We start from the raw sequence: 57,671 nt of genomic DNA, 5'->3' as shown, positions 1-57,671 counted from the left end.
ACCAAATGCGTCAAACCAAGCTGACATTTATCTGCGTTACTCATGAAAGCGCCAGCGATAATGGTAGAGATAATAAACTGCACGAAACCACCACCCAGAGATCCAAGAATCGAAGCGGCTTTTGCTGCGAACTGTTTGATCTCTTCTGCGTACTTCACAAACGCCCCTTCAATGTTTGTTGAAGCGTACACAAGCGCACCATAGATCTTCTCTCCGACAAGTGGGATCTCTTGCAGAGACTGTTTAGGCTTGGGAACGGATAAAGTGCCATCTTGCAAACCACTCATTAGGTCAGATGCACTGGTATAGATACCTGAGGACAACGCGATAAGGGGAATAAGGAGCAACAACACCCCAATAAAACTCAGTAAGCCACTCGCCTTCCCTTTCGACATACCGGTTTTATTGGAGATCGCCACCGCCACAGGATAGAGCGCTGTCGCAATGATAGCTCCCCATATCACCAACAAGATAAACGGTTTAAGAATAGAGAAACACCAGTAGACAAGAATCGCCACAGCGGCAATTTTTATCGCTGCATCAATTGCTTGCTTTGAAAAGTCTTCAGTTAACTTCATAAAACATCCTTGTTCATAAAAAATTAAGGCTGATTTTGCAGAAACTTCCAATTCCGAGTTTCAAGAAACAAGGAAGCTAAAATCATATAAACACCAATCATGACCAGTTGGACAATGCGTATCAGTGTATTACTGTCAATGTCACCTGAGCTCATCAAAGTACTGCCAATAAGAACAAGTAAGGTACTAAACGCCGTCGCAAATATTGGCGCCTTTTCTGGCACGGTATAGATCTTCCGAGCCATAAAAATCGCGACTAGTCCAATAAACAGCGAATAGAAAATAATGTTGGGCACAATCGCCAATATTGAGTACGCCACAATCGCCAGTAGCCCACCAATACCATTACTAATCACCAAAAACGCACTTAATTTCACCGACTTCTCCGCGGTGATCATTAAAGAGAGCAGTGCAATAAACATCATAGTCAACAATGCTTCTGAAATTTGGAAAATAAAGAAGAAGCAGACCACGGGATAAGAGATGATCATGGCTCTAAACGCCGCATACCAGCGTTGCTTACGATCCAATGGTGCAGGCGCAAAGCCAGAAAAGTCCGATTTAGGCTCAGGAAAATAGATATGAACTAGAGCAAAAATCAACACGGACACCACACCAGAAGTCGCCAGGCCTGATGCCAGCATCACCGACATCCCTGGATTATCGATCGCCATGAACGGCAACATAAGCACTGCGATTAACAGAATAGTCGCAAACAGATTCCATTTAGGATCAACGAATAGGTAGTAACCCCAGAGCATCATCAACCCCACTAGCACCAGCAGAGGTATTGGGTAATGCGTGATCCCTCTTGAAAGCATTAAGCCAAGCGCCATCGTGGCGACCAGTGCAAGCAATAGTTCATATACCGTCTCTTTGTGAAGATTCGGTTTGTCGATCAAGAATTTCGCTGTAAACACAGGGGCGACAAACGCCAGTGGCCAGTTGATCCAAGCGGCCAAAAATACCGCAAGGATCACGCCCACTGTGAAGCGAAGAATACGTCGCTGAACCTGCTCATCTAAGATGGCATTATCTGACATAAGAAAGCACGCTGATTAGTCGAATCCAAAGTTTGCCAATCGCATTAAAGACGAAGTTATCACCACTGTAGACGATGACATCCGCTTGTCCGCCCACTCTCAACATGCCAGATACTTCATCACGCTCAAATTCAATGGTAATAGGCAGCATTTGAGTTTGACGCAGCCAACCTGTTTGTTGGCTCGCTTGGGCAAGCTTACCCGCTTGATCGTTTTGTCCCCAATCTACCCCCCAGTCGATGCTACTCACTCGACCTGAAACCACTTTACCCGGTGCAAAATCGAGTGCGATTTCCACTTCATCGCCCACCGCGACGTTACCTAAGCTGTTCTCACGGTAATATGCTTCGATCCAGATATCTTGCGTCGAAACAAACGTCATAATGGCTTGACCAGAAGAGGCATAAAAACCTTCAGATAAACTGAAGTTTGATACGCCACCTTGTGTAGGTGCGGTAATAACGGTTCTCTCTAGATTGAGCTGCGCTTGTTCAAGAGCTAACAACGCCGCTTTAACTTGGCTGTTCTCTTTGCCCTCTTTACCCATTTGCTTTTTTGCTCGTTCAAGATCGGCTTCAGCATTTACAACTGCTGCTGTTGAAGTTGCCAAGGCGGCACGTGCTTGATCTGCATCCGACTTCGACACCACTCCCTTCTCTGCCATCGCTAACACACGCTTAGCTTGTAGATCTGTATTCTGTCTCTCGACAATCGCCGACGTCAGTTTGGCTTGCGCAGATGCGATATTGGCCGTTTGCGCACCAACATTCTGCCCGGCAATTTCTAGATTTTGCTCTGCTTGCGCCACAGCGATTCGATAATCAGAATCATCCAAGACTGCGAGCACATCCCCTTGTTCCACTAACTGGTTTGGTTGGACACGAATATCCAAGACTTTTCCTGAGACTTCAGGTTTGATTGGAACGATGTAACCCTTCACACGAGCATTATCCGTAATCGGGATCAGTCGATCAGAGACAATACTGAATAACAGCATCACAGCGACAAACAACAACAAGTAGTTTGTCACTTTTCTGACTTTGTCCTTTTTATTAGGCTGCTGCGTTGGTTCACTGCTTGCAGATGATTCCGCCTCGTTAACTTCAGACATACCACTCCCTTTCATCTAGGTAACATCAACAAAATTAGTACTTTAAAAATAAGCCTACTCGTGGAAAACTCAAGAAATCAGAGTTAAATTTATCTAATGGCGCTCTGTAACTGATAGGTGCGTCTAATTATTGCCAATGCACACATATCTATCTGCAAATACACTCAAGGGATTGTTTCGTTATGGCAGAAGTCAATTATCAAGTTCCTGTAATACAAACAAATTATGCAAAGATTCTAGTGCAGATGTTTTCTGACTATGGCTTAAATTTGCACCAATTGTTAGAGGATTCGGGCTTACCACCGGATTTGATTCAGTCCGACAGTGATTTTGTACCCTCAGAATCGATTAAACGCCTGATCTATCTCACTTCGGTTCAGTTAGGCGTCTCTAAATTTACCGACCTACTTGGTTTGGCTTTTCGTCGCCGCATCATCCCACATGTCTTGCATCAATTTGTCGATTACCAAACCATCGGTGATGCTTTGCAGCACATCGGTAAAATCTTCTCCAACGACTCCCCCGGCAGTCGAGTCTCTCTTGAGGAAGAACATGGTCAAACTTGGTTCTGCCGTCAGGCTCTAGATGATGATTCGCCTAAATTCCAGTGGGGCGAAGCGTTTGCAATCATCTACATCATTGAGCTTATTACCATACTCTCTAATCGCCCCTGGCAACCTACGAAGATTCGTCTTCAAGGAAATGAAAGCGACGTGGTGAGCACAATAACCACCAGCCATTGTCAGATATATGTTCAACAAGAAAAAACATCAGTGATGATCCCTGATGACATTCTGCACTTGCCTATCCAACTCACCAGCAAAGACCTAAGTCCAAAGCCCTCTTTGGTTGAGTGGCATACTAGCTTTACTGACAGTGTTTATGAGCTGCTCAAGCCGTACGTGAAAGAGCAAGACCTTTCGATCGAGGACGCTGCGCAGTTACTCAACTTTTCAGTGCGCACTTTCCAAAGAAAGTTAAAGCAAGAGAACACCTCTTTTCGCAAGATCAAAGAGAACCTGATGTATTCGGTAGCCTGTGAATTGATGGAGCAAGGCCACACCCTGACCTACATATCGAGTCAACTTGGCTATACCAACATCTCCCACTTTTCCCGTGCATTCAAACGAGTCTCCGGACTAACACCTAAAATCTATCAACGCTCTATTTCCGAAAATAAATTAACTGGCTCTTGAGTGGTTCACCGCTACCGTTTTCAATGGCGAACACTCGATGGACTGCACTGGCGAGCGGCGATTTTTCCGCTCACCCAATGTCGTTTCGCTAATACAAACTCGGTTGCGACCGCTCTGTTTCGCTCGATAAAGCGCCTTATCCGCCTTTCGATACGTTCTATCAGCCTGAGTATGGACCACAGAAACACCACAACTGATAGTAATACCTAGCGTCGACGATTGCTTGATGGCCTCTTTTAATCGATGCATCGCTTCACCGGCTTCATTCAGTGTCGTTTCCGGCATCAACACCGCGAACTCCTCGCCACCGACTCGTGAGATAATATCCGTTGCGCGACAACGGCTTTGCAGCACTTTAGCTACCTCTTTTAATGTTAAATCACCTTGGTCATGCCCAAACTCATCATTGATACGTTTGAAGTGGTCGATATCGATGATCGCTAAACAGGCCTGAGTATTGGTATAACGATTCGCTAAATTGACATAATGGTCGAGTTCCCGATCAAAGCGGCGGCGATTCCAACATTCGGTCAGTGAATCGGTTTCAACTAAGGTTCTCAGGCGACGCTCGAGGTCTTTTCTCTGAGTAATATCGGTAAAGGTCACCACGTATTTCTCTTTATGTGGGGCGATTTGACTGAGCCTTTCTACGATGACATTCACCGTAAATGGCGCGCCAAGACGGCTCATGCCGCTGACTTCCCCTTTCCAGCGATAATTATGCTCTAGCGCGTTTTGTATGGTAGTAATCAGCGTTCGATTTCTCATAAAGCAGAGGTCTAAAATCGGGCGCGCTTCAATCTGAGCAAAGGCGTATCCGGTGATCTTCGAAAACTGCTGATTAACCTGCATCACCCTTAGATCGCGGTCCAATACAACAAAGCCAGCGATACCATCAATGATTGATTCAGATAAGCTGTAATCGCGGTCTCGTCTCTCATGTTGATACAAACGCACCGCGATGAATGTACTGATGACAAACACCACGCACACGGACGCCGCCACCGTTATATTGGAGGCAGAATTGAGCAACCAAAGGGTAAAAAGTAAGTTGAGAACCAAAGCAGAAACAACATAGAGAGGAATTCTGGGTTCAGGGGATAACTTTTTCATAGCACGCTCTTGTGATGACAGAGCCTATATAATGACCAAGTTTTAAAGCCGTTATTTACCATTTTACGACACATATAAATTCACATTAGCTCACCCTCAGCCATCTAAATCAATATGCTAGTTGTTGAGCAATATAATCAGACTTCCACCACTCAAAGAGCTGCCATAATTGAAGTTAATGCCTACCCCAAAGTTATCGAAGAAGTAAGAGTCGTAAGGCATATCAAACACTAAACCCGCACCAAATTCATAATAATAATGAGTATCCAAAGGTGAGGTTAAATCCCCCGCAACGTCTATGCGCCTGAAGTTATAATGAATCTGAGGGTTATCGAGAGGCACGGAGTCAAGTGCTACCTTTTGTCGAAATTCAAGCTCATTGATAAACCTCAGTCCTTCAGGGTTTCCAATATCTCCATCATTCGCCTCTCCTCCGCCCGTGCCATAGAAATAACGCACGCGCGAAGAAACATTCCAGCTGCCCCATTCTTGCAGTTGGTTATATTTCAGCTTTAAGGAAGGCTCGGCGATCAACGCCCATGCGGAAGTATTCAAAGCGTAGCCATCAAGCTGCTGTTGAAGCCCCTGAGAATAGCTGTTGCGGTAATCAAACTCATTCTTGTAGTAGAGCGTATGCAAGCCCAATCCATAGGCAAGTGACCAGTGCTCATCAAAGTGACTAACAAGGCCGGCAAAGCCATAAGCCCCCAATACTGTGTCTTGGTTCTGGTCTAGGGTGCGATCCTGTGTCACGCTAGAGTCGATCTCAATTTCTTGCTCAGTGGTTACGTAAGAAACACGCACCGACCAGATGAAGTCTAGGTCAGGGTTATCTGTTTTGATCACACTCGTATATGGGATAGCCCCTACTTTGACTTGGCTTCGGGTTTCTATTGTCGTATCAGAGCCAAAGCCACTGTCATTCAAATTGATCAGTGAGTTAGGATCAAAATCAACAAATCCTATCGAAACGGCATCACTATCAGTGAGTGCGATGGATACTGCAAAGATTTTCTCCAGCCTGTCTTGCAGCGCAGGGCTACTTGCAAGAGCGGCAGAAGGAAATGTGAGGGCAATAGCCCCGATAACAGAGGGATAGAAACGGTTTTGCAGGTAAAGCATTAAGTTGACTCCATTCAAACTTATGCTTCAAGTGTAATTGTAAAATTCGCTTTTTCAATCAGAGGTTTAAAGTTGGAACAGGTGTCTGTCGCAAAGCGAGTTGTAAAATGCTGGCTAAATCTATTGTACCGTACAATTCCTGAACATCTTGTACTCGAAAATGAATGATCATGGCATACCCTCAATAGTGAATGTAAGTCCATCATGGCTCATTCTAAATCGAGAAACTTACCATTATATGCCACCCATTCACTTTTGAGTGTTTCCTTGAACCAGTGATACTCGCCTCTTGGAAAGGTCACACTAGCCTTTGAAACTAGGATGGATTCTCTTGTCTGAATTGTCTTGGTGTCATCTTCATTTGGCGCTTAAAAGCGCGAGTGAAGTGTGAAGAGTCTGAGTAACCCATCTTGGCACCAATTTCGGTAATGGATAAGCTAGAGTGTTGAAGCAGGTACAAGGTCTGTTCTAAGACCATCTCTTCGATCAGTGTTTTGTAGACCACTCCCTCTTTTTCGAGGCGTCGTTGAATGGTTCTCACATGGATATTGAGGATTTCAGAAGCCAAGCTTATCGGCAGCTTGCCCATTGATAGGTAGGGCTTGATCGCAAGCTTAAACGAACTTAGGAATGAACATGTCCCGGTTGGCATGTTTAAGGCTTGATTCAAACTCTGGGCACGAGTTTTTGACGACGTGCTTTTCGCTAACGCATTTTTAGATAAGGTGATTGGAGAATGAATGAGTGACTCAGGGATCGCAAATGCAGTCACTGGTCTACCGACAAAGAACTGAGCTTCTGCCATCTCTGGTAAGGCTTGAAAGTAATCGAGATCATCACTCTGGATCCCCACTTCCGATGGTCGCCACTGACCTTGGGTCAAACTGGTTAGCAGCTCGTTGATAAACAGCACTGAGAACAGTTCCGACAGTTTAAACCAAGGTGCATTAGAGAAGGCTTTTTCACGCACGAGCCACCACTTACCACCCGTGTTCTTTGTATAGAGTGTGGCACCCGTAGAGCGAGTTTTGAGATGCTCGGAAAACTCGTCGAGCGCTTCTTTCAAAGAGGCCTGTTTCGATAACTGCACGACAAACTTTGGTACATAAACTTGTTTGCAGAAACTCCAGAATAGCAGCGTCATCTCTTCTCTCGATGCAGAGCGCTCCATTAGCTCCAACACATTCTTCAAGGTTGTTTCAGGGAGGTGTTGGTAGTCACGCTCACCAGTCAAAATGTCATTTGGGATCTTAGCTTCTCGCAGCAAGGTGTAGATATCTTGGTCGAACGCCTGTAACAGCTCAGCTAACCACTCGACATCGTCTGCATTTACGATTGCTATTGAATTACTCTGTTCAGCCATTACGCGTTCCCTTCACCATTGACTCTCTACTATTCTACTCATAAAAAGGGCCGCCAACGCGACCCAATCTAATTAAATGTCCAATTTATAGCGACTTATAGCTTAATGGATTTTGTCATACCTGCTTCAGCATGGCCTTTGAAGTTACACGCGAACTCAACCTCATTGTCACCGTGGAAGTGCCACATAAACTGACGCGCCTTCTTTGGTTCAACCACAATCGAGTTCTTGGTGTCATGCTCCATACCAGCCATTGCTGCCATCATTTTGCGGTGGCTCTCTAGTTCCTCTTTGCTGCCAATAGAGAACTCATGAGATTCGCTGCCCGCATTCATTACGACAAACTGCACCACATCATTCGGCTCGATCTTAACTTCTTTCTTGAACGTGATGGTTTTGTCGTCGTTAAGAATCACGTGCACAACTTTGTCTGGTTTAGCACCATTGGCAGGCATACCAACACTTGAGGTACGTTGCATGCCCATCATGTTTGAATGATCCATGTTTGAATGGTCCATCATTTCATGGTTCATCTCACTGTGATTCATATTTCCATGCTCCATTGAAGAGTGGTCCATCTGGGCAAAAACAGAAGTGGTAAATAGAGCCAAGCCTAGAGCGATAGTTGTCTTTTTCATAATAATTCCTATTTTTAACAAGGCCCAGATTAAATGCGACTGGGCCATTTAAATTCAATGAGTTAGTGGAGCGTTATTTAATTTCTCGTTGTTTCCAAAGCACGAAAATAGCTGGGATAACGAGCAGGGTTAAAAGCAAGGCAGACGCCATGCCGCCTATCATAGGAGCCGCAATTCTTTGCATTACCTCCGAGCCTGTCCCTTCTCCATACATGATTGGGATCAGACCGATGATGACCGTTAGTACCGTCATCATCACAGGGCGTACTCGCAAACCCGCTCCTTCACGGATCGCTTCCAAGAGGTCTTGGTGTTGCAGTGGTCTATGGCTAGTTTCGTGGTCTTGCTTCTTAAAGCTCCAAGCTTGGTTTAAGTACACCAGCATGATCACGCCTATCTCGACCGCAACCCCCGCTAAGGCAATAAAGCCGACTCCGACCGCAATTGAGAAGTTGTAGCCAAGGTAGTGCATCAACCAGACGCCCCCCACCATCGCCAGTGGCAAGGTCAACATAATCACCATCACTTCTCCAACACGGCGGAAGCTGAGATAAAGCAGTAACATGATGATGGCAATGGTAATCGGCACCACGATGCTCAAACGCTCCTTGGCGCGCTCCATGTATTCGTATTGCCCAGACCAAGCTAACGAGTAACCAGCCGGAAGCTCTAGTTGCTCAGCGACCGCAAGCTTGGCATTGTCGACGTAAGTACCTAAGTCTCGCCCTTCGATATCAACAAAAACCCAACCATTTGGTCGTGCATTTTCCGTTTTGATCATTGGCGGCCCGTCTTCATAACGCACATCCGCGACATCAGCTAAGGCAATGCGAGCCCCGTTGGCCGTGATCAAAGGCAGGTTCTGCAACTTAATCACCGAATCACGATAGGCTTGCGGATAACGCACATTAATTGGGTAGCGCTCAAGTCCTTCAACCGTTTCGCCCACGTTCATACCGCCGACAGCCGTTGAGATCACCTGTTGGATCTCCGCAATGCTCAAGCCGTATCGCGCAGCTGAACGTCGATCAATATCGATCGTCACATAGCGACCACCCGCTACACGTTCTGCGTATACAGAAGCCGTTCCCGGTAACTCATTCAGAATTGGCTCGATGTCGGCCCCAATTTTCTCAATCACCTTGAGATCAGGGCCAGCAATCTTGATTCCGATAGGGGTCTTGATACCCGTAGCCAGCATATCGATACGGGTTTTGATTGGCATAACCCAAGCGTTGGTTAAACCGGGGAATTGAATCAGACTATCCAGTTCATCACGCAAAGACTCAGATGTGACACCGTCACGCCATGTATCTTTAGGTTTAAACTGAATCACTGTCTCAATCATGGTTAATGGCGCAGGATCAGTCGCTGTTTCTGCTCGACCTATCTTGCCCCACACCGTTTCGACTTCCGGAATGGTTTTGATGAGTTTGTTGGTCTGCTGTAATAACTCACGCGCTTTACCGATCGAGATACCCGGATAGGTTGTCGGCATGTACATTAGATCCCCTTCGTCGAGCGGAGGAATGAACTCGCTACCCAGTTTGCTGGTTGGGTAGTACGCCGATGCCATCAAAGCAATAGCCACCACGATGATCGTTTTCGGGAAACGCAGGCTCAGGTTCAGAAGCGGACGATACAGTCCAACCAAACCCTTGTTGATTGGGTTCTTATGCTCAGGAAGTACCTTACCGCGAATGAAGTAACCCATCAGCACAGGCACTAATGTGATCGCCAAGCCCGCAGACGCTGCCATTGCATAGGTCTTGGTGAACGCAAGCGGCGAGAACATCTTGCCCTCTTGGCCTTCTAGCGCGAATACAGGGACAAAACTCAAGGTAATGATGAGCAGCGAGAAGAACAGCGGAGCACCTACTTCTTCAGCGGCCTTACCGATTACTTGCCAACGATTGTCGTCATTAAGTGGCGTGCGCTCGATATGCTTATGCACGTTCTCAATCATCACGATCGCGCCATCAACCATGGCACCGATCGCAATCGCTATCCCGCCCAAAGACATAATGTTGGCGTTAATACCCTGCCAGTGCATCACGATGAATGCCGACAAAATACCAACAGGAAGGCTGAGTGCGATCACTAAAGATGAGCGAATGTGGAACAGGAACAAAGCACACACAATCGCGACTACTAAGAACTCTTCAGCAAGCTTTTGCCATAGGTTTTCTACCGCAGAGTCAATCAGGGTTGAACGGTCATACGTTGCGACAATCTCAACACCGTCTGGCAGGCTTCGTTGTAGCTCTTCAAGCTTGGTTTTCACCTCGGTGATCACCTCACTGGCGTTCTCACCAAAGCGCATCACAATCACACCACCGACAGCCTCGCCTTCACCGTTTAGCTCAGAGATGCCACGACGCATTTGTGGGCCTAGGTTCACGTCTGCAATGTCACCCAATAGCAAAGGCGTTCCTTTCGCCGTCACCTTTAGAGGCAGGGCTTTCAGATCCTCAATTCCCGTCAGGTAACCGGACGTACGCACCATGTGCTCAGCTTCTGCAACCTCAATAACCGAGGCACCTGTCTCTTGGTTGCCGCTCTGAATGGCGCTGTTGACCTGCTTTAGAGTCAAGTCGTAGGCACGCAGCTTGGCAGGATCTATCTGCACTTGATACTGCTTAACCATGCCACCGACCGTCGCCACTTCAGACACACCATTGACGGTTTGCAGCTCGTATTTTAAGAACCAATCTTGCAGGCTGCGGAGCTCAGCGAGATCGTGCTGACCCGTTTTGTCTTGTAGTACATAGCTGTAGATCCAGCCTACACCGGTCGCATCGGGGCCAAGTGTTGGCTTGGCGCTAGCTGGCAGTTTAGGCGCAACTTGGCTGAGATACTCCAATACCCTTGAACGCGCCCAATACATATCAGTGTCGTCGTTGAAGATGATATAAACGTAAGAATCCCCAAAGAACGAATAGCCCCTAACGGTTTCAGCACCGGGTACTGCGAGCATTGCTGTAGTAAGTGGATAGGTAACTTGATCTTCCACCACCTGAGGCGCTTGGCCCGGATAGCTGGTTTTAATGATCACCTGCACATCAGAGAGATCCGGAATGGCATCAACAGGGGTATTTTTCACACTGTAGAGGCCGCCCAACGTCAGAGCGATAGTGGCGACGAGCACCAAAAATCGATTGCTGATCGACCAGCGAATAATTGCATTTATCATCACTATTCCTCAGCCGATTCGATCTGTTTTAGCACGTAATCCGTGCCCGATTTCACCACAAGGAAACGCACTTTTTGCCCCTCTTGGTAATCGCCCAGTGGAATGTCATCGCTCGCGGTAAAATTCATCTCTCCCGCTTGCCACTGCCACTCATCAACCGCTTGGTGGTTCACTGTGATCATGCCAAAGTCCGCCATCAGCATGGTGATATCGCCTTCAACCCATACCTCTTTCGCCATCACATCATCGCTTTGGCTGACATCAGTAACTTGATATTGGCCGGATTCAGTCTTTTCCATTTCAAAGTCGATGGACTGGCCATTTGCCAAGCCCGACAGGTCAACCTCCTCAGAGAAGGTAAAGTCCATCACCATGCCCGGCCAATCCCATTCAGGAACCGGTTGATGCTCAATGGTTGCCATACGATGCCCGACCATCAGGTTGGTAATGGTGCCCTTCGCCCAAACCGAGCTGCTCATCTGCTCTGATTCGTCATTGGTTGAAGAGATACGCGACAGATCCGCCGTTTGACTGGATTCAGAATCCAACATGAAGTGAGCAGATGTCACCACCTCAACACCCTGTTCTAGACCCTCAAGTACTTCCACACGATCATCCGCCTCTCGCCCAACTCGGATACGATGAGAGCGATATTTACCATCGCCTTCAGACAGCACCACGCGCGTCACACCTCCTGAATGGATCACGGAAGAGCGCGCCACCGTTAATACATCATCTTCGCTTTCAGGCTTTAAGGTGATGTTTGAGAACATGTTCGGTTTAAGCTCACCATCAGAGTTCGGGAACTTGAGACGAACGCGCAAAGTACGTGTGGTTGGATCCAGGATTGGGTAGACATAATCGACGCGACCGCTCCATTCGCCACCCGGAACCGCATCTAACGTCATCGAAGCTGCAGTGCCTTGTGAAATCCAATGTGCTTGGCGCTCAAAAACTTCCGCATCAACCCAGACTTCGTCCAGTGGACCAGCGCTGATCACCGCTTGAGCCGGAGAAAGGTATCCCCCTTCTCGGATATTTAAGGTCGCGATAACACCGTCAGCAGGCGCTTTAACTTCAATGGTTTGCGATGCCTTACCACGCTTCACAATGCGATTGATTTGCAGCTTATCGACACCCAAAGAGAGCAGTCGCTCTTTCGCGCCAGCAATCATCCCTTTACGACCGGTTTTATAAGCACTAAGCAGCTCTTCTTGTGCCTTTACGAGCTCAGGAGAATAGAGTGTGAATAACACCTCCCCTTGCGATACCTTCTCACCCACGGCATTGATAAACAGATCTTGAACCCAACCAGAGACACGTACGTTGGTTTGCCACAGACGACTTTCATCAAACGCAACGTATCCGACTGTCTCGATTTTTGGAGCCAGCGGTTCTAGCATCACGGTTTCACTTTTGACACCAAGGTTATTTTCGACCGAAGGATCAATGGTTACCGTGCCCGGCTTATCTTTCTTGCCTGCTAGGTCATCAGCGTAAACGGGAACTAAGTCCATGCCCATTGGCGACTTACCCGGTTGATCTCGTTGATAATTCGGATCCATCGGAGCAACCCAATACAGGGGCTCATCGGCACTGCTGGCCGACGATTCACTGCTCATTGCAGCGTGATTCATAGAAAAAAACTGACTCGCACCAACACCGATTGCAGCGCCAACGACAAGTGCAATGCTTGCGACTTTAAATGATTTCATGAAGATTCCTTATTGCGCTTGAGGCGTTGTTTTTGTTGATTGTGAAGGCTGGTGATATGAACCACCCACAAGCGCCGCTAATTGGCTGTTAACGATATTGAGATCAGTGATCAGTCTCTGCTGCTCCAACTGAATATTGAGCGCATTGGTCATGGCAGTGATCACGTCATTAAACTGAGCAGTATTGTTTTGATAGCCGCGCTCGACCGCTTGCGTGGTCGCATCGGCTTGAGGAATAAAGCTCTTTTGATAACGCTCGATACGTTGAGCCAAGTTGTCTCTGTCTACCAACAGCGCATTCACTTTGGCGTTCATCTGGCTTAATAAGGTCTCTTTCTGGGCGCGTGCTGAACCGACTTGATACTGAGCCGCTTCGACACTTTTGTCTTGGCGATTACCCGTAAACAGTGGGATATCCATAGTCACATAGGCACTCACCAAATCAGAGGCGGGATTGCCCTGCATGTTGTCAGCTTGACGATAGGCATACATCACCTCCACACCAAATTGAGGCAGATACGCTTGCTCTGCGATCTCTACTTGAGTTTCGTTAACAGTAATTGCACTATCCGCAGCGCGCACCATAGGATGCGATTGCAACAGTGGATAGAATTGAGAGCTGCCAGCATAAGGGGTGAGCTGCGCTTCTAGAGCTTGCCAACCCAATGCATTATTGGCTTGAATAGCATTCGTTGATGAGCCTTTTGCAGACGTTCCGCTTGAGGCCAGAGAGGCATTCAGCCACTCCGCACCTAACCATTCAGACAGCTGCGCAACAATACGGCGCTGCTGCTGTTGATTGGCTTGCAGTTTCTCATCGAACTTCACCACGTTAAGCTGCGCGTTAAGCAGATCTTGAGCTTCGCTGTTACCAATGCCGTAATTGGTTTCAATGAATCGCTCTAGCTCTGCCATCAAGCGACGACTCTCCAGCAGCGTTGAACGTGCGGCTTGTTGGTAGCCAAGCTCTAGCCAAAGTGTGGTAATGGTATTGGTGATTTCTCTTTCACGAACGGCAACTTGGAAATGGATGCCATCTGCCTGTTGGGTTGATTGACGCTCTTTCAAATCCAGTGTCGAGCCACGTTCAAACTGCTGCATTAGCCCAACCGAGATGTTGGTCATAGGGTCTTCGTCAAACTTAAAACTATCAACAGGTAAGCCGCCAAAACCTACTTTCAACTTAGGGTCGCTCAAGGTCGCCGACGCGATACCGGCGTGTCGAGCGGCTTGAGATTGAGCAATGATCTGTTGACGACCACTGTCACGCTGTAGCGCTTGCTCAATGAGCAGCGAGAGCTGACGTTCATGCGCTCGTTGAGATTCAGTATTGCTGCCATTATTTGAGTGACTCGCACTGGTCGAAGTCACCGCCGCATTCGACGATGCCGCGACTGCAAATGCAGGCATCGCCAATAAGCTGGTGCAAATAGGTAGCACCAACCATCTTGATTCAATATTCACAAGAATAAATCCATTTTATGGCGTTAAAAAACGCATAGATCGCACCTAGGGGTCAGCCGTTACGACAGGCCGATAGGTAGTGAGATTGTGGAATAGTGAATTAAGCGGAAGGCGGTCTAAGAATAGATTGAATGCGCGCAACCTTGCTACCTATGATCACGTCGTGATAAGGGGCAAGCGAGTAGGCAAAGCTAGATAAAGTATTGATTGATTGAATCGGGTAAGACCAACTCAGGCAGATAGAGACACAGCAATTGGCAAAGCCGTCCCCACCATGAGAGCAATGACTGGAGTCATGTTGAGACATGTCATGCATAGATTGGTGGTCACCAGCGACCGAACACATTGCAGCGATTTCATGAGTCATCATGCTTGCGTGTGGGCAAGCCATGGTCTCTTTATCCATCATCTGCATTTCCATGGTTGACGCACTAGAAACACTCGTCGACAACAACATCGCAAGGATGCTGAAGATCGTAATCCAGAATGTCTTAAGTGAGTGTGTCATAACCAATCCATATAAGGTGAAACGCAACTATAAACGTTACCCCAAGGGTAAGGTCAACGATTCTCTTACAAATATAGCCCTAAGATTGAGTGTTCGCTCACTAAACAGACAAACTGCCGACTTTTCTAACAATTATCTTTGTCGTCTAGACAAAACACCCTAGTTGATGTCATTGGGTCTCAAACTTACTATGCGAGGCGTCAGAGTTACTGGTGATTCTTCAGATACTTAGGCACGTTACTTAAACCATGTTCATTAAACAGGTCACTTTTTGAATCTCGATTCACCCCAGTTTATGAGCCCATTTTGGTGCTCGTTTCTACCTGAATGAACCTTTGGAATTATTTGTGAACGTTTTAAAGAATATTTGCCCATTGAAAATGGGGAAAGAGCGTAACAAGCGTGAGTATGACTTACGTGTATTGAACTGTGTTAGTGATAGTGAGTATGCTTCACGCATGGCAATTTGGGACACTTTGCTAATGGGTAAGCCAGCAGCAAGTGAAATGAAAGGGTTTATGGATGAGGCTTTCAACAAGCTTCAAAATGAACTGCAAGAGACACGTCGCGAGTTGTCGATTAACTACACCGACTTTATTGCGATGGCTCATGAAGAAGTAAACTACATCAAGGTGTTCGTGGCAGACAACAAAGCACAGATCGGTTGGTACATTGCTATCGCTCTGATGATTGCTGGTACCGTCGCACTTTGCATGCAATAGGCTGAGTTCCGCTAACACTGAACTCGCTAAGATATGACTAGAAAACAAGTTACTCTTTTAGAGCCGTTGTTTTCTAGTCAATTAAGCTGTTTCTAGCCAGTTAAACTTCTTTGACTCAATTTAGCTTCTTCTACTCACTGAACGTCTTCGACTCAACTGAGTTTTTTCTCGTCAATTTAACTTTTCCAATCAACTAGGCTATGAGCTAGCCCATCAAAGAAAGCAGGTACTCAGACGACGCCTTTGGGTCATCTTCGTGACAAATCGCTGACACCAATGCTAATCCATGCACTCCCGTCGCCATCAACTCAGGAATATTACCCTCGTTGATGCCTCCAATACCGACAATCGGCAGTTTGGTTGTTTCAAGCGCCTTCTTTAAACCTTCCACACCCCAATGCTTTTTAGTATTGGTTTTAGTTGGTGTAGCGAAAATAGCACTCAAACCTATGTAATCAATCGGCAGGTGGTTGGCCTCTTCAAGCTGTTGTTCATTCTCAATCGACAAACCAAGAATCTTATCGTCACCAATCAATTGTCGCGCCATCGCAGCAGGCATATCCGACTGCCCCAAATGAAGCCCATCAGCATCCACCGCCAATGCCACATCTACGCGATCATTAATGATTAAAGGGACACCGGTGCCTTCCAAGATAGTCTTTACACGCTGTGCTCGCTCAATGAAGGCTCTTACGTCACCGTGCTTTTCTCGCACCTGCACCATAGTCACACCGCCCGCGACTGCTTGCTCCACCACATGTTCTAGTGTGGCTAAGTCTTGTTGGTCATCGGTAACAAGATAAAGTTTATATGGATTGTTCATTGAATTGGGGTCCTATTAACGCACTTATTATTTATCACAGCGCTTTCTTTTTGTTGAGCATCTAGTTTACCGTTTGATCACGCCATACACATCAAAATCTCTTCTTGATAGTGGCCTATACACCAAACCTTATCGAGCTGTTCCCGCGTTTACCCTAATAATATGTTACTAGACACACATGAGACCACTCAGAAACTCTGAGAACCGCATCCAAAAACAACAAAACGCCTACAAGTGACACAAAAATGTTACATTTTGCATGCTCTTGCATGATAAATGTGAAATACTCTGCCAGTGCTTCCAAGCAAACATACAGTGAAACGCGGATTATAAGGATGTATATGCGTCAACTATCAATCTCTCTAAGAGTGAAGCTGGGTTATGCCATCTGCTTACTCTTTTTCATCATCTCGGGTTTTGTTAGCTTCCAAGGGATCCAAACTCTATCCAAGGGTTTTCAGGACTACAGCCTACTCAGTAATCAAGCAGAAGAGTCGAGCAACATTGAGACCCACTTTTTGCAAATGCGCCTCACCTCAGAGCGCTACCTTTCAACACTCAATGATCAATATCAGCAAGAATATCTCGCCAATAAAGACGAAATAGATCAACTGCTGCAAGCCTTGCTAACTGAAACTCAACACAGCGACAGCCTAGAGCGTCTATCGCAAGTGCAGCAAAGTATCGCCGAATTTGACCAAGCTTACCGTTTAATGAGCCAGAGCCAGCAGCTCATCCACCAGCTAGTCACGGTTGAGATGGTTAAACGAGAAGAGAACGCACTGAAAGCCGCTCAAAGCCTGCTGTATGAGTCTTACAATAACGACGACTCCAACGCGAGTTTATACGCGGGTATGCTAATGGAGAACTTCCTAGCAGCTAAGATAGCAGTCCTTAGCTACTCTAACGATGGCAACCCAAAAACCTATGAATCGGGTCAAGACCTGTTTGAATATGCCCTACCCGGCATCGAGGGCGACATCCGTTCTCTTGAATCATCGGATTACCAAGCTGAGTTGATCGATAGCTTTACCGATCAGCGCGAAGCCTACGCAGCGGGTTTTGAGCAAGTCCACCAACAGAAACTTGAGAACGCGCAGCTTCAAACCCAACTGACCAGCTTAGGTGATACCCTTGCTGTCGCCGTACTAGATGCACAATCTATCATCGAGCAACAGAAAAACGCGCTTATTCCAGAGCTTGAACTCAGCGAAGAGCGCTCGATTCAGATTATTGTGCTACTCACTGGTATTGCATTATTGGTTGGAACAACCAGTGCAATTCTAGTCACCCGTTCAATCAACAAAGGTATTGCTCAGGTTAAAGAGATCACCAATGAACTGGCCCAAGGTAACTTGAGTGTCGATGTGCGTGTAACCGACCAGAACGAAATTGGTCAGCTACTTGAGAATATGAAAACCACTATTGAGTCTCTGCGCGATATCGTTCAGCAAGTGAACGCCTCTAGCCTACGCATTGGTGAGATGTCTGAATCGCTCGACAGCGTCACCACAACCGGTTCAAACAACGCGGCACGACTCAACGACGAGATCATCAACATCTCTTCGGCTGTCTCTCAACTTGCCTCAAGCACGTCAGAAATTGCATCCAGTGCTAACCATGCTTCTGAGGTGGCAAGCCAAGCTACATCTAACGTTGCTATGGGTCTAACCGAAGTAGACAAGACCCTGCAAGAGATTGGTCAAGCGGACGAGCAAATGCAGCTCAGTAGCCAAAAAGTGAGCGACCTACATGCCGAATCGATGAATATTGGCGCGATTTTAGAGGTGATTCAAGGTGTAACTGAGCAAACCAACTTGCTGGCACTCAATGCGGCAATTGAAGCAGCCCGCGCAGGCGACCAAGGTCGAGGCTTTGCTGTAGTAGCGGATGAAGTTCGCACCCTAGCCCAACGCACCCAAGAGTCAGCGAGCCAGATTAACGATCTCATTACCTCGTTACAGCGTGGCGCTAAAGACGCTCTCGAATCGATTAAAGAGAGTCACGGCACGGTATCTCAAGCGTCTACACAGGCTCAGCAAGCGTCTCAAAACTTGCATGTGATTAACCAACACATTCAAGATTTGAACCAAGCCAACAGCCAGATTGCAACTTCGGTCGATGAACAAGACAGCCTTACCCGTTCCCTGGGTGACAATGCTCAAGGTGCCAATACCATTGCGCAAAGCAACCAAGAGTCTGTGGCTAAGATCTCGGAGGCGGCAAGTGACTTGACTGAGGTAGCACACCACCTTAAGAGCCAAGTTGACCGTTTTAAAAGCACCTAGCGGATGTCGTAATCACGGCCAGTTGAGTCTATACCAATAAAAATAACCCCGAGTTGATAAGACTCGGGGTTATTGTTTTTGGCTTCAGGGCTATTCTAAGCTGTTAGTCAAACTGTAAGCTAAGCCGTCAGCTTTAGACGAGCAATAAGCGTCTCTTCATCCAATTGATATAGAGCATCAAGGATATTGAGCTGCAAGCTGCCCGGGCCTTGAGACTGCTCTGCAGCGATCTCACCCGCAACACCCAATACCGCTGCTGCCGCTAAACCGCTCTTGTCACCAACCGCTGCAAACGCACCGGTCAACGCTGATAAGGTACAACCCATACCCGTCACGTAAGGCATCATGGCGTGACCGTTGTTCAGTTGCGTCACCGAGTCCGCAGTGACGACATAGTCAGTCTCACCAGAAATCACCACGCTTGCGTTGTATTCGGCCACAAGGAACTTGGCAGCGCCCAATGCCGCCTCACTGCTATCTAGAGCATCAACACCTTTGCTTTGCGCCTGCTCTCCGGCTAGGGCAATGATCTCAGACGCGTTAGCACGGATAATCAAACTATCTGCGAGTCGCGCGATACGACGCGACGTTTCCGTTCGCAGCTGACTGGCACCGCAGCCGACAGGGTCCAGAACCACTGTTTTTCCGTTCGCGTTAGCTTGCTCTACGGCAAACTCCATACGTGGCGTCCATACACTGTCTAGCGTTCCGATATTGATTACCAAAGCACCGGCGAAAGACATCATCTCAGCCATCTCTTGTGTAGAGTGCGCCATAATCGGAGAAGCCCCTAACGCCAACAAAGCATTAGCACTGTTGTTCATTACTACATAATTGGTGATATTAACCACCAATGGTTTCTGTTCTCGAACCGCTTGCAGTGCACTTTTAATCTGTTCAGTCAGCATAAAAACCTCTAGTTAGACGTTGGAAAAGTTGAGTCGTTGGCATCTAGCCCTTGTTGCCAAAACGCCACTTCCATGCGTGTTGCGGTTTTAAAAATGTGGATCAGCCTTTGACCACGCTGGCTATTGATATCAATCTCGGCTAGCAGCTGGTCGAAATACTCCGCGCCTGTAGCAACACCGCTTTGAAACTCTTCACCACCGTACAATTCAATCCAGCTTCGGTAAGGGTTACCTTCCAAGACCGTTTTAGAATCTTCCAGCAGCGCCTTACCAATCACAGCGTAACCGATAGAACATGGCGCCAGTGCAGCATAGAGATCAACCAGATCGCCCGTCATACCCGCATCCAACACATAACGCGTGTAAGCCACGGTGCCAAAATCTTCCGGTTCATTCTCAAGGTCAGACTCAGTCAAGCCCCACTTCTCACAGTAAGTAACGTGGTGTCCAATCTCGGAATCAAGCAGCGCATGCACACTTGGCAATGCACGACGCATATCCGCCAAGGTGTTTGCTTTATAAATGGCTAACGCATAAGCACGGGCATACTGTTTTAGAAACAAAAAGTCTTGCTTCAGGTAGTGAAGAAAACACGGCTGAGGCAGAGTACCCTGCGCCAGTGTTTGAACAAAATCATGCTCGGTGTAGTCTTGCCAATCTTGCTGACAAGCTGCTATTAAATCTTGATATTTCATGATGTTCCTTATTCGAACGTCGGTACGTAATCAGCTGCTTTTGGTAGTGATTTGATGATGCCTTTATCGAACATGAACTGGGCATAGTCATCGTAACGTTTAAGATCAACCGCTGATGGACGAAGTGCGAAACGAGTGAGTGTATCGTTCCATGCACGTTGGTTAAGCTCGTTATTAAGAGTGTCCGGCGAGTACGCCACGAACTCTTTCCAAGATTCAGTTGGGTGGTTCACAATATAGGTCGTTGCTTGCTCAAGCGCTTTGTTGAACGCTCGGATAGCGTCTTCGTCACGCTTATTCGCGTTAGCAACAAAAATCAGCTCATCGTACGCTGGCACGCCGTGCTCTTCTGGGAAGAAAGCCTTTGCTTTGTAACCTTCAAGAGCCAATTGATTGGTTTCGAAGTTACGCAGGCCGCCCCAAATCGCATCCACTTTGCCAGAAGCCAGAGATGAAGAGAGTGCCCAGCCGACATTGATGGTTTGAACATCAGTGAAGGCTACATTCTCTTGTGCCAGCATGGTGCCGATCGTCGCTTCTTCATTACCCGCGATTGCGATACCAATCTTCTTACCTTTTAGATCCGCTAACGAATCGTTTTTGCCATTGTCCAAAACCATGAGCGTGTTCAGTGGTGTCGCGATAAGCGTAGACGCTCTCACTAACGGCAGGCCTGCTGTAACATCCATGGTTAGGCTTGGTTGGTAGGTAACAGCTAGATCAACGCGCCCTGCTGCAACCAGTTTTGCTGGCGTGCTTGGGTCTGCTGGCTCTTGAATTTCCACTTCTAAGCCCTGCTCTTCAAAGTAGCCACGCTCATGAGCAATCACGATTGGGCCATGGTTCGGGTTTACAAACCAATCCAACATCAGCGTGACTTTTGTCTCGTCAGCCATTGCGTGTCCTGAAACCAATGAAGCTATCAGTGCAGCCGCACCCATCAATTTAGTGTTTTTCACGATTAACCTTTCCTTTTGAACTTTCTCGATTTTTATAGTGTGTTGGTGAGCGGGATATCCGCATTACGCGTTTCTACCCTCACCATTTTTAAACTGGTTTAGTCTTTCTGTAGCTTGGCGATCTCTTGCTAACAAACATCTCTTAGTGCTGGTTTTCCCAAGGGATCGCCTTTTTGAGTAATTTGTCTGTGATGAAGTAAAGCGAGATAGAGAGCACCGCCAAGATAAACAGCGCAGCAAACATCTCATCAATGATCATTCGTGCATTGGCTTGCAGCATCAGATAGCCCAACCCTTCACTCGAACCCACCCACTCACCGACTACCGCGCCGATAGGAGCAATCACCACCGCAACACGCACACCTGACGCCAAAGTCGGTAGCGCAGCGGGCAGTTGGATATGGCGCAGCCTTTGCCACTTCGTTGCGCCCATAGTTTGTGCTAGGTCGAGGTAACCACGAGGCGTGTTACGCAATCCGTCGTAGCAGCACGTCGTCACTGGGAAGAAGATGATGATCGCCGCCATTACAACCTTGGAGGCAATACCGTAGCCAAGCCACAGCATTAGTACCGGAGCGATCGCAAATACGGGCACCGCTTGGCTTGCAATCAAAATAGGGAGTAACCAACGCTTTAAAGGCTCAAACAACAGCATTTGCAAAGCAAAGAACAGCCCCATAGATAGACCAAGCAGAAGCCCAAGTAGGATCTCTTGCGCCGTGACCCAAGTGTGTTTGAGCAAGACGTCATAACGCTCAATCAGCTTGTTAAACACTTCCATAGGTGCAGGCAGAATGAAGCTCGGCATTTCAAACACCACGACCACCAGCTGCCACAGACCAAGAATGATCAGCGTACTGATCATCACCCGTAGAAACGGACTCATGGTTCTAGATTTATCACTTGGCACTGGTTGCGGCTTGGTCAGCGCTTCAGAACTATTCATAGTCTTGCTCCAGCTGCTCTAAAATCTGTTGCTGAATGCTGGCACACTGCCCATCTATGGTTCGCGGAGGAAGTGTTGTGGGCACCTGCAACGCTTGAGCTGACGCTGGAGTGCCCTGCAATACATAAAGATGATGCGCGAGTCGAACTGCCTCTTGCGGATCGTGAGTAATCAAGACCACGGTTTTATCCTCTAGCAGCTTAGCCGCAAGGGTTTGCAGCTTGTGTCTCGTGACCGCATCTAGCGCTGAGAAAGGCTCGTCCATCAACACAATAGGTTTGTCTTGCATCAGGGTTCGTGCCAAAGCCACTCGCTGGCGCATGCCGCCCGACAACTGCTGTGGCATGGCGTGGGCATAATCAGCGAGGCCGACAGACTCGAGCAGCGACATTGCACGCTGTTGATTCTCTTCACTGCTTTCTTCTCGGTTATCCATGCCTCGCCAACCTTTGCCAGAAAAGCGTTGGCTCAAACAGACGTTATCAATCACCGATAACCAAGGAAGCAAAAGATCTTGCTGCGCCATATACGCAATGCGACCTTCCAAGGCTTCACCGTCACTGGTGTGCAAGCCACCCTGCCACTCGATGTTGTGACTCAGTAGCCCAGCCAGATAACGCAAAATTGTGGTTTTACCGCAGCCACTTCGACCAAGCAGCACCGTCCACTGAGCCGCTGCCACAGACAAATTCAGTCCTTGCAACGTCGATAGTTCGTTATCGAGATAGCGAATACTGGCGTTGGTCAATTCAACGCCAAGAGGCTTATCGGACATCAGCGTGACCAGAGTAAAAGTGATTCACAGGGCCGTGACCTTGACCCACGTTTAATTGATCCGCATGAGCGATAGCTTCAGAAATATAACGCTTACCAAGCTCAACCGATCGAGTCAGGTCATTACCTTGAGCGAGGTAAGAGGCAATAGCCGAAGAGAGCGTGCAGCCAGTGCCGTGTGTGTTTTTGGTTGGGAATCGTTTTGCGCTGATAAGTGCAGTGCTGGTTGGCAGAATCAGCAGATCATTGCTGTTTTCGTCTTGCTCTAAATGGCCACCTTTCAAAAGCACCGCTTTAGCACCCAATGCTCGAAGCTCTTCAACCATGTCTTGCATGTCGGCTTCGCTTTCTGGTACAGGTTTACCTGTCAGTGCCGCGCCTTCTGGAAGGTTTGGCGTAATAATGTCAGCAAGTGGAATAAGCGCTTCTTTTAAGGTGCTAATCGCAGATTGCTCAAGCAGCAAATCACCACTGGTCGCCACCATCACAGGGTCGATCACTAAGTGCTTAGGTTGGTACTGCTTAATCTTGTCAGCTACTACCTTGATGATGTTTGAATCTGCCAACATACCGACTTTAACGGCAGCAATATTCAGGTCACTGAAAACGGCATCCAGCTGACTAGAGACATGATCGAGGGGGATAGGAAAAATGGCAGAAACGCCTTGAGTGTTCTGCGAAGTGATTGCGGTGATCACAGAACAAGCAAAACTGCCCGTTGCAGACATGGCTTTGATATCCGCTTGAATACCTGCACCACCACCACTGTCTGAACCTGCAATGGTTAATACAATAGGTGTATCTGAGGGAATGGACTGAATGTTGTTTTGCGTGTTGGAATTCTGGGTCATGGTCGCTCCTACCATCGAAAAGACGCAGGAGAACCGCACTCAAACCAAGAAGAGAAGGCACCAGAGATCGCAAAAATAGAGTTAATTCACGAGGCACCGCATAGGTTTCAGTGTCAATAGTTCCCTACGCCAGTACTAACTGAATCAGGTTCAACGGGTCTCGAAATTCGATCTCAGCAAATACAAAAAGATGCAGTTGCCCCCCGACTATTGCAGCCATACTAACAGCACTCTTGCGAGGGAGGTAATAAATTTGGCGATAATTCTCTTTCAAAGCGTGAACGAAAGCGTTTTCGTGCACAAAACCATCACATTATCGCCAGCCAAACTCCCTTATTTGAAGGTGGCACCAAACGACAAGTGCAAGCGATAGTCATCTTCCGACTGTTTACCTTTGGCGATATCGAGCTTGATAGGTAACCATTTCGAATCCCACTCTAAGCTCAGTCCCGCCCCTTGCTTCCAGTGCGACGATTCATTAAATACATCACCCACATCGTAAAACAGACCACCCCACAAAGAGCCGTATAATCGAGCTTGATAATCCAAACCCAATGTTGCTGCGAAACGTCCTCCGGTGAGTTCGCCCGCTTCATCTTTGGGTGAAATAGAGTTGTATTTATAGCCGCGAATGCTGTTATCTCCACCCGCAAAAAAGCGTAACGAAGAGGGGACATCCTCAATTGAATCAGCAAAGTTAGCGCCCAAATAAGAGCGCATTAAAACTCTGTGATTGTCTGCTATCGCCCACTTCAACTGACTGCTCCTTTCTATTCTCAGAACCTCAGAATCCGATAGCAGGTTGCTTGAAGAGTAAGCCACTGAGTATAGGTGTCGGTGTTGAACACTGGCGCTATCCTCTCGGCTTGGCTCATAGAGAAATTCAATCCCCGGCATCATCAGCTGCGTTTCATTACTGTCTGAGGCTTGTTGATAGTTCTCATACAGATACTTTAAGAACACCGTGCTTTGCCAATCATCATCCAGCCGCCAGTGCTTTTCAAAAGTGAGGCCCCCCAGCACACTCAAGGTATCGAGGTAATCCGTGTGTTTGGCTTCAAAGCGAACCCCATAGTAATCGTTGATAACATCTCGTTCGGGGATCTTGTACCCCAACAACAAAGACTGCTCAGGCTCCGAGATTTCAAGTTTGCTCTCAAAGCTGTGCCCTTTCTCGTTGTACCAAGGCTGCAACCAACGCAGTGACCCACGCGCCCCAGTATTGGTTGAGTAGCCCGCCCCCACTTGAGCAATATGTTTGGATTTCGGCGTGAGATAGATATCGATAGGTACTTGGTGACTCTTCTTTCCACTGCTTAAGTTCGGAGCTAACACGACATCACGATACCAATCCGTTTCAATCAACCGAGCTTGATATTCCGAAACCAGATGCGCCTCATAGGCTTGACCTTCTTCAAATGTGGCTAAGCCTTGTGTGCGTGAGGATTCAATCTGATTGTTATGTAGCGTCACCTCACCAAACTGATATCGGTCGCCAGAATTGAAATGAAGCTGAATATTGGCGAGATTGTGGTCTGGAATCACTTCCATACGAGCTACAGAAAACTGAGCATCGAAATAGCCTTTACGCATCGCTAGCGACAACAGCTTCGATTTTAATGTGTCATAGCTCTGGTGATTGAGCACCGCTCCTAGCTGCAACGGGGTTTGAGTAAGCAACGCCAAAAACTCTTCATCATGAGCGGCAGATCCATCCAAACGGATATCCAGAGAATATATCCTCACGGGCTCTCCAGCAACAATCTCAAGCTTTAGGTGATCATCTGTCACGGTCGATTTAAATGTTGAGTGATAGTACCCATAAGGGTGGAGTGCGGTGTCGATGACAGAGCGAAACTGACGCTGACTGACTCGATCTAGCCTGTGATTCTCATAAGCAGCAAGGTGCGATCTTAGATTGGTTTCTAGCTCGCCCGTTAACCCATCAATCTCGACTTCAAAAGCGAGCACAGGCGCATTGTTCAAGGCAACAAGCGACAGAATCAAACCAACCCATTTATTGTTCATCATGCCACGCTCGCTGCTTACTTAAGACAGCGCTACTTTAAGGCTAGCTACTATTTTTTCTGAATCGCATAAGATGGACGGGATCCTCCCACCATACGTAAGGCACAAAAAAGCCTTGTCTTTCAACAAGGCTTAGGATTTAACGTCTTTTAGAACGAATAGAACGTGTTAGTTACTCAGGCTATTTCGAATCGCTTTACCCGGGTACACACCTTTCAGTACTTTTGAGTCTTCCACGACGACAGTTCCATTTACCACAACATAGGGAATACCCGTCGAAGGTAGGCCAGGTTCTTCGAGCGTTGAGTTGTCGGTGACTGTGTTTGGATCAAATAGCGTGATATCTGCATCAGCACCCACTTGGAGACGCCCTTTCTTACTCATCTGCTCAATACCGTTCTCTTCCAAAAACTTGGCAGGCATGTAAGACATTTTAGATACCGCAGACATTAATGGCATTAGGTTGTCTTCACGCACCATTTTCAATACACGAGCTTGTGTGCCTGCTGCACGCGGGTGACCTTGTAAGCCTTCATAAGATGTATTCCAGCTGTACGCCATCATGCCGTTATCTTTCATCAGCGGGAATGCATCACTGCCGACAATCGTAGATTCGTGTGCCAATGCATTTTTCAGATCTTCATTGGTCGCACCATAGAACATCACACTTGCACCCGGATCTTCTTTCAATAGCTGCTCATAACGTTCTTTGGTTAGCGGTTTCATGGTCTCCGTTTCAATTATGTCTGAGTAGTCACGGCCCATGTTACGCTGATAGTTATCGGGAGCGAGATAGTCCGCAGCCGCGATAGTGGCACCAAAATTATAAGGGTAGATCTCCGCCATCACGCTAAACCCTTTGTCTCGAGCATCATCCAGCATTTTCAGCGCTGCCGGCGTTTCATTCAGAGTTTGCTGGTGCATGTGTTGAACCAACAAACCACCACCATAGATACCCACACCAGAAAGCATCTCTTCAATACCTAACAAACCTGAAGTTGGTGGCATTTCACTGGAAAAACGACCATGGAGGAAAGTCGGCACACCGTACTCACCCGCCAAACGTTGCCACTCTTTCGTTTCAATTGTCGTTGCCGCTTTCGACATGTAACCCACAGGAACGCCAATACCTAAGCCGCCCTCTTTCAGTTCTTTATCAACCATCTGAGTAATGGTTTCAATCTGCTCGCTGTTGGCAATTTCGCTCAGTGCAACACCACTGATACCCGATGCTTTCGCCTCTTCAGTATCAAAAATGTCATTAATCATGGTACCTGTGCGGGTGTTGTATTTGCTGTTTAGCACCTTAGTTCGAATACCCGCCGCCGAAACACTCGCACCAAAGTTGGTTTGGGAGCGTCCTTCTAAGCGCTTGTACCAATCGCTCACTGGGTATGCACCCACTTCTAGCGCCAATGGGGTTGTTACACCACTACGAAGCTGAAGCTTTTGCATCACTGGAATCGCAACGACGTGTGAGTGGGTATCAATAAAGCCCGGAGCCACCACTAAGCCTTCAGCATTGATAACCTTATCGCCTTCCAAAACTTTGTCTGTGATTTCGACAATCTGCCCGTTATCAACAGCAACGTTAGTGACCTTATCTAGCCCCGTTTCAGGGTCCATCACTCGGCCATTCATGATCACAAGATCATAAGCAAAAACATTGGGGGACAGGGCGACCATCAATGCCAATGCAGTTTTCTTTAGAGTGTTTGACGTAACTTTATTATTCATATTCTTAACTCCAATGGTTCGATTGGTGTGTGCTAAATGAGTAAGGCTGTGTACCTCTTTGAAACCATTATTGATGATTTCTGCCATTCCATTAACTCTCATATGACGGACGCAACCCTGCCTTAAACGGCTCTCTCGGAGGTTCATTTCGACCTGTCGTTGCCGCTCTTACGCAACCCATTCCCCATACCCATTCCCCATATAGACAAAAGCACGGCCATTTAGACCGTGCTTGTTATAAAAATTACAACGCTCTAATTAAAAGTAGAACTTGTAGTTTGCCCACACAACCGTATCGTCGATATCAATAGATTGATTGTTAGCTTTCATTGAGCCAGAGGTGTTATCGACACGAAGTTGTCCCCAACGTGTTTTATCTTGTGAGAACGGAGTCGCAATCATGAGCGTTGATTTAAGCAGTGACGTCTCAATGTCGCCATCTAAGTAATTGTACTCGGGCCACGCACCAATATAGGTTCCATCGTTTCCTAGCGTGTACATCGCATAGAAAGCTGCTGACACACCATAAGCCTCTCCACTTTTAACATTAAATGCATTTAGAGATTCATCAGAATACTCACCCGCTAGCACACCTAAACGAGGGAACAATTGCAGCCCTTCAACGCCAGCATTAATAGCCGCAACACCGCCTACCGAGGCCGAAGTGAACATCGCATTATCAATTACATCCACTGACAAAGCGGCTCTTGGTACAACATGGTTATCTGTAGTGAATACATGAAAATATTGCATGCGGCTGTCTGAGTACTTGCCCTCTTTGTCCATGGTTCCTTCCACGGTTAGCATGCCGGTTTGGCCGTTATCAAAATGAAAATCACCAGAGATAGAGCCTTTCAATGCACCTTGGTTGTTCAAACCAAAATACGCAGAGGTACTTGTCTCTGTTAAGTCAGAAGGGTTTGGCTCAGAGTCCTGTGCCATAAGGGGTGAAGCGAGGCCGATAGCAGTAAGTGCAAGCGTCAGTCGGGTCAGTTTTTTCATCATTAATACCTATACAATACAAAGTGGGCGTTCCCTCCTATTGGTGAGGTACAACGCCCCACCTGTTTCCGTACTGCAGGTATTGTTGACCGATAAACTCAAATCTCTAACTCTCTAATGACGGATCAAACTCGTCCAATAGTTATCAAGCAAACTCGCTGGTGTGGCTTTAGTGTCTCTAACACCATACGACCGCATATCCTTATTTGGTGGACCTACTTCATAAATTAAATGCAAATGATTGTAATTCTTATAAATATTCATAATTATAACCCAAGCTTATGAGTCAGTTCTAATAACCCTTATTTAGAAGCTGCACTCTCTTTCCTAATGAGTCGTGTGTCAGGTTTATCGTCAGTCACTGTTCACAGACAATTATCTAACTAATTAATTTCTAATAGATTTATAACAATGAAAAAAGCAATATCTCTAATTTTGGCTATCATGGTCGTTGGCTGTACTTCAACTTCCAATGACGAAAACACATATACCATTGATCAGCAGGAGTATGGTGCGAGGTTAGCAACCAAAGTGTATTACCCTGAAGAGGCGAGAAAACTAAACCTCGAAGGCACCGCTATGATTCAAGCCGATATTGCTCAAGATGGGAATGTAATCGGCATTACGATTATTGAAAGCTCTGGGCATAACATTTTGGATACCGCAGCCACAAGAACACTTCTCGCGACAAAATTTCCACGCCATCGTGCCCCTCACCCCATAACTGTGGTGATGCCGATAGTCTACAAACTTGAAAATCAATAGAGAAAAGCCAGACACCAGCCTAAAATGAACCACAGCACTTGCACCTTGGTGTGCTGAGTAAAGTCAGGGAGTTGAACGTTATGTACAAACAAACGGAAATGAATAAAGTACTGCTTGGCATTCTTGTGATACTGAGTGCTTTTATACTATTGACATCAAATCACCTTAGCAGCGCAGTGATTGCATTGACGATCAACCTATTGATCGCCGTGTTGTTTTACTCCATGACAATCGGTGTCACCGAAAACCGAGTGTATTGGTATTTTGGCTTTGGCTTCCTTCGTAAAGAAGTCGACCTTTCTGAGATCATTGAAACATCACCCTATGAGACCAAGTGGTATCAAGGTATTGGTATTCGGATGTTGAAAGATGGTTGGCTTTATAACGCCTCTGTCGGCAAAGCACTAAAACTGACATTGGCGAACGGTAAACACGTCTATCTGGGAAGCAGAGATTTGGAAGGCCTAAAGCGTGCTTTAAACCCCCATCAATAACTGAAGCTCAGGTTCTCTACTCTTACTGTTTGATAACTCAAGGATGATAATGTGAATACCTTAATCTATAGCTTGATCGCTGCTGCTCTACTTCCTTATCTAGCGAAAATACCCGTTGCCATTGCGATGAATAAGCTCGGTGGTTATGACAATCATCATCCACGAGAACAACAGGCAAAATTAAAGGGCTTTGGTGCACGAGCGCTGGCGGCACACCAGAACGCTTTTGAGTCCCTTATCGTCTTCGCATCGGCTATTTTGCTTGCTATAGCGACAGGCACAATAAGTGGCACTATCGAGATTTTGGCGGTACTGCACGTTGGTTTCAGAGTTGCTTACCATGCCCTCTATTTACTCAATATCGGCGTGTTGCGTTCAGTATGTTGGGCGGTGGCGATTGGCTGTTCATTTGTCATTATGGGTCAGTGTATCGTCAGTTAGTCGTTCTGATTCACTACGAATTCACGTAATGCTTGTCGTAACTCCGATTCAATTTCGTGGTAATTTGCTGAATTAGTGTTAGTTTTAAGTAATAGCATTACATGGATACAGGGAAAGGCCACACCATGAATTTTAGCATTGAGCAGCTTTTGGCATTCGTTACTGTTTATGAAGAACGCTCTTTCAGTAAAGCCGCAGCAAAGCTCAACAAACACAGAACGACTACAGGGCAAGTCATCGCCAACTTGGAAGATGTGTTGGCCGTTGAGCTTTTTGAACGCATTGGCCGAACCGTAGAGCCGACCGAAGAGGGCGAACTGCTTTATCACTACGCCAAGTCGACCATAGACCAATCCAAGATCTTCGACAAAATCGCTTTAAGCCTCTCTTACGGTGGCCTTGAACGCATTAACTTTGCCTACTCTAGCGTGGTGCCTCACGGCTTGCTTTCTGCAATAAGAGAACAGCTGGCTCTAGACTTCCCCAATATGCGCGTTAACTTTTTGGTGAAAACTAAGCAAGAAGTAGAAGAAGGCATTAACGATGGCGAGATCCACTTTGGTTTAGTCAACATCGACAAAAGCAAAGGCATGTATGGCAAGGATTCAACCTTCATCGGGCATATGGAGTTTTTGCCGTTTGTGAAAAAAGGCAGTGCATTAACCAAACTCCCTGAAGATCAGGTGTTAAGTGCATTACGAACCACTCGTCAATTTGTATTGCGAGCGTTCGTTCATGATGGTTTAAAAGAGAAGATTGTTGTCTCAGCCGACAACGAAGAGATCGATCAACTGGCGTTGGCGATTAAGCTTGTCCAGAGTGACTTAGGTTGGGCGTGGTTTCCTAAAGTGCTTTCGGAATCGCAATACGTCACCGAACATCTCGAACCCCTTAAACTCGATGAACTTAAGCACGGTTTGAAGTTTTCGTTCGCGCTCTGGAATACCCACTCCAAGCCAATTCTAGAGATCAAAAAATCCATTATCAAAGCGGTAGACGAGTACATTAAGCACTTCGTATCGCTACAAGCAGAACGCCATTAAACGAAGGGGCAACCTCTGCCCCTTTTGCGCTTTACTTATCAAAGATCCACCTAGGGTCTACCAAGTTCGATTCAGATTAAAGCTCTAATTCAATATTGAGCTTTCTGATGATCCAGTCTGGTACTGTGTGCCCAGCTCCGTAATTTGGCGATGTGGTCTCTACCCGATCACCGGATACCCACTCCGTTTGGTTATTTGGGTTGCGTGATACTGTCCAGAACAGCTGATCTTTTTGTCTCTTAATGTAGTGCTCCACTTGAAGAGCAAACTCATCACTTTCAACAAACAAACCAAATTCAATGTTCAAGAAATCAGAGCGCGGATCGAAGTTCGACGAGCCGATATAAGTCAGCTTGTTATCTACCACGACGGTTTTATTGTGGTAATAAGTATCGCCATGAAAGTAATGGTCGTCATTCATCGCTTTGTCTTTATATTCAAGAATGTTTACCCCTTTATCAAGCAATTGCTCACGGCTTACCTCGTAAGAGGCTGGGACAAAAGCGGAGTCATTCGAGCTTGAAGAGTTGGTCACCAATTCAACATTTATCTGTTTCTCTGTCAGCGCTTCAATCGCCTTAAAGCGCCCTTCTGTTGGAATCACATAAGGGGTCGATATCAACACATGCTCAGCGTTATTGAGTGGCTCTTTAAGGAAGCTCTCCACACGAGCTCGAAAATAGGGCTGGCTGTTAGTGAGCTTTTTCGTTGAATCAAATACTGGCGTTGCTAACACATCAGTAAAAGTCACCGATGTTAGTTGCTGTACAGAAAGCTCAATCACACTCTCGGGTTCACTCGCCTTATTTCGCGCTTTAGCGAGCGCCCTATTGAAATGCGGAAAATCTCTCTGATATTTGACCTTTATCTGCTCAGATATTGGCGTGAGTAGTTCGCTGATCCACAGTGCCTCATAGTTGTCTTCGAATGGACGAAGAATGTCGCCTTGGAACAGAACATCAAGGTCAAAGAAATTTGCCTTTGGGCTGTAACCAAAGTACGCATTACCGATGTTGCGACCGCCTAATATCATCTGTTGTTGGTCTACATTGAAGTATTTCTCATGCAGGCGATGGTCTAGAGTCGCTCTATTTCCTGCAAAATCGACCACTCTGCCTAACCAACCTGTCTGTCTTGAATCGAACGAGTTAAATAAGCGTATTTCAATATTGATGTGATTCGCTAAATCAGCCAGCCACTTCTCGTTGAATACCAACAAGTCGTCTAAGGTCAGACGCACTTTTACACCTCGGTCTGCCGCTTGTTTGATTTCGTCGAGCAATAACAGCCCTACCAGATCTTCATCCCACGAAAAGTAGGTCATATCAATGCTAGTTTGAGCAGCACGAACCAGTTCGATTCGGCGAGCCAACGCCTCGGGTGCAGTTGGAATTAGGTAAGCTTGCGCTTGAAATTCTGTTGGTTGCCAGTTCTGTTCGAAATCACTTTCAACTTCAGGAAATGAAGTGGCACATCCCATCGCCAGCGAAATGAAAACCATCAGACAATAGAATCTGAACGGTCGTAAATTCACGTTAGTTATTACCTTTTAAAAATAAGCAGAAGCAGGATTAATATCGCCAAGCTCAGGTTTTAAAAACCAGGAGTTACAAGCTCAGGCGTTAAAGAGTATTTAAATAGGAGTTTGCCTGTGTCCCTACTGGCAAACTTTATCTATCTGTTTTTACATCAAACGATTAACGATTAACGATTAACGATTAACGATTAAAGAGTGATTTCACATCGATGTGAGCCCAATCGCTTTGTGAACCTAGCGCTGGCAGTTTCACCCACATTTGCAGTTCATTCAGATCAGCAACCACTTGGTAGTTAGTTAAGTCAACATCTTGGTTCGTTGGCTTGGTCACACCACCGTTCTCTTTGAAATTGCCCTCTTCATCGTAAAGCGGTAAATCGAAGATATCGCGCATCACCTGAGTATCAATTTCACCTTTATGGTCGTCATGACGAGCATTTAGGTTATCGAATCGCTTAAGAGAGAAGCTCAACGTTTCACGCTTGCCTAGACCCCAATCAGGATTCAAGAAGGTGTTTACTGTTGCGAATGAGCTCGCATCTTTGTCTGATACGCGTTTGCGGTTCTCTTGAATCGTATTTTCATAAGCACACGCTTCACCGTCTTTATCTGCAACCATCCAGATAGAAGCCACGTCTGTTCGAGCCGCTTGGAAACGTGCACTCAAAGCTTGTGCTGAATCAGACTCAGTCATGTAGTCGAACACTGAGTTAAGGAACGAAGGCTTCTCAACGGAAACAATGTTGCCACCCATTGATGTACCGTCATGAAGGTCGGTGTACACGCCTTTGTCGTTAAAACCTGTTACCATCCACGTCCAACCTGGCCAGCTCACGTTCACTACGCTGTTAGAGCCATCTGTCGGGTTGTAAACCGTTGTGTAGATTGGAAAATCTAGGAATAACTCGCTCCAGTCCATGTTACGACCAACTACCATGTTGTCATTGGTTGTGCTATCACCCCATGTTGCCAACGAAGAACAGCCAGAAAATGAGTGTAACTTGCCAAGGTAGATAGCCATTGGACCGCTTTGATCAAGAACCACGACTTTCTCTACTGGCCAGTTCAATGCATCCGCAACGCCTTGGAAGTACTGTTTACGACGCAGTGAAAGTGAAGCAAATACACGAGCACCGAACATCTCGAATGCGTCTTCTTGGCTTATCAAACCTTTATCAAATTCTGGTTGAACAAGCACATCGTACATCGCTTGCATGTGCTCAGCTGAAAGAGCACCGTATTGCTGCCCCATTTCATACCAGCTACCGTTAAGTTGAAGAACATAAAGCATCTCTTCGCCTGTTTCGAACATAGTGCCGTTCTCAAATTGTGCTTTTTTGATAAGAGTTGAAGTGTTCATAATGACCTCTGTTTTTAAGTGTGTGTTTGTTTAAGTTGGGTTCATTATATGGAGGATTTTCATAATCAAACACTGCGTTATGACGGATTGAACCCTACAATAAAACTGTACGACAAAGAGATAAAACCCCATATAAAACAACAACTTAAAATCAAACCCCAACATAAATTCAGATAGTAACCCTCCACTCTAAGGCGCTGTGCACCTTCACTGAGGATTAAATAAATCAAAAAAGTTTTCTTTTGTTAGGGCCTGTTGACCAAACAAAAAAACGACCAATCAAGGATTGGTCGTTTTCATTAATTAGACTATTCGTTGGACAAGTAGTGGCTAAGCAAGCCTGCGTCTTCTAAGCCGTTTAAACGCCCTTTAGCAAGCGCAGGATCGTCGCCCGCTTGCGTGTATCGATCCCAGTCGAGTTCCAATGCAATATCACCCTCATTGTCAATTACTAGCACACTGTCAGCTTGTGTTTGGTATTGATAGTTGTTGAACAAATCATCGTTAAACCAGAGGCGCGATAGGGTCGCCATCAACGCTTTGTCTTTCTTAGATGGTGAAACCGTGGTTCCATCCAATTTCAGCGCTTTGTTAAACACGAACGGGAGTTCCGAGCCGTTACACGCGCCACTGATACAACTAATGGTTTTTAGTGCATCTTCTATATCTACTGCGCCATTTTCGCCTTTGGTGTTGTAAGTCCAGACGTTGAAACTTGGCCTATAGGCAAAGTGATACAAGGTTGCAGATTGCTGTGACTCTTTCGCTTTCATGCGGCTTGGCCCCATAAATAGCGTGTCATTCATCATCATTTTAAACTGCGACATGTTTTGTAAAGCAAAGCTCAATTCACCTTCGTTGTTCGGTGAAAAATCTTTGAAACCAAGTAGTTGAGACGTTTCCTCTCGATTTCCTAGTCCAAAGAACAATTGGCTCACAGCTTCATAAGCGGTGCTTGGCAACTCAGGCAAATCAATAGGAAGATCTAGGTCAGCCTGTGGCATATCGCTCTGCGCCAGCGAGTGAATCGCCGCAACATTCGATGCATCGCTCACCCATTCATCTACCGCAAGTCTCAACTGCTCAGCGGATAGAGAATCGAACTCTTCCGGTTGCATGTCCGTTATCATCTCAATGACTTTTGGGATCAAGAATGTCAGCCGTGGCAACATGCTCATGGTGTTCGCATCATCCGCATTGGTTCCTAGAACGGTAGGCACCGAAAAATCAGCATTAAAAGGCTGTTCGGTCAAATTAGAACAAGAGCCCGTCCAACTGAGTTCATTACAGGTTCGATAAGGTGACAGAGGCATTAGAGCATTCATCGGTGTGCTTTTGCTCAACACGTTAATACCGCCTGTTACCCACCCGCTTAGTCGACTTCCAAAGCTCAAGATATCCGATTGTGCTTGCAGTACCTCACTTATCGAAGCGTCGTCTAAATCGAGGTTTTGATCCTGTGATTTCGCATTACTGTAAGTTCGGTATTCGAAGCCATAGGGATTACTTTGCATGATCGCACGCTGAAAATAGTCCGATGATACAGTCCCTTCCTGCATCTGCTGCTGAAGCAGTGCAATCGACATCGCTCCTGCCCCTTGTCCCATAACAGTGACATTAGAAGCATCGCCACCGAAATCTGCGATGTACTCTTGTACCCACTCTAACGCACGAGCTTGATCGCCAATGCCGTAGTTCCCATCTTGGTTTTCACCTTTAACCCAATGGCTACCCAGTACACCTAATCGGTAGTTAAGGGTAATCATGATGAACGGATTGCCATCATCAGCACCTTGCGCCACAACAGTATCGCCATGCACTAATGGATCAGAACCAGAGCCATATTCAAAATCGCCACCATGCAAAAATACGTAGACAGGTAGGTTATCGCCCGCTTGGGTGTTGTCTGGGCGCCATAGATTCAGGTTCAAACAGTCTTCTGATTGGGCCTGAATCGTGGTCTTCAGCTGCGGGCAAGATAAGCCAAAGTCTGTCGCATTAACGCTTCCCTCAAGAGGCGCAACTGAACTATGTGCAAATCGCTCTGCAGCCGCAAAAGGAATCCCTTTGAAGGATTCAACCGATCCCAACACCTCCTCTCCATTGAGTCGATTAATCACAATAGACTCGCGAAGCGCAGTAATGTCGGCATAACCCAAGTCGACATCAATGATCTGCGATGGATCTGGCTTCAATGGTTCAGGTTTTGTTGGTTGGCTGCCTGAACTATCACTACCGCAAGCGGCTAGTAGTAATGAGATGCTAATGGCAATGATTGAGCGATGCGTTGTCATGAGGTTATCTACCTTGTTTGCTGGCTGAATTTGTTGACTCAAACAGGCGTGTCCTTGTGCGTCGTTCTTTCCTTTTGACTTGTTTGTGCTGGTCTGTGTGAAAATTATATGGTGATTAAAGCAACACGAATAATCGCGTTTGTAGGATGAAACCCTCATCCTCATTGATGACTCTTTACTGATAAAAAAACACACGCAACTTGGCGTGTGTCTTCATGTTCGATGTAAATAATGGGGTTTACATCCAAGTGATCATCTTCATTGGTGATAACGATTCACTTACATCACCGAATGCAGCAGGGCCATCAACAACGGTTCCAACAATCGGTGCACCTTCATTTAGGTCAACTTTGTTTAGATCCACCCAGAATAGACCTGGCTGACGTGAAGACTCTAAGTAGTATGTTTTATTGCTGTGGTCAGCCAGTGAGCGCCATAGCGTTGCTGAAATGTTTGGATGATCTGGGTCTTCCATGCCTAGAGGAACACCAATTGAACGCATGATTGACATCGCTGCAGCGACCGCTGGTGCACCGTCTTCAAACTTCGGTGTGCTCTCTAAGAAGTAGTCAACTCGAACGAAACGGTCTGCGGCATTAATCGTACCCGGTAACATGCGGTTACCACCCACCAGCTTCCAGTAGCTATTGATTGCCAATTGCTCATCAAACGTCGGAGAGTTTGTCATCACTGTGTATTGGCTGCCGTGGTGAATCACTAGCTCACCATTGATGTATTCTAGAATCGCCGAATCACCTTGTTCATCACTCAATGAAACGTGAGCTGTTGCCGCACGACCATTCGCCAGTGCAGGTGCACAAATAACGAATTCAGGTTCACGCATCGCATCAACGGCTTCTTTTACAGTGGCAAAGTTATCCAAGAAATATTGAGTCCAAGCACCCACAGAGATAACTGGCTTTTCCGATTTTGTGTAGTCACCATAATCAGCTTCTGCGAAGTATAAAGCGTTAGCAGCTAGACCCGCTTCGTTAAGACCATCTGACGATGCTGAGTCATACATTGCAGTGAAAACTGAGCCGTATTTAGAGGTCCAAGTTAGCGCATTCTCATAGTTACCACCTGACTGCTTTAAGCCTCGTGGTAATGCAATAACTGCGAATTTTGACGTTGGATCGTTCCAGTCCATACCGCGGCCAGTGATGAATTTTTCAGAATTAGTTTGGTAGACAATACGAGTACACATAGTAAGTAGCTCCAAGGAGTTAAAGTAAATTGAAATTCTGTCGTTCGCTCTGAACTTGGTACTAAATTTACGGTGATTTTCTTTAATGAACCAATCGCGAAAGACGGACTTCATCCGTCATTTACAGATCTTGGAAGTCGGCGTATATCCTGAAAAATTAAAACGAGCCACATAGCAAAAAGCCGCCACTCTATTAAAATGACGGCTTTGAAGCTCGAAAATATATCGCTGTTTGTTTTGCCATGAACCTACGGCTAACGAAAAATAGAAGGCGTTAGAAACCACTGCCTAAGTTAATATAGAAGGCACCGTCTCCTTCACTGGTCGCAATATCGACTCCCATATACAAACCATATCGGCGAGCGAGCTGATAGCGAAAACCAACGCCATAGGCATCGACCATGGCATCATTGCTGTAGTGACTCTCATCTCTTGTCGCACCGATCCCGTAAAAGGCAGACACCTTCCAGCGGTGATCAATGTCGTAGGTCACTTGCGTTTGCAGCGTAGCCACTTCATCCCCTTGATAACGGTATGACTGAACACCGCGCAACTTAATATAAGGTTGGGTTGTCGGGGCGACAAATAGCTCGTCAGTGGCGAACTTTTCATAGTCACCCGCCAAGCCGAGAGTCCATTTGTCCCCAAGAGGAATGTAACCTTGCCCTTCTAAGCCGAATTTTAGATACTCGGAATCACTCCCCAATTTTTCGTCATAAACCATATAATCGGCAGCGACCTTAAATCCAGATGTTGGATAAAAAAGGTTGTTTCGAGTGTCGTATTCCGCCAAAAGGCCAAGACCAGACGTGACGCTTTCTTTACCAAGCGTCCACTCAAGGATCTGGTTAATCGCACGATTATCTGACTCTACAGAACTATAAGAAGCGAACTGCTTAATCCCTAACATCAACGGCGTATCAGCGACACGAAACTGCAAGTTCTGCAACATGGCAGCACCTGTGGTTTGCGTATTGAAACCAAATGACGTTTCAAACGGCGGGATAATATTGCCAAACCCAGGAAATGAAATGTCTTGATAGATATCCAGATTCACTTTACCCACGCCAGCACCACCGATATAGCGAATGGAGTCATCTAGCCATGAGTGTCTGTGCCCAGCGAAAGCAAACCAAGAACCATTTTTTGTACCCGCAGCACCCACCGCCGTAATCGACGCTGGCATTAACTGAGCGCCGCCATCTAGAGCGGTGAGAGCAGCCTGTTTGCGCGCTTGCTTTTGCTCTTCAGTCTCATGCATGAATACGCCAACTAGGCCGCCACCATAGCCCACTGCAGGCTCTGTGATAATGATAGGCACAGGTAAAAATCCGGCTGCGTTTTCTGCGATGTGGTGACCCATATCGAATTGACCGTCGACTTCATCGAAGAAGGAAGCCAGTGTCGGAGTAGAGAGTATCGAGCAGCTCATGGCGAGCGTTGCGAACGGTTTATTTAATTGCATAGCTTTGTCTTTTTAGTAGCAGGTGATTCCTGCGAGTAAAGCTTCCATGCATGAACATAACCTTACCGCTCAATGCAGTAAGAAATCGAAGAGCAGAGTGCCTTAGCTATCGCGACCTAAGCGCGATAATTGATGATCGCCCAGCTAGGCACCACAATGTGTTTTTGAATCGAAAGGTGGCGCAGATATACCACCAGCCCCGCTGAAATCAGCGCGCCGAATTGGGTGTACTGCTCAAAAAACATCAGAAAGCCGGTGTAAAGCAGGCAACCGAGTGCCACGGGTATCGCATACAACTCTTTGGTTAATAGCAGCGATGGTCTTTGCAGAAGCGTATCTCTGACCACTCCGCCACCTACCGCAGTAATAATACCGAGAATCACCGGAGCCACTGGCAAGCCAAAGCCTAATGCCCACGCCTTATCTGTGCCTTGAATCGCGAACATGGCAATCGCGAGGGCATCAATATAGAGATACAAGGTGTTGATTTTTCTAAGCTGAATGAATCGAAAAAAGAAGAAACCCAATAAGCTCGCGACACAGGCAATGGTGATGTAGGAAATGTCTTCAGACCAAAATACTGGCACATCAAGGATACAGTCACGGATCGTGCCGCCACCCACAGCCGTGATAACTCCGAGTACGGTCACAGAGAAGATATCAACACGCTTTTCCAACGCCGCCAATACCGCTGCTAGTGCAAATGCTGCTGTACCTAACACCGTAATCGCATCAATAATAAATTCAGTGGTTGTCATTGTTTCTCTCCACTCCAGTCATAAACAGCACAGCGAATTCAATCTCACTATGGGAAATGCTGCGCTGTTTAACTGGATAAACGCTAATAAATTTAAGGGTTAAGCTGCGACCAAACTTGTTGATTTTGAACTTTTAAGTAACCGTATTGGTAAAGCGACAGCATGTATTGGCTATCAAACATATCTTTACTGCCACGCTTAGCATAGAACGAATCATCGATATCGCTGTAGGCCATATCCAACCCTTGCTGCTCACTAAAATAGGCAATTCGATATAGATCCCCAGCACTTTGGTTCACTGTCATGCTTTGAACAGTGCGAGTAATAAGGTCGATCCCTTTGTCTTCAGTTAAATGGTAAGGCAGCGCCAGGCGACCATTACGCACAACATGAACCTTGGGCGCTTTATTCAAGCCAAGTGCATCATTGATCTTCCCGTACTCAATATGATCAGCGAACAAGAACATTTGAGCAGCTAGCCCACCGTCAACGTGCAGCTCTTCAAGTGGTTGTCCTTGATATTCCACAGGAATAAATTGAGGCGGAAACACACCTGGGATCGAAGCACTTGCCGCTAGAACCTTATGAATCAAAGCCACTTTGTTTGGTGCATCGCTCGCGGCTATTTGTCCCAAGTTCCAAACCACCAGCTGTTCTGAATCAAACTGTGCCGTACCGATCAACAAGCGTTTTCCAGAGTTATGTACGTCGGCAATCTCTTGAATAAACTCAGGGGTGTAGATTTGTTCAATGAACGACAGTAGCTTGTCGCCACGAGTAAAGGCGTCTTTAAACAGTGTGTTCAGCATGTTCTTTTTGCCGATGATTTCGCTGTCTTGAATGCCTAACATCACCGCTTTCATCTCTGGAATTTTGTCACCGCCAACAAAAGCAAAGGGTGCAATCATCGCCCCAGCGCTAATGCCTGTGACCACGGTGTAGTCCGCTAATTCGCCTGCATCGTAAAGCCCATTCAGAATACCGGCACCAAACGCACCGTTAGCGCCACCACCCGATAGCACCAGTACATGCATTTGATCATCGCTCACCGTTAATGGCGTCTTTGCTGTCGACTCGTTGTAGAACAGAGATTGCTCGCTGCCTTTGAGTATTCGAATCGGTTCTGGTGTTGTTACGTCATTACCCAAGCTCACGTTAACGTGCTGATAATTAGCTTCGTTAACACGCTTGTCGAGGGTATGAGATGAAGAGCATGCTGTGACAAATATGAGTGTCACTATGCTCACGAAGGTGTTTTTAGTCTTGGTTTTCATTTGATACCTATTAATAAAAATGGTCTTCAAGTAATGGGCCAATCCTTTCCCTCGGCACGCCTAGCCAATCTGCCTAGGTTCGTTCTTTCATTAACGTTAAATAGGTTCGTTAACAATAAATTGGTTCGTTAGCGTTAAATCGTTTCGATAATATTAAGCGGACTTGTTTAATCGAATAACTCGCGGATGCAGGACGCCACTCTCACTTTAAAAGTGGCGGTCTTTTTCGGGTTCAGTGTCCAAATAGGTTAGAAGCGGTAGCCAAAGTTCAGGGTCACTGAGTCGCGCGTTTCGCCCTTGCTGTAGAGCGCAGTAAGGTTATAGTGCTTACCGATCTGTTTGTTAAAGCCGACCAAGTACGCCCAGTTATCTAGATTGACACCGATGTCATAATCAAACTCGATATCGCCAGCCACAACGTGACCGTCCATGCGAGCATCCAAACCTTGGTACTCTGCGCCGACAAACAATTGTGTGCGGTAATCCACAAGCTGGTAACCCAACATTGGTTGAACAGTCACGATGCCATCGCCCCAATTGTCAGTGCCTTTCAAACGCGTCTTTGTGTAGCTACCGGTAACAGAGGCAAAGAACTCTTTGTAGCCCACAGATAACGTGGTGCCCATGCCGACTAAATCGTATTCAAGGTGCAGTGGCACATGGACATTGCCTTTGTTACACAGCATCGAGACCTCTTTACAGAATGCGTCACCCAAGTGCGGAATTTTGTTATTGAGCTTGTCTCTAATCGCTTCGCCTGCGGCGCCGGTGTATTCCGCATCAACCTGAGCATCGACGTTGATCTTTCCGACCAAGCCGTACACATTCCAGAAAGGTAGAATGTTGACATCACCTCGTAGAGTGAAACTTTCAGCATTCACCACACCAACACTGCCAAGTGGGTCAAACAGCTCATTCAGACCAACGCCCTCAATCACAAAGTCAGTAAACGGAATATTCATGTTCTGATTGCGATACGCCGCTGAAATACCGAATGGCAATGGAAGGTCGATACCTTGTCTTCTCACCATGTCGCCCATCAGAGGAAACACTCTATCAAGGTCAACACTCTGCTCTCTCATGCGCGGGTCTGATACATGCTCTAATCGCTCATGATCTAAGATGTTCACACCGCTATCGTCTTCGTAGATTGCAACAGGCTCAATAGAGCTCACCACGTGAACGGGCTTCTTTTTCGACGTGCCTTTTATCTCGGTATTCTTGCTCGCCAGAATCACTTTCCCAGACGGTAATACACTAAATTCGATATCTTGCTCATAGCTGTCGACGCTGTATTTGTCGTAAGAAAACGGCTGTCTATTGAAGATACGCATCTGGGTTGGTTGGCCATTCTCTAGCGTCAGTTCCACACTCAAGAAACGGAAATAAGCAATATCTTGCGGCAGACCATACTTGGAGTAATCGAAACTGATCACGACACTACCGTCCTCTTTTTCATCCGCTTTAATGCTCGATTTGTCGTAGCTCTCGGCATAGTCTCGGAGGCGATATTCAGTACGTGTGAAGTTTTCAATCTCATCAATCACATCTTCATGAGCATCAAGCGCATCTGGGCTGTACTTAATTCTTAAATCGATGTTGCCCTTCGCATCTGTATCTTTTACCAAGTACACGCTCGACTCTCGAACATCGTCGCCAACCTTGATTGTGCGTGTCGCGTATTCCACAAGATGCTCACCCTGTAAAAGAGAACTCATCGCGAGCTTAGGGATATTCTCGTCTAACCCGTAGTGGGCAAAAACTTGTTTGCCTGAAAGTGCTTCTGGCTGTGTAGAGCTTGATTCATTGGCAAAGCTATTGCCTGAGATCGCCGCGAATAGCGCCAGAGATAATAAAGTGTGCTTAGGTTTACGATTTGAAAATAGATTGTTCATTCTTTTAAGTGCCGTTCATTAATCAGAGCTTTTTCCTCAAAACTCTGACCATTTACTTTGCGGCGAATATTCCAGATCACCGTGCTTGTTAACGTGATTGACTCGTTAAGATGGGCACAGTTTATGAGTATTTGGAAAAGTCGATGAATCGCATTTGTAGGATGAAACCCTACCAAGGGAGAAGGTAGTACCCGTGACAGTGCAAATACCAATAAGAAGAGCGCTCACTCAAGAAAAGTTACTATAAAACTGAGAGTAGAAGTGAAGGTGTAACTCGCGATAAAGTTTTAAAGAGAAATAGAGTTTTAAAAAGAAGAAGAGGTGTAAAGAAAAGTAGAGCTGTAAATAGAAATAAAAAAGAAGCTAGAGGTGCACGCTCATTTCACCGTCCATGGTAGCGAAGCCCATTAGACGTGCACTCAAAAGCAAAGATGATGACCCGCCGTTAGCTGGCTTTATCAATGGTCCTTGGTTGCAACCTTGTAGAGATATAAACCACTGGCTCTGACCACAATGAATCAAGCTCTTCAGCGTACTGTGCACCAGTCAGAGGGCGGCTGTATGGGTGAACTTTAGTACGAGGGTGACTTCGAACATCACCGACTGCATCGACATCAACTATATAACCGCTATCATTGCTACTCACGCTATTCGGCATTGAAAGCATTGAGCCAATAGGAGCACTCCCCTCTGGTGTCGGTGGCGTTGTTGAGCTCTGCTTGTTCAAGATGATGTGCAGGACTTCCAAAAGCAAACCGAAAGCGAGAACAACATAAACGTAGCTCTTGTCCAGTTTGATCCCTACCCCTTCCAACATAAGAATGACACCAAGCATCACCAAGAAAAGCAGTGCCAGTAGTTTCAAACCTGGGTGTTTGGTTATGGTGGTTTGAATCGCTTCTGCCAACAAGACCATGATAATTGCAGAAACCACTATTGCGGAAATAATGATGGTGACGTCGTTAACCAGTGCCACTGCGGTGATCACCGAGTCAAAAGAAAACACCGCATCTATCACGATGATCTGCAATACAATCAACATCAAACTGCTGCTATTGGAGCGCGGCTGCTTTACCTTTGGTCCGGTTAACCAAGCATACAGTTCATGGAGACTCTTGAGCATTAAGAATGCACCACCAAAAATCAGGATAATGTCTTTACCTGACCAATCCCAACGAGAGATCGAAACCAACGGCTCTGTCAGGGACATCAACCAAGATACCGAAAACACTAACCCAATGCGGGACAGCACCGCGAGGCTAATACCAAGGTTTCGCACTTTTCTTTGTAAACGTGTTGGCAATTCTTCGACCAAAATAGAAATAAAGATGACGTTATCAACGCCAAGGATCACTTCCAAAAGTAACAATGTGCCAAAGGCCACGATATAGTCGACACTCATGTTATGCGCCTCCTGTTAAATGTTGCATCAGGAAAACGAACAGCAGTGAACCCGCGATAACACCAATAGAAAAACGCGCAATCGAAGCAGCGATACTACGACCATGACCAGAAAACGAGGTAGAGCGGCTACCCATTAAAACCGGGATAGACCGAATAGGATCGGCAGCTGACCATAGAATCACCAGTTGTGTGATAAACAGAGTCATCATGGTTAGCGTGCTCCCACGGATAATGTTTGAAGCAGCTTCTGTTTGCGCCTTTTCTGTACGTAGATATAGACCAATTTAATTACGATGATAGTCATGGTGACCTCTTGATGATTGAAAGGCCGCTCATTCTACAAATCGAAAGATATCAAGCATCAGTAAAGACTTAGATATCAGTTATCTAAATATAAAATAAATATAAAACACGCAAATTCAGAAGGTTAGCAAACAAAACACCGCTTGCATTCACAAGATTTCGGAAGCGACGAGCATCAACTAACAGGTTTGAATGATAAAGATATAAGGCTTTGATGATGTATTTCTTGCCTGCGACAATCAAAATATCGCCTCAATAACGAGAGGCCGCTATGTCGCAATATCTGGAACAAATCTTCAACACCATTAAAGAATACGATGTGTTACTTGCCCTGCTATTTTGGCTGATTTACTGGGTATTAAAACGCTTTATCTCCACAACGGTAAATAACTTAGCGAGCATCAAATCTGTCTCGTCGACACGCAGTATGTTCATCATTCGCTGCTTCAACATCTGCTCTTTTGTATTGCTGTTTGCTAGCTATTTGATTGTGAGTGGGATTGGCTATGGCAACTTCACCATTTTCATCTCTTCGCTCGTCACGGTGTTTGGTGTTGCGTTTATCGCGCAGTGGTCAATCCTAAGTAACATCACGGCGAGCTTTTTGATCTTTTTCGTATTCCCATATCGAATTGGTGACTCAATCGTGGTGGCGGATGGTGATGGAATTGAAGGAAAGATTTTAGAGATAAAGATGTTTCATACTCTGATTAGGCACTCGAGTGGCAACTTGATCGCCTACCCAAACTCTTTACTGCTTCAGAAAAGTGTCACTAAGGTGCTTCGAAAAAATGCCTCACAAACAGATAAAACAACCCATTCCCTTAATCAGCCGCCACACAGAAATAAAGCGAAGCGGAAAAGCATTGCCGTATAATTTGCTAAGTCTTTGAGAATTCAACTTGAAGTAATGCATCTGAACACCATCCGATAGACATAAAAAAGCCCTAAGAATCTAGGGCTTGATAAGCTTATAGCCGAGCATAAACATCAGTTGGAGATGTCTTTATCTTCCTTAATCACCTGTAACTGATCAATCAAGGGGTCTAAGTTACTGTCAAAAAATAGAGGCCCTGCTATTGTTAATGCCATTGGTGAGGAAGTATTTTGTGTCGCTTGTAAATACAACTCTTTAGCGCCACTGGTATGCCCTCTCGCTTCTTCGGCTTTGGCCATCAACAGATAGGTCAATGAAGTGTGCTGATTGTATGGAATCGACAACAAGATCTTGGATGCCTTCTCAGGATCGCTCTCGGAAAGAGCAAGTATTGCGTTCGCTTCACATACTCTCGGGTTCTTGTCTTTTTGTAACACTTTGGTCAGCGCCGATGAATACTTTTGGTTGAGCTGTTCAATACGCTTGCTCTTATCGTCTTCATCCTGTGTAAACGCCGTCATAATCTCACCGATGTAGCTCACTGAAATGGTATAGGCATTGTCAGGTGCGTATTCGCGTGCTTGTCTGAAGTGATTCAACGCCACGTCAAAACCACCATTGTTGTATAAGACACCCGTCCCAGACATAAGTGATATGATCGCTTGCTCATCTTTTGGGAAGATTGAGACATTTTGCTGTAGCTCGTCTTCCGGTACTTCGATGTACATTGCGCGCATCAGATCGTCAATCATGGCTGGGAATGTTTCATGAAAACGGCCAAAGTTCGTAGAGTAGCGGCGGTTTAAGTGGGTCTGGCCCGAGACTCGATTATGATATTTCATCAACAAACGAAGCTTGCTGCCATCGCGGCTCATCGCGGTTGAGAAATTAAACTCTGACGCGGCCAAGCGCCGATGCTCTTCTGACTTCACTACTCGAATATTGGAGTAGAAGCCAACATGCTCAATGAATTTGATCACCATTCCGTACAGTTCTGGGCGCGCTCTAACCTCTTCACTGACATTCAAAACAGCGTAACGAAACTCATAATGGCTCAGGTGATTTGCCTTCTGTGGCACTGGAGTAACAGTGTCATCTTGTTGATACGAGATCAGGATGACAAATTGAGCCACAATAACGACAACCAAAAGCGAAAACAGGAAAACGAGCCTGTTTGGCTTTGGCGGTGTCAGTGCCATCTTTTCACTGATTCGGCGCCCAGCGATGGAAAACTCCGGTTCACTGCTCATTTCCTCACTCGCTTCAGGTTTTGGCACCGAGATTTTTTCGACTTTTACTTCACCATCAAACCGGTAACCACGCTTTGGCACCGTAATTATGTAACTTGCCTTACTTTCACTGTGTTTCTTGAGCACTTTTCTAAGCTCAAATACCGCTTGGGTCACCACTTGATCGGTTAATACACTCCCATTCCACACCTCTTCGATCAGTTCATCTCGGCTGTGGGTTAATCCTGGGTTCATGCACAAAAACTCAAGTAACTTTGCCAGTCGGTTATCAATCGTGATCAACGAATCGGCAAACTGGATCTGCCCTTCGTTTGGCACAAAACGCCATTCATCTACGATAAAACTGATATTTTTGTCAGGCATTCACACAAACTCTCTCTTTTTTATTCACCTTATTGAGTAAACATAGTCTCAATTCAATGATTTTGCTGACAATTTCTAAAACCTTTAGCTCGATTTTCCACACATTCAGTTATCAAGGAGATCAAGATCACATTTTCGTAGACTTCAACACTATCGACGACGTTTTACCAAGCATTAAAACGAAAAGAGTCACACTTCCTTCGAGGAAATTCTTTTAGAAAAAATGCACAAAACACTGTTTTTATTGGTTTTATATTTTGTTGATCACGAGCTTATGAAGATTTATGAACAGATTAGCTTTCGGTTATGCCACACCAGTGAGAACAATACATTATGGCCCCACACCGCAAGTGAGGGACGAGACGCATGAATAGAGAAAGCGCAACCTTCCCTGATGTCACTTGCAATAAGGATATATAAGTCGATGTTTGATACATCATCTGCTGAAGGATTAGGGAACGTTAGTCAACCTATACATTAAGAGTTCTTAAACAATGAAACTGAACAAATTTATTCTTCCTATCGCTGCTATCTTCTTCGTAACTCAGGTATCTGCTAACCCTTACGTGGGTGCAAGCTACCTTTATTCTGAGTACCAAGCAGAAAGCGATAACACCGACTTCAGCGACGAAAACAGCGGCTACAACCTTTACCTTGGTTACCAACTTACCGACTTCTTGGCTATTGAAGCGGGTTACGCAGATTTTGTAGATACGCACAAAGACTACGAGCACATCCACTCTGACGCATGGCTAGCAAGCACTAAGCTAATCCTGCCAATCACTATTTTTGATGTGTACGGTCGTGTAGGTGTGGGTCACTTCCAAACAAACTTAGGCGACACAAATGACATTTACTACGGTGTGGGTGCAGGTGTGACGCTTGGTCCAGCTCGTGTGGCACTTGAGTACACAACTTACGAAGCAAAAATTGTAGAAAACAGCTACGCAGTAAGCGCAGAGTTCCGTTTCTAATTGAGACTGGCTTGAAATAGAGGTCGTATTTAACGCTCAACAAATACGAATTCTGGACACAAAAAAGACCTTATATCCTATAACTAGGGACAGTTACGGATATAAGGTCTTTTTTCGTATTTTAGGATTAGTTTTCGTAACGCTGCATCTTCATGGTTGAGGTATCAGCACCACCAAGGAAGCCTTGCGCAGCAGGCGCTGCCATAAAGCTGCCCATTGATGATTCCGCATCATCGATTGATTCCCAATGTACCACTACGCGCCATGTGTCACCGTCTACTACACCTGATTCTCTCTTAATGAAACCAGGTTGTTTTGATACGTAGCTGTCTGCAACCTCTTTATCCAGTTTGGCGAATTCAGTAGGGTCAACACCCTCTTTCAGTTTGAATGATGCTACTTCCACTACGTAGTCGTGTTCAAAACCAAATTTGCCATTGTCATTTTTCCACTCTTCGCGTGGAGGAATGTTTTCAATCACATCCCAATGCTCAACAATCTTGCCGTTATCGAGGCGGAACAAATCGTAGAACGCGACGTCTTTATTCATAAATACGCCTTCGCTGATCGCAAGGACAAAGTTACCCTCACCCAGTATTTTATGATTCTCTTTGTAGATCATCGGCATACCGGCTTTCGCAAGATCCCCTAGCGCCTTACCTAAACCACTCAGGCCATCAGCAACCATGGTATTGTGCTGTAGGTAGGCATCATCTTCGTTATCAATGAACTGATTGATCTTCGACATATCACCCTGCATTAGGATGGTATTCACAAAATCTGCGACAATCGCTTTGTTGTCTTCGGTTTTATCGAGGTCAGTCACCTCAGTTGCGCCGTCAAGTTGAGTTCGACCACTTGGGTTAGGTTGTTCAGCAAGTTCTGCAAGGTTATCCCAGTGCTCTACTATCTTTCCATCTTCAAAACGGAATACATCAAAGCCGACTTTAGGGCCGAAGAAATTATACTCTGTGTGCAAGAACACGTAATCGCCATCTTGATAAGCACGCTTCACATCCGCTTTTGCACTACCCGCAGGTAAGGCTTTCATCACTTCACCGAAGCCCTCTAGACCATCACCAACCGCCAAATTGTGTTGTGTATACTGTGTCGGGTTGATGTAGCCAATCGCGTTTGAGTCGCCAGTTTCAATACTCGATATCACAGCTACGGCTTTATCTCGATTAGAAAGGTCGTCGGTTTTCACCATTGAATCACTGGCACATGCAGCAAGGCTTAGCATACTCGCAGCAAGTGTTGTGCGAGAAAAGAAAGAAGAAAGTGGAGATGTAATCATTTTGTTGCCCTCTCGTTTTTGTTATTAACAGCTTAGTCGTCATAACGCCGATCGGGCAGAGTGAAAATAGGCTAAATTATGGTAAATATCGAACCTAGAGTATGGGAGTTCGATATTTTTGGCTAAATTGACTCGGGGTAAACCCAGTTAACTTCTTAAAATACTTAACAAAGTTACTCGGATCTTCAAAACCAAAGTCGTACGCCATCTGTTGTGAAGTCACGTTACTCACCACTAAACGACGCTTAATCTCAATGATGATAAACGCATCAATCATCTGTTTTGCAGTTAATCCAGTCGCCAATTTGCACACTAAGTTCAGCGTTTTGTAGGTGGTATTAAGCTGATGTGCGTACCAATTTGCATCCCTGACACTTTGAGAATGGGACTGCATCAGTTCGAAGAATCGAGCAAACCTAACGCTCTGCTCTTGTGACAGTTTGTCTTGACGGATCTCTGGTCTCAATCGATGTAACGAGAGCGCTAGGGCGGAAAACAGATACATCACAATCAAAGGGTCGCGCGCCCCATGTTGAATTTCGTCTCTCATCTGTTCAATGAAAACGGACGCCTTACGATGTTCATCATCAGACAGTTGCAGCAGCGGTGAGTGTTTATCATTGAGATGTGTGGGCGTGTAGTTTGGCAGCTTCATGTTGGCGTGCACTTGATCTAAGAATGCCTGAGTAAACAGTAAGATCTTTCCCTTTGGGCGAGAGGAGAAGTCAAAGCTATGAACTTGCTCTCGCTGCACAAATAGCACTGAGCCCCTTTCGAAGGGATGGCTTTCAAAATCAACCATGTGATTCCCACATCCCTCTTCAATACAAATAATGCCAAAGAAGTTGATTCGGTGTGGTTGTTCAGGGCTGTGATCGATCCTTTTGTGTTCATACAAGTCAGACAGCTCGATGATCTGCAGCTCTGCTTGCTTCGATTGTTGATGGCTAAAACCAACCTGAGGAATAGACAACGTTTCTCTCCCTTTACCTTAATTTAATGGCTTTCAAACACCACTTGGTTGAAATCCACCCAACCATTAGTCAAAAGATCCATCGCATTGATTTTGCTCGAAATACGCATATCTTGAGCGCAATGAAACAGAGGAAAATAGATCGCCTTTTTGATCAGCTGCTTCTCTATTTTCTGATAGCCTTTAACCCGCTTCTCTTCATCCGAAATACCCAAGGTATCAAACACTTGCTGATCTAGCCAAGGTTTGGATTGTCGATTCAAACAGGCCAATAACGTATTGGTACAGAGTAGCCACCCTAGCCATGAGCTCTCACGATGATCACCAAACACTTCGCCTGAGACAATGATATCCGCTTGTGCTTGTCGCTCAACGTGATCAAATTCAGGGTATGATAGAACGGTAAGGCTCGCCTTTACCCCATTAGAGTTGAGCAAATCGACGATGTTTTCTGCAGCCTCAATATGCCCTGGCAACTGGTAAGTTAACACTTGAAGTGGAGTACTATTTAGCTCTTGTTGCTTTGGTGATAGGACTGGCTTCGGCGATTTGGATAGCTTTGATGATGTGGATAGCGGTGGCGCTTTACTCACCAGTATTGATTTCTCTGAGCGCTGTGACTCATCACAAATCATCCCACTTGCACGTCGGTAGAGCATGGTGTCTCGCACCCCGTTCATTGGCAACGTTTGTAGCAACTGCTGAATGTACTTTCGATGCTTGAGTAGCTTCATCCAAGGGTGGCGAGCACTGTTTAAACAAGCATAAATACATCCCTCTTCCCATTGTTGAACCTGTTTGTAATCACTCGACTCTTTAGGCGCAGAACTGCCATGAACGATATCGCAATTGAGCGGGAAGTCTTTTGCAGACAGGCCCATGTTCCAGATCTCTACACCATCAAGCCAAGGGCGAAACCCGTGATAATGAGGCGAAGCCAATAACAATGTGCGATAGTCGGTCTGCTCTGCCAGTCGAAACGAACCGCTGCCCACGACGCCGTTGTCTGTTTTCTTACTCACCGCAAGTGCACCATGCGTCATTAGCATTGGTAGGTAGTGGGCTAGGCGTCTCGAACGGACAATCAGTGTCTGATCATCCAAGGCGGTGAATTGATCAATCAACACAAACAGCCCTCGACTGACCGAGTTCGATTGAATGATGGCTTGGTAACACGCTTCCACATCAAATGCAGTGAGTGGTGACCCATCCCAAAACTTAAGCGACTTCCTCAGAGTCAGTTTGAGCGTTTCACCATCGTATTGCCAAGTCTGAGCAAGATCGCCCTCGAACTGCCCACTCTTACTATTGAAACGCAACAATTGAGCATATAAATAATCAGCAATATGTCGCTCACTCCTTCTTGAGATCTCTATGGGATTCAAGCTGTGCGTCGCTCGATAAAAAGGCACCTGCAAAATATCTTGTCCGCTTTGCGACTGTTGATATTGCCCTACATAATCAGCGATAAATTGGTCTCGGTCACTCGCTTTGATTAAGCTCAATGCCTGCTCTGCTTTGCCTTCGTTCATCCATGCCTTAGCTTGCTCAGTGATTGATTCACCCACCGAACGCTGAAGCTGCAACTGGGGCAAGTTTCCTCGCCCTACACCGGATTTCCAATCAATAATCGCCTCATCGACCAAACGCTTAATCACAAACTGCGCATTTCGGCGTGTGCAGCCAAGCGCCTTAGTGACAACGTCCAGAGAGATCGGAGTCCAGTGCCCGACCTCAAAACCAAAATCTCGCAAAAATACCAGAGCTAACCAATAGCGCATAAAGGTGAAATCCTAAAATTATATTTCTATTTTTCTTCATCTTTTAATTTCAAATAATAGCCCCGTCACCAAAAATGAAAAGGATATTTAGATGAATACGTTAGCTGAGTCTCAGGGCTCTATCTGGAAGAACCGGACTTTCATTACGCTGTTTAGTAGTGCGCTGTTTGTCAGCTTTGCTAGTCAGATTTACACGCTCGCTCTGCCATTGCTCGTTTATGAACTAACCCAATCCTCAGAATGGATGGGCTGGATGCGAGCGGTTGAATTCTTACCTAATTTGCTTCTGGCACTGTTTATTGGCGTTTGGGTTGATCGCAGCGATAAAAAGCAGTGGTCACTGATGATGTTGCTTGGGCAAGCGATCACCGTATTGGTCTCTTATCTGGCGGTGGAATACCTCGCTCAACCGCTGTGGCTCCTGTTTCCATGTGCATTTTTAATGATGGCGTTCAACTATGGCTACCACAACGCACGCATGACGATTCAGAAAAGCGCCCTGCCTCACGATAGTCAGAATGTAGCAACAGCACGTATGAGCTCTCTGGGTAGCTTTATGGAGACGGTAGGACCTGTCATGTCCGGTGCAATAATGTTACTTGCCACGATACATAACGTCTTCATTGGTGTTGCAGCGCTGATGCTGTTGGCGTTTTGGCAACTGCGCAAGCTTGACATAACTACCAAACCCAACCGACATAAACAGAGTACATTCGGTGCGCTTAAAGAAGGCTGGCAAGCACTGCGTCAAGCGCAACAAATGTGGCTGATCACATTGGCCGTCATGGTGATCAATACCACAGGCGCTGTATTCTGGATTCAAGCGATTTACTACGCCAAGGCTGACCTCGAGCTTAACTCTGTTGGGGTCAGCTACCTAATTGTGGCATCTGGTGTTGGTGGATTAATTGGTGCCTTTAGTGCTGATAAACTTCGTAGAAAGTGGGGATTGGGTTGGCTGCTTATTATTTCAATTGGTTTAGAGTCGCTCGGATTTTTGATTCCACTCATCGCACCTCATCAAGTGGCGTTGATTGCTGGCTTCTTTTGGGTATCTGCGGTTGGACTCTATAGCAGTATTTGCATCTGGAGCTATCGCCAAGAAACGTTCGACGAGAATGTATTGGGTCGTGTGACTGGCATTACTGGTTCGCTGTTCAAGCTATTGATGCCGATTGGGCTCGCAGGATCTGGTTATCTCACTACCTTGATTGGCATTAAATGGGTGTTTATCGGCTGCTTTGTACTTCAACTATTAACCGCAGTTTGGCTAATGACCACCAGCGTGCGCACCGTGCGCTAGCCCCGCTACTTAGGTTAATTTAGTTACCTATCATTCAAATTGAGCACAGTCTACGACATAAAAAAGCGCCCAAAGCTCATCACTTTGGGCGCTTTAATCACTTTACCGCTGGCTCGTCAGTTGCCACTCTTTCAGCAAGCAGCGCTTATTTAGCGAAGAGCACTGATTTAGCAAAGAACGCTGATCTAGCAAAGAGCGTTGGCATGCTGCTGATAAAGAGCTATCGACGAACATTGAACGCCGCAATGGCCGCCTTTAAATCTGATGTTTGCTGACTCACGATCTCAGTTGAACGCGTATTGTCAGACACACCTTCAACGTTGGCGGTAGTGGTGTCTCGAATCACAATAATGTTTTGTGCCACTTCGCCACACACCATACTCTGCTCTTCAACCGCTGCGGCTATCTGCGTGCTGCTATCAAGAATATGCTGCATCTCTACCATCACGGCTTCTATCTGTTGATACGCCACTTGTGAAGACTCAACGCTTACTGTGCCCTTACTGCGACAGCCTTTCATAGTTGTAACGACAGCTTGAGTTTGGCTTTGAACCGAAGTGATGATGCTTGAAATCTCTTCAGTGGAAGCTTGGGTTCGGCTTGCCAAGGTACGAACTTCATCAGCAACCACCGCAAATCCTCTGCCCTGCTCACCGGCACGCGCAGCCTCAATCGCCGCATTGAGCGCCAACAGATTGGTCTGTTCAGCAATCTCATGAATCACACCAATTACAGAGCTGATTTGAGAAGACAGCTCTGAAAGTCTTTCTATCTCCTGTTCCGCTGATTCCAAATCACCAGAGAGCTCGCCGACAGTTTGTTTGGTCGAAGCAATCTCAGTTAACCCTTGCTGCGCAACGTCATAACCTTTTTGGGTATTGCCCGCCGCGTTCTCTGTGGTTGCTGCCACCTCTTTAATGGTCTCGCCCATTTCAGTAATCGCTGTCGCCACACTGTCTGTTTCGAGTTGCTGCTGTTGCAGAGATAACTCCGTCTCATGGCTATTGGCTTTCAGCTGAACCGAGACTGCACCTAAATTATCTACACTGCTTTGAACTTGAGTAATGAGCACCTCAATACTCGCAAGAAGTTTATTAACCCCTTGCGCAATTTCACCGATTTCATCGCCTGACTCCTCATTAGCTCGAAGAGTAAGATCGTGATTAAGCGCCACTTCACTCGTGATCTGATTGAGGCTAGATATGGTGGTTTGAATGCTTCGGATGAGTAAGTAAGAGAGCAATGACAGCGCGATCACCACAAAGGATAACGACAACAAAATAAATTGGTTGATCGAAGCTTGCTCTGACTCAATTTCTTGCTCAAATTGGTGCTCTACCCTTTTGAAAATATTATAGATATCGTCATAGAGATAATTCGCTCTAGCTATGATAGCGGCACTGCTTTCTGCATCGACACCATACACTTTTAGGAGCTCATCAAAGCCTTGTTTATATTGAGTAATCTCTGTCAGCAGTTTGGGCATATCATCAACGACGATATCGAGTGCTTTTAAATCCGCCAACAAAAGATCGGAAAGCCCATTAAAGTGCTTGTATTCGTTTGCGAATTGCTGCGATAGCGAACTGTCAGACGAATTTAAGAACTGCAATTCGATCTGTTTTAACTCTTGAAGCGATATTTCTAGATCTTTTACTTCAATGAGCGTTTTTTCTAACTTAATGAGCTTTAAGTTACTGATTTCAGTGATTAACACAATAACAATAAGTGCACTAATCGCTAGGCCAGTAAGGCCATATAGCTTATGTTTTATTTTCATAGGGCAATTCCAGAACAACAACACCATCAGAAGCCGTTATATATTTATTATTTGCTTCCGCAGACACCCTAACCAACTGTTATTATCTTATAAAATTCTTGTTACATTTAATCAAAGCTTTTATTAAAAACATCTGCCTCACAAATGAGACAATCAGGATAAACGTACAAAAACCCTCCAAAAATTCACTATACCGTTTTAAACACAATAAAAACTGCGAGCGATCTCACCAAAATAATCATTAACAATCTTGACTCATTCAATCTTGATTTTTGTATCTTAACCTCTTGCTGACAGGCGGAATCTATTATTTCATCTATGCTTAATAACAATCAGAAATAATAAATTCAGGTCGTTATAACCATGAGAAATAGCGATATTGCCAAGTTGAGAGGGCTCGACTTCAATTTGCTCAAAACCCTGTCCGTATTACTTGAACACAAACACGTTTCTAAGAGCGCAGACTTACTGTTTTTGTCGCAGCCTGCGGTAAGTAAACAGCTCACTCGCTTAAGAACGATGTTTAACGACCCTTTGTTGGTCAGATCGGGTAACAACCAACTTCTTACCCCTAAAGCTGAACGTATTAAGCCGCAAGTAGAGGCTTTATGTGAGCAAGTAAAACAACTTGTGGTCCCAGACGAGCTCAACCTAAAAGAAGTCGATGCGAGCGTGAGTATCATCTTCTCTGACTATGGCAGCCCACATTGGATATCAACACTACTGCGCGAGCTGCATAAAGAAGCACCCAATGTCACTGTCGTGTGCAAAGAGTGGAGCCGAGATAACATCAATCAGCTCGAAAAGGGGGAAATCAACCTCGCCCTTGGCCCAATCATCGGATCTGGCTCCCGTTGTGAGAGTATTAAGTTTGGTGCGGTAACCACTTCATTCATCGCCAGAAATGACCATCCTCTCTTTGACGACGTTAAAGAGCCACCACCCTTCTCTCAGTTCCCTGTGATCCGCATTTCCGGCTCAACCCAGTACCAGCATATCTACAACACGATTCTTCCCGATAATCCGGTTATGCTCGATCAAGCCAGTATGTGGCTGGCACTTGATACGCTTCAATACTCAAATGCCGTACTGATTGGCCCAACACGCGTAATGAAACTGTTGTCGGAAACTGAAGGCTATCGCTGCCAAACTCTCGAACAGGTCCCTGAGATCGATATATGTATGAGCTGGACCGCAGGCCTTACTAATGATCTCTTCTATAAATGGCTCATCGACAAAATGATCAAGATAGGAAAACAGATCGTTTCATGACCTTGCTGTATCGCTATAACTCCAAGTTATTCCCCGTATGAAAACCGACCATTTCTAACTCCGCACACCTTTTGGCATTCTTTGTTTCGTCCCGAGACGGCGGTGAAGTCACCCACTCCATCGCTTCTCACTCTTGATTAGAGGAGTCGAAATTTGAGCCAACTACGTCGCGCTATCAAAGTCATCGCCTGTTCTGCCATCGCGCTAGGCAGCCTTTTGCCCCATTCAGTTGCAGCAGAAGAGTGGATACCACAGCACATTGATAGTGTCTCTTTTGGTGGTTCGTTTGAAGGAAATTCAAAAGACATGTATTTCGGCTTTACCCGCTACAAGCAAGGTGGCGTGGGAATTGGCGCAGAAGCAGCCATCTACCGTTATGACCATGAGAGTAGCGTTCAAGACTACTCATCAAGGTACACGGAAAGAGATTTATCCCTAACGCTCCCTGTGGCAGCCACTGACAAGGTGTATATCACCCCCGCTTTAGGTGTTCGTCAGATCAAGAACAGCTACGAATTCAAAGGGGAAGAAGCCGACGACACACAATATGAAGCGCTCTACGGACTAGACCTGACTTACATGCTCGACAACGTGAGCATTACTGTCGGTGCAGACAAATCGAAGAGCTCTGACTGGTCAATCACTTATGGATTGGGCGTTTCATTTTAATTACTGGGGTAAATCCCAAAACAAAATATTCAAGTATCAATACTTTACGAGGTTCTCATGAAAAACGTACTAAAACTAACCGCTGTTGCTTTAATGGTGTCTCTTGCTGCTGGTT

General features: G+C 46.0%; 48 protein-coding genes, 1 pseudogene and 1 riboswitch (2 of these 50 only partly in view). Of the genes and pseudogenes, 13 read left to right on the top strand and 36 right to left on the bottom strand.

Annotated features, from left to right (window positions below; translation table 11 throughout):
- The 3 genes in view from KI655_RS04065 to KI655_RS04055 are tightly spaced (at most 23 nt apart) and all read right to left on the bottom strand, a layout consistent with a single transcriptional unit that may run on beyond the window.
- Positions 1 to 578, bottom strand: partial view of an AI-2E family transporter gene (locus KI655_RS04065; protein ID WP_285401982.1) — the 5' portion only. Its footprint begins 532 nt before the window's first position; the window shows 578 of its 1,110 coding nt (coding positions 1-578); it begins with the start codon at positions 576 to 578; its stop codon lies off the left edge, out of view.
- 23 nt (positions 579 to 601) lie between these two features.
- A complete protein-coding gene (locus tag KI655_RS04060) occupies positions 602 to 1,621 on the bottom strand; it encodes a DUF2955 domain-containing protein (RefSeq protein WP_285401980.1) in 1,020 nt (339 codons plus the stop codon).
- Positions 1,611 to 2,732 carry an HlyD family secretion protein gene (locus KI655_RS04055; protein WP_285401978.1) on the bottom strand — a complete coding sequence of 374 codons (1,122 nt, stop codon included), beginning with the start codon at positions 2,730 to 2,732 and terminating at the stop codon, positions 1,611 to 1,613. Before KI655_RS04055 ends, KI655_RS04060 begins: the two co-directional genes overlap by 11 nt.
- A 182-nt stretch (positions 2,733 to 2,914) precedes the next feature.
- Here KI655_RS04055 and KI655_RS04050 point away from each other — a divergent pair, with 182 nt between their 5' ends.
- The gene (locus KI655_RS04050) at positions 2,915 to 3,928 is read left to right on the top strand and encodes an AraC family transcriptional regulator (protein WP_285401976.1); all 1,014 of its coding nucleotides are present in this window, start codon (positions 2,915 to 2,917) and stop codon (positions 3,926 to 3,928) included.
- On the opposite strand, the gene KI655_RS04045 is transcribed toward KI655_RS04050, so the two are convergent.
- The 8 genes from KI655_RS04045 to KI655_RS04010 all read right to left on the bottom strand — a co-directional run bounded on the left by KI655_RS04045 (position 3,914) and on the right by KI655_RS04010 (position 15,044).
- On the bottom strand, positions 3,914 to 5,041 hold the full coding sequence (locus KI655_RS04045) for a GGDEF domain-containing protein (protein WP_285401974.1): 1,128 nt from the start codon (positions 5,039 to 5,041) through the stop codon (positions 3,914 to 3,916). The two genes, KI655_RS04050 and KI655_RS04045, sit on opposite strands and share 15 nt — an antisense overlap.
- A 117-nt stretch (positions 5,042 to 5,158) precedes the next feature.
- Positions 5,159 to 6,163 carry a Solitary outer membrane autotransporter beta-barrel domain gene (locus KI655_RS04040; protein ID WP_285401972.1) on the bottom strand — a complete coding sequence of 335 codons (1,005 nt, stop codon included), beginning with the start codon at positions 6,161 to 6,163 and terminating at the stop codon, positions 5,159 to 5,161.
- Positions 6,164 to 6,479: 316 nt separating this feature from the next.
- Entirely contained in the window at positions 6,480 to 7,526 is a 1,047-nt protein-coding gene (locus KI655_RS04035; protein ID WP_285401970.1) for a helix-turn-helix transcriptional regulator, read from the bottom strand.
- 95 nt (positions 7,527 to 7,621) lie between these two features.
- On the bottom strand, positions 7,622 to 8,164 hold the full coding sequence (locus KI655_RS04030) for a copper-binding protein (protein WP_285401968.1): 543 nt from the start codon (positions 8,162 to 8,164) through the stop codon (positions 7,622 to 7,624).
- Positions 8,165 to 8,237: 73 nt separating this feature from the next.
- On the bottom strand, positions 8,238 to 11,357 hold the full coding sequence (locus KI655_RS04025) for an efflux RND transporter permease subunit (RefSeq protein WP_285401966.1): 3,120 nt from the start codon (positions 11,355 to 11,357) through the stop codon (positions 8,238 to 8,240).
- 2 nt (positions 11,358 to 11,359) lie between these two features.
- Positions 11,360 to 13,072: an efflux RND transporter periplasmic adaptor subunit gene (locus KI655_RS04020; protein ID WP_285401965.1), complete on the bottom strand. Its 1,713-nt coding sequence runs from the start codon at positions 13,070 to 13,072 to the stop codon at positions 11,360 to 11,362.
- 9 nt (positions 13,073 to 13,081) lie between these two features.
- Positions 13,082 to 14,530: a TolC family protein gene (locus KI655_RS04015; protein WP_373417261.1), complete on the bottom strand. Its 1,449-nt coding sequence runs from the start codon at positions 14,528 to 14,530 to the stop codon at positions 13,082 to 13,084.
- Between the two features lie 106 nt (positions 14,531 to 14,636).
- Complete coding sequence (locus tag KI655_RS04010; protein ID WP_285401963.1) at positions 14,637 to 15,044, bottom strand: hypothetical protein; 408 nt, start codon at positions 15,042 to 15,044, stop codon at positions 14,637 to 14,639.
- Positions 15,045 to 15,424: 380 nt separating this feature from the next.
- Between KI655_RS04010 and KI655_RS04005 the strand changes: the two genes are divergently transcribed.
- Positions 15,425 to 15,766 (top strand): thiamine-phosphate diphosphorylase, encoded by a 342-nt coding sequence (locus KI655_RS04005; RefSeq protein WP_285402018.1) that lies wholly within the window; start codon positions 15,425 to 15,427, stop codon positions 15,764 to 15,766.
- Positions 15,767 to 15,971: 205 nt separating this feature from the next.
- Here KI655_RS04005 and thiE read toward each other — a convergent pair whose 3' ends face one another.
- Positions 15,972 to 16,589: a thiamine phosphate synthase gene (thiE, locus tag KI655_RS04000; protein ID WP_285401961.1), complete on the bottom strand. Its 618-nt coding sequence runs from the start codon at positions 16,587 to 16,589 to the stop codon at positions 15,972 to 15,974.
- 341 nt (positions 16,590 to 16,930) lie between these two features.
- Here thiE and KI655_RS03995 point away from each other — a divergent pair, with 341 nt between their 5' ends.
- Positions 16,931 to 18,877 carry a methyl-accepting chemotaxis protein gene (locus KI655_RS03995; RefSeq protein WP_285401959.1) on the top strand — a complete coding sequence of 649 codons (1,947 nt, stop codon included), beginning with the start codon at positions 16,931 to 16,933 and terminating at the stop codon, positions 18,875 to 18,877.
- A gap of 119 nt (positions 18,878 to 18,996) precedes the next feature.
- Here the strand turns inward: KI655_RS03995 and thiM are convergent, their stop codons facing one another.
- The 9 genes from thiM to KI655_RS03950 all read right to left on the bottom strand — a co-directional run bounded on the left by thiM (position 18,997) and on the right by KI655_RS03950 (position 28,777).
- On the bottom strand, positions 18,997 to 19,785 hold the full coding sequence (gene thiM / locus KI655_RS03990; protein WP_285401956.1) for a hydroxyethylthiazole kinase: 789 nt from the start codon (positions 19,783 to 19,785) through the stop codon (positions 18,997 to 18,999).
- Positions 19,786 to 19,793: 8 nt separating this feature from the next.
- Positions 19,794 to 20,480: a thiaminase II gene (gene tenA / locus KI655_RS03985; protein WP_285401954.1), complete on the bottom strand. Its 687-nt coding sequence runs from the start codon at positions 20,478 to 20,480 to the stop codon at positions 19,794 to 19,796.
- Positions 20,481 to 20,488: 8 nt separating this feature from the next.
- Positions 20,489 to 21,439: an ABC transporter substrate-binding protein gene (locus KI655_RS03980; RefSeq protein ID WP_285401952.1), complete on the bottom strand. Its 951-nt coding sequence runs from the start codon at positions 21,437 to 21,439 to the stop codon at positions 20,489 to 20,491.
- Positions 21,440 to 21,581: 142 nt separating this feature from the next.
- Positions 21,582 to 22,325, bottom strand: a complete 744-nt coding sequence (locus tag KI655_RS03975; protein WP_285402016.1) for an ABC transporter permease — start codon at positions 22,323 to 22,325, stop codon at positions 21,582 to 21,584.
- Positions 22,326 to 22,377: 52 nt separating this feature from the next.
- On the bottom strand, positions 22,378 to 23,160 hold the full coding sequence (locus tag KI655_RS03970) for an ABC transporter ATP-binding protein (protein ID WP_285401950.1): 783 nt from the start codon (positions 23,158 to 23,160) through the stop codon (positions 22,378 to 22,380).
- Entirely contained in the window at positions 23,150 to 24,010 is an 861-nt protein-coding gene (thiD, locus tag KI655_RS03965) for a bifunctional hydroxymethylpyrimidine kinase/phosphomethylpyrimidine kinase (protein ID WP_285401924.1), read from the bottom strand. The genes KI655_RS03970 and thiD overlap by 11 nt, the downstream gene beginning before the upstream one ends.
- A 104-nt stretch (positions 24,011 to 24,114) precedes the next feature.
- Positions 24,115 to 24,226, bottom strand: a riboswitch (TPP riboswitch).
- A gap of 117 nt (positions 24,227 to 24,343) precedes the next feature.
- Positions 24,344 to 26,041 (bottom strand): autotransporter assembly complex family protein, encoded by a 1,698-nt coding sequence (locus tag KI655_RS03960; RefSeq protein ID WP_285401922.1) that lies wholly within the window; start codon positions 26,039 to 26,041, stop codon positions 24,344 to 24,346.
- Between the two features lie 165 nt (positions 26,042 to 26,206).
- Positions 26,207 to 27,775 (bottom strand): amidohydrolase family protein, encoded by a 1,569-nt coding sequence (locus tag KI655_RS03955; protein WP_285401920.1) that lies wholly within the window; start codon positions 27,773 to 27,775, stop codon positions 26,207 to 26,209.
- 258 nt (positions 27,776 to 28,033) lie between these two features.
- A complete protein-coding gene (locus KI655_RS03950) occupies positions 28,034 to 28,777 on the bottom strand; it encodes a hypothetical protein (protein WP_285401918.1) in 744 nt (247 codons plus the stop codon).
- Between the two features lie 411 nt (positions 28,778 to 29,188).
- Here KI655_RS03950 and KI655_RS03945 point away from each other — a divergent pair, with 411 nt between their 5' ends.
- The 4 genes from KI655_RS03945 to KI655_RS03930 all read left to right on the top strand — a co-directional run bounded on the left by KI655_RS03945 (position 29,189) and on the right by KI655_RS03930 (position 31,520).
- Positions 29,189 to 29,542 carry an energy transducer TonB gene (locus KI655_RS03945; protein WP_285401916.1) on the top strand — a complete coding sequence of 118 codons (354 nt, stop codon included), beginning with the start codon at positions 29,189 to 29,191 and terminating at the stop codon, positions 29,540 to 29,542.
- Positions 29,543 to 29,622: 80 nt separating this feature from the next.
- The gene (locus KI655_RS03940) at positions 29,623 to 30,036 is read left to right on the top strand and encodes a hypothetical protein (protein ID WP_285401914.1); all 414 of its coding nucleotides are present in this window, start codon (positions 29,623 to 29,625) and stop codon (positions 30,034 to 30,036) included.
- A 51-nt stretch (positions 30,037 to 30,087) separates the two neighbouring features.
- Positions 30,088 to 30,477 carry an MAPEG family protein gene (locus KI655_RS03935; RefSeq protein WP_285401912.1) on the top strand — a complete coding sequence of 130 codons (390 nt, stop codon included), beginning with the start codon at positions 30,088 to 30,090 and terminating at the stop codon, positions 30,475 to 30,477.
- 125 nt (positions 30,478 to 30,602) lie between these two features.
- Complete coding sequence (locus KI655_RS03930; protein WP_285401911.1) at positions 30,603 to 31,520, top strand: LysR family transcriptional regulator; 918 nt, start codon at positions 30,603 to 30,605, stop codon at positions 31,518 to 31,520.
- A 76-nt stretch (positions 31,521 to 31,596) separates the two neighbouring features.
- On the opposite strand, the gene KI655_RS03925 is transcribed toward KI655_RS03930, so the two are convergent.
- The 10 genes from KI655_RS03925 to KI655_RS03880 all read right to left on the bottom strand — a co-directional run bounded on the left by KI655_RS03925 (position 31,597) and on the right by KI655_RS03880 (position 44,923).
- Complete coding sequence (locus tag KI655_RS03925; protein ID WP_285402014.1) at positions 31,597 to 33,021, bottom strand: phospholipase D family protein; 1,425 nt, start codon at positions 33,019 to 33,021, stop codon at positions 31,597 to 31,599.
- 217 nt (positions 33,022 to 33,238) lie between these two features.
- Positions 33,239 to 34,417: a C45 family peptidase gene (locus tag KI655_RS03920; RefSeq protein WP_285401909.1), complete on the bottom strand. Its 1,179-nt coding sequence runs from the start codon at positions 34,415 to 34,417 to the stop codon at positions 33,239 to 33,241.
- 308 nt (positions 34,418 to 34,725) lie between these two features.
- Entirely contained in the window at positions 34,726 to 36,711 is a 1,986-nt protein-coding gene (locus tag KI655_RS03915) for a carboxylesterase family protein (RefSeq protein WP_285402012.1), read from the bottom strand.
- Between the two features lie 238 nt (positions 36,712 to 36,949).
- Positions 36,950 to 38,005 carry a linear amide C-N hydrolase gene (locus KI655_RS03910; RefSeq protein ID WP_373417260.1) on the bottom strand — a complete coding sequence of 352 codons (1,056 nt, stop codon included), beginning with the start codon at positions 38,003 to 38,005 and terminating at the stop codon, positions 36,950 to 36,952.
- Positions 38,006 to 38,192: 187 nt separating this feature from the next.
- Positions 38,193 to 39,383 carry a BamA/TamA family outer membrane protein gene (locus tag KI655_RS03905; protein WP_285401905.1) on the bottom strand — a complete coding sequence of 397 codons (1,191 nt, stop codon included), beginning with the start codon at positions 39,381 to 39,383 and terminating at the stop codon, positions 38,193 to 38,195.
- Positions 39,384 to 39,499: 116 nt separating this feature from the next.
- Complete coding sequence (locus KI655_RS03900) at positions 39,500 to 40,141, bottom strand: trimeric intracellular cation channel family protein (protein ID WP_285401903.1); 642 nt, start codon at positions 40,139 to 40,141, stop codon at positions 39,500 to 39,502.
- 92 nt (positions 40,142 to 40,233) lie between these two features.
- A complete protein-coding gene (locus tag KI655_RS03895) occupies positions 40,234 to 41,415 on the bottom strand; it encodes a patatin-like phospholipase family protein (protein ID WP_285401901.1) in 1,182 nt (393 codons plus the stop codon).
- Positions 41,416 to 41,663: 248 nt separating this feature from the next.
- On the bottom strand, positions 41,664 to 43,310 hold the full coding sequence (locus KI655_RS03890; protein WP_285401899.1) for a hypothetical protein: 1,647 nt from the start codon (positions 43,308 to 43,310) through the stop codon (positions 41,664 to 41,666).
- Positions 43,311 to 43,755: 445 nt separating this feature from the next.
- A complete protein-coding gene (locus KI655_RS03885) occupies positions 43,756 to 44,712 on the bottom strand; it encodes a TerC family protein (protein WP_306416274.1) in 957 nt (318 codons plus the stop codon).
- 1 nt (position 44,713) lies between these two features.
- Positions 44,714 to 44,923: a hypothetical protein gene (locus KI655_RS03880; RefSeq protein WP_285401897.1), complete on the bottom strand. Its 210-nt coding sequence runs from the start codon at positions 44,921 to 44,923 to the stop codon at positions 44,714 to 44,716.
- A gap of 365 nt (positions 44,924 to 45,288) precedes the next feature.
- Here KI655_RS03880 and KI655_RS03875 point away from each other — a divergent pair, with 365 nt between their 5' ends.
- Positions 45,289 to 45,894 (top strand): mechanosensitive ion channel family protein, encoded by a 606-nt coding sequence (locus tag KI655_RS03875; RefSeq protein WP_285401895.1) that lies wholly within the window; start codon positions 45,289 to 45,291, stop codon positions 45,892 to 45,894.
- Between the two features lie 113 nt (positions 45,895 to 46,007).
- Here the strand turns inward: KI655_RS03875 and KI655_RS03870 are convergent, their stop codons facing one another.
- Positions 46,008 to 47,507: a winged helix-turn-helix domain-containing protein gene (locus KI655_RS03870; RefSeq protein ID WP_285401894.1), complete on the bottom strand. Its 1,500-nt coding sequence runs from the start codon at positions 47,505 to 47,507 to the stop codon at positions 46,008 to 46,010.
- A 494-nt stretch (positions 47,508 to 48,001) separates the two neighbouring features.
- On the opposite strand from KI655_RS03870, the gene KI655_RS03865 reads away from it, so the two are divergent.
- Positions 48,002 to 48,481 carry a porin gene (locus tag KI655_RS03865; RefSeq protein ID WP_285401892.1) on the top strand — a complete coding sequence of 160 codons (480 nt, stop codon included), beginning with the start codon at positions 48,002 to 48,004 and terminating at the stop codon, positions 48,479 to 48,481.
- 421 nt (positions 48,482 to 48,902) lie between these two features.
- On the opposite strand, the pseudogene KI655_RS03860 reads toward KI655_RS03865, so the two are convergent.
- The 3 genes and pseudogenes from KI655_RS03860 to KI655_RS03850 all read right to left on the bottom strand — a co-directional run.
- Positions 48,903 to 49,778: pseudogene (locus tag KI655_RS03860) on the bottom strand (hypothetical protein); the annotation flags it as partial.
- A 94-nt stretch (positions 49,779 to 49,872) separates the two neighbouring features.
- Complete coding sequence (locus tag KI655_RS03855; protein ID WP_285401890.1) at positions 49,873 to 50,751, bottom strand: AraC family transcriptional regulator; 879 nt, start codon at positions 50,749 to 50,751, stop codon at positions 49,873 to 49,875.
- A 23-nt stretch (positions 50,752 to 50,774) separates the two neighbouring features.
- A complete protein-coding gene (locus KI655_RS03850; RefSeq protein WP_285401888.1) occupies positions 50,775 to 52,532 on the bottom strand; it encodes an ABC transporter substrate-binding protein in 1,758 nt (585 codons plus the stop codon).
- Positions 52,533 to 52,623: 91 nt separating this feature from the next.
- Here KI655_RS03850 and KI655_RS03845 point away from each other — a divergent pair, with 91 nt between their 5' ends.
- Complete coding sequence (locus KI655_RS03845; RefSeq protein WP_285401887.1) at positions 52,624 to 53,835, top strand: MFS transporter; 1,212 nt, start codon at positions 52,624 to 52,626, stop codon at positions 53,833 to 53,835.
- Positions 53,836 to 54,055: 220 nt separating this feature from the next.
- Here the strand turns inward: KI655_RS03845 and KI655_RS03840 are convergent, their stop codons facing one another.
- Positions 54,056 to 55,615, bottom strand: a complete 1,560-nt coding sequence (locus KI655_RS03840; protein WP_285401886.1) for a methyl-accepting chemotaxis protein — start codon at positions 55,613 to 55,615, stop codon at positions 54,056 to 54,058.
- 363 nt (positions 55,616 to 55,978) lie between these two features.
- Between KI655_RS03840 and KI655_RS03835 the strand changes: the two genes are divergently transcribed.
- From KI655_RS03835 to KI655_RS03825, 3 genes are all read left to right on the top strand, one after another.
- Complete coding sequence (locus KI655_RS03835) at positions 55,979 to 56,887, top strand: LysR family transcriptional regulator (RefSeq protein WP_285401884.1); 909 nt, start codon at positions 55,979 to 55,981, stop codon at positions 56,885 to 56,887.
- A 153-nt stretch (positions 56,888 to 57,040) separates the two neighbouring features.
- A complete protein-coding gene (locus KI655_RS03830; RefSeq protein ID WP_285401882.1) occupies positions 57,041 to 57,556 on the top strand; it encodes a hypothetical protein in 516 nt (171 codons plus the stop codon).
- Positions 57,557 to 57,613: 57 nt separating this feature from the next.
- Positions 57,614 to 57,671, top strand: partial view of a hypothetical protein gene (locus tag KI655_RS03825; protein WP_285401880.1) — the start only. The gene runs 674 nt beyond the window's last position; 58 of the gene's 732 nt are visible here — the first part of the coding sequence; the start codon lies at positions 57,614 to 57,616; its stop codon lies off the right edge, out of view.

Origin of the sequence: Vibrio sp. D404a (assembly GCF_030248535.1) — a bacterium.
GTDB lineage: Bacteria > Pseudomonadota > Gammaproteobacteria > Enterobacterales > Vibrionaceae > Vibrio.
Note: the sequence above shows the minus strand (reverse complement) of the source record. Positions and strands in the feature narration are given on the sequence as shown.

What these genes read in the sequence shown, in the direction of transcription:
- KI655_RS04060 (WP_285401980.1), bottom strand. Translation starts at nt 1,621, where the DNA reads ATGTCAGATAATGCCATCTTAGATGAGCAGGTTCAGCGACGTATTCTT.
- KI655_RS04055 (WP_285401978.1), bottom strand. Translation starts at nt 2,732, where the DNA reads ATGTCTGAAGTTAACGAGGCGGAATCATCTGCAAGCAGTGAACCAACG.
- KI655_RS04050 (WP_285401976.1), top strand. Translation starts at nt 2,915, where the DNA reads ATGGCAGAAGTCAATTATCAAGTTCCTGTAATACAAACAAATTATGCA.
- KI655_RS04045 (WP_285401974.1), bottom strand. Translation starts at nt 5,041, where the DNA reads ATGAAAAAGTTATCCCCTGAACCCAGAATTCCTCTCTATGTTGTTTCT.
- KI655_RS04040 (WP_285401972.1), bottom strand. Translation starts at nt 6,163, where the DNA reads ATGCTTTACCTGCAAAACCGTTTCTATCCCTCTGTTATCGGGGCTATT.
- KI655_RS04035 (WP_285401970.1), bottom strand. Translation starts at nt 7,526, where the DNA reads ATGGCTGAACAGAGTAATTCAATAGCAATCGTAAATGCAGACGATGTC.
- KI655_RS04030 (WP_285401968.1), bottom strand. Translation starts at nt 8,164, where the DNA reads ATGAAAAAGACAACTATCGCTCTAGGCTTGGCTCTATTTACCACTTCT.
- KI655_RS04025 (WP_285401966.1), bottom strand. Translation starts at nt 11,357, where the DNA reads ATGATAAATGCAATTATTCGCTGGTCGATCAGCAATCGATTTTTGGTG.
- KI655_RS04020 (WP_285401965.1), bottom strand. Translation starts at nt 13,072, where the DNA reads ATGAAATCATTTAAAGTCGCAAGCATTGCACTTGTCGTTGGCGCTGCA.
- KI655_RS04010 (WP_285401963.1), bottom strand. Translation starts at nt 15,044, where the DNA reads ATGACACACTCACTTAAGACATTCTGGATTACGATCTTCAGCATCCTT.
- KI655_RS04005 (WP_285402018.1), top strand. Translation starts at nt 15,425, where the DNA reads ATGGGGAAAGAGCGTAACAAGCGTGAGTATGACTTACGTGTATTGAAC.
- thiE (WP_285401961.1), bottom strand. Translation starts at nt 16,589, where the DNA reads ATGAACAATCCATATAAACTTTATCTTGTTACCGATGACCAACAAGAC.
- KI655_RS03995 (WP_285401959.1), top strand. Translation starts at nt 16,931, where the DNA reads ATGCGTCAACTATCAATCTCTCTAAGAGTGAAGCTGGGTTATGCCATC.
- thiM (WP_285401956.1), bottom strand. Translation starts at nt 19,785, where the DNA reads ATGCTGACTGAACAGATTAAAAGTGCACTGCAAGCGGTTCGAGAACAG.
- tenA (WP_285401954.1), bottom strand. Translation starts at nt 20,480, where the DNA reads ATGAAATATCAAGATTTAATAGCAGCTTGTCAGCAAGATTGGCAAGAC.
- KI655_RS03975 (WP_285402016.1), bottom strand. Translation starts at nt 22,325, where the DNA reads ATGAGTCCGTTTCTACGGGTGATGATCAGTACGCTGATCATTCTTGGT.
- KI655_RS03970 (WP_285401950.1), bottom strand. Translation starts at nt 23,160, where the DNA reads ATGTCCGATAAGCCTCTTGGCGTTGAATTGACCAACGCCAGTATTCGC.
- thiD (WP_285401924.1), bottom strand. Translation starts at nt 24,010, where the DNA reads ATGACCCAGAATTCCAACACGCAAAACAACATTCAGTCCATTCCCTCA.
- KI655_RS03960 (WP_285401922.1), bottom strand. Translation starts at nt 26,041, where the DNA reads ATGATGAACAATAAATGGGTTGGTTTGATTCTGTCGCTTGTTGCCTTG.
- KI655_RS03955 (WP_285401920.1), bottom strand. Translation starts at nt 27,775, where the DNA reads ATGAATAATAAAGTTACGTCAAACACTCTAAAGAAAACTGCATTGGCA.
- KI655_RS03950 (WP_285401918.1), bottom strand. Translation starts at nt 28,777, where the DNA reads ATGAAAAAACTGACCCGACTGACGCTTGCACTTACTGCTATCGGCCTC.
- KI655_RS03945 (WP_285401916.1), top strand. Translation starts at nt 29,189, where the DNA reads ATGAAAAAAGCAATATCTCTAATTTTGGCTATCATGGTCGTTGGCTGT.
- KI655_RS03940 (WP_285401914.1), top strand. Translation starts at nt 29,623, where the DNA reads ATGTACAAACAAACGGAAATGAATAAAGTACTGCTTGGCATTCTTGTG.
- KI655_RS03930 (WP_285401911.1), top strand. Translation starts at nt 30,603, where the DNA reads ATGAATTTTAGCATTGAGCAGCTTTTGGCATTCGTTACTGTTTATGAA.
- KI655_RS03925 (WP_285402014.1), bottom strand. Translation starts at nt 33,021, where the DNA reads ATGGTTTTCATTTCGCTGGCGATGGGATGTGCCACTTCATTTCCTGAA.
- KI655_RS03920 (WP_285401909.1), bottom strand. Translation starts at nt 34,417, where the DNA reads ATGAACACTTCAACTCTTATCAAAAAAGCACAATTTGAGAACGGCACT.
- KI655_RS03915 (WP_285402012.1), bottom strand. Translation starts at nt 36,711, where the DNA reads ATGACAACGCATCGCTCAATCATTGCCATTAGCATCTCATTACTACTA.
- KI655_RS03905 (WP_285401905.1), bottom strand. Translation starts at nt 39,383, where the DNA reads ATGCAATTAAATAAACCGTTCGCAACGCTCGCCATGAGCTGCTCGATA.
- KI655_RS03900 (WP_285401903.1), bottom strand. Translation starts at nt 40,141, where the DNA reads ATGACAACCACTGAATTTATTATTGATGCGATTACGGTGTTAGGTACA.
- KI655_RS03895 (WP_285401901.1), bottom strand. Translation starts at nt 41,415, where the DNA reads ATGAAAACCAAGACTAAAAACACCTTCGTGAGCATAGTGACACTCATA.
- KI655_RS03890 (WP_285401899.1), bottom strand. Translation starts at nt 43,310, where the DNA reads ATGAACAATCTATTTTCAAATCGTAAACCTAAGCACACTTTATTATCT.
- KI655_RS03885 (WP_306416274.1), bottom strand. Translation starts at nt 44,712, where the DNA reads ATGAGTGTCGACTATATCGTGGCCTTTGGCACATTGTTACTTTTGGAA.
- KI655_RS03880 (WP_285401897.1), bottom strand. Translation starts at nt 44,923, where the DNA reads ATGATGACTCTGTTTATCACACAACTGGTGATTCTATGGTCAGCTGCC.
- KI655_RS03875 (WP_285401895.1), top strand. Translation starts at nt 45,289, where the DNA reads ATGTCGCAATATCTGGAACAAATCTTCAACACCATTAAAGAATACGAT.
- KI655_RS03870 (WP_285401894.1), bottom strand. Translation starts at nt 47,507, where the DNA reads ATGCCTGACAAAAATATCAGTTTTATCGTAGATGAATGGCGTTTTGTG.
- KI655_RS03865 (WP_285401892.1), top strand. Translation starts at nt 48,002, where the DNA reads ATGAAACTGAACAAATTTATTCTTCCTATCGCTGCTATCTTCTTCGTA.
- KI655_RS03850 (WP_285401888.1), bottom strand. Translation starts at nt 52,532, where the DNA reads ATGCGCTATTGGTTAGCTCTGGTATTTTTGCGAGATTTTGGTTTTGAG.
- KI655_RS03845 (WP_285401887.1), top strand. Translation starts at nt 52,624, where the DNA reads ATGAATACGTTAGCTGAGTCTCAGGGCTCTATCTGGAAGAACCGGACT.
- KI655_RS03840 (WP_285401886.1), bottom strand. Translation starts at nt 55,615, where the DNA reads ATGAAAATAAAACATAAGCTATATGGCCTTACTGGCCTAGCGATTAGT.
- KI655_RS03835 (WP_285401884.1), top strand. Translation starts at nt 55,979, where the DNA reads ATGAGAAATAGCGATATTGCCAAGTTGAGAGGGCTCGACTTCAATTTG.